Genomic DNA, 57,671 nt, shown 5'->3' with positions numbered 1-57,671 from the left:
ACTAGGTAGGAGTTTCCTAGACTAATATTTTTCTGAACTTTATCAAATCCTGCTTTAAAGCTCTCTAATGTTTCCGGATAGGACTTCCATTCAATTTTTTTGTCAAGGGTCTTGCTCTTTTTTAGCGTTGAAAATGATTGAAAATCAATCTGTAAACCCGATTTATCAAGTTCGTTTTCTAAGTAGATTTCCACATTTTCACACAAGAAGTCGATGATGAAGAAATAAGGAGTCTTCCGGATAGAAAGCTCATCCATTTCTATAAATTTTTGATGATTCATTGAAAACATTCGACAAAAGTACTTATTGATGTTTACTTTTGCACAAAATATTTTTACATGCAGAACAAATATCCGCAGAAACCGGGAATTGATTTTATACTGAAGCAGGCATTTTTCTATTGGAATAAAACTCTGATTTTTCAACTGATGTTTTCCATTATTTACTTTGCTATATTTTTTACGGGAATGTTTTTCTTCGGTTCCCGGTTTGGAATATGGGAGCAGAGCCAGGAGTTGTCTGAAGCACTTCGTTTGGGTACCAAAGTCTATATGGAAAAAGCGGCCGCAATGAGTGCAACCGAGAACTATCAGAAATTCAGCTATGGAATACTGGGGATCATTGTTTTTCTTTATCCTCTGAACCTTGGATTTTTCCAGATTTTCAGAAAAATGGACCTTAATGAAAAAATAGTTTTGGGGGATCTGTTTGCGGGATATAATGGACTAAATTTCTTTAAATATATCAGTTACTTTTTATTCTGGTTTTTCATTTATCTTTTAACTGCACAAACTATTATCCTTGGTGTTGCGTGGGTATTTGTAACCATTTTTGTTGCTCCGCTTATGTTTTTTGCTGATAAAAGAATTTTTGAAGCAATTACATTGAACTTTAAAGCTTTGAAAATGTACTTTGTAGAAATTGCAGTATGTATTATCGTAGCATTTATTTTTAAATATGCCGGATTTGCTCTGTTTCTGGTGGGAGGACTTTTTACATTTCCTTTTTGGAATGCAATTATATATTCACTATACAAGACTGTTTTTTCAGAAAAAAATTAAATTTTAGCATTGCTTAATGCTTTTTTTATCAAAAAAAATTAAATTTGGTAAAACATTAAAAAAATTAAGCCATGTCTGGATTCGACGAATTTGATCAGCAAGGTTCTGTTCCCAACAGGGATACCGGATCAATTATTTCTCATGCCTTTGAAATGTATAAAGGGGTATTTCTTTATGCTATAGTTGCTATGATAGTATATCTTATCGGGGGATTTATTATTCAGTCTGTAACAGGCTTCAATTCTGCTTCCATGGTGGAAGAGATGAAAAATGCAGGGGATGACATTTCCGCTTTTAGTTATTGGAATGCACCCGGATTTCCTTTATATCTTACTTTATCAGGATTGCTGGGAATTCTTCTGGCTCCGTTATATGTGGGATTGATCTATATTGTAAATAAATACAACACAAAAAATGCAATAGAATTCTCGGATCTATTTATCGGATATCGCCAGAATTTCGTGAATATATTGATATACAGTCTTATATCGGGCGTTATATCCAGTATAGCGATTTCTATATGCTTTTTCCCGTTCTTCTTTGTATATCCTTTACTGTTGCTAGGGTATCCTATTTTATTATTTGAAAATGCTTCAGCTACCGAGGCTCTGGGGAAATCATTCAATATCGCAAAAGAAAACTACGGAACTTTCCTTGGCACTACTATTGTAGGGTTTTTAATATCATTTGCAGGTATTGTGCTTTGCTTTATAGGAGTTATTATTACCGCTCCGTTCATCATGGTGGTAATGTACTCGGTCTATTGTGCTTTCCTGGGGAAACCAAGGCAAATAATGTTCAAATAATATATGAATAAAGAAAAACAAATAAGCGGGGTTGCAATAAAACAGGTTTTCCTGTTGGCTATAATTTTGGTATTGACAGGGCTGATTTGTTTTAATCTTGCGCTATTTATTCCTTCCGTATTAGGAGCCATTACAATTTATGTCGTTTGCAGAAAATATAATTTTTACCTACAGGAAGTAAAAAAATGGAAGCCCTGGCTGGCTTCATTTGTACTGATGCTGGCAAGCCTCATTATTCTGATTTTACCCATTTATTTTATTGCAGATCTTTTAATAGATAAGCTTGGGAACGCACAGGCTTATATGGCGAAATTTAATGTGTTTCTTGAGAAAATACATACTTATATTGATAAGAAATTTGGATTTGATATCCTGAGCAAGGAGAATATGGATAAAGTAAAAGGCTCTGTTGGAAAGGTTTCTACCATTGCCTTAAGTGGAACATTTAATACGCTTACGGTAATTATGTCCATGTATTTTATTCTTTATTTCCTTCTGGAAAAGCCCAGATTATTTGAAAAGATACTTACTTCATCGGCTCCTTTAAAAAGAGCTAATGTCTCTTTGATAGGAGAGAAAATGAGAAAACTCATCATAGCTAATGCAATAGGAATTCCTGTTGTGGCTATAGGCCAGGGGGTGGTTGCATTGATTGGTTATTTCGTATTCGGAGCACCAAGCCCTGTTCTTCTTTTTGCATTAACCGCTGCGGGATCTATGATTCCTGTTGTAGGGGCTGCAATTGTGTATATTCCTGTTTGTATTTATATGATAGCCGTGGGGGATACAGGACCGGGCCTTGGATTGGCAGCGTACTGTCTTGTTGTGGTAGGCCTAACAGATAATTTACTTCGTTTTACTTTATTGAAAAAACTGGAAGATATCCATCCGCTGAATACCGTATTCGGAATTATTATGGGGATGAATCTTTTTGGCTTTATGGGTCTTATTTTTGGGCCTATCCTGATTTCTCTTACCCTTCTACTTATTCAGGTGTACAGAAATGAATTTTCAGATAACGAAACACATCCCGACCTGCAATTACCGGATAAAGATGATGATGTGGAAAATGTGGACTTAATACTTTAATATTATAATTGTGGAAGGAATAAATTCGGAAATACTAAAGGAAATTTGTATTGTAAAAATGCCTTTTGGAAAATATGAAGGGACAATACTTGCAGATTTACCGGTAAGTTACCTGGAGTGGTTTAACAGGCAGGGGATGCCCAAAGGAAAATTGGGAATGCAGCTCTCAACCATTTATGAAATAAAACTGAATGGGCTGATGGATTTGCTCACTCCGATCAGGCAATTATACGGATCGCCTAAAAATAAGACCTATAAATTTTAAACTATACGTATGGATTCTAAAAAACTGGTGGAAACATTAAAGTTGGAGCCACATCCGGAAGGAGGATATTATAAAGAAACATATAGGAGTGAACAAACATTAGCCTTAAAAGAGGGGAGTGTAAGAAACGTAAGTACAGCTATTTATTATATGCTGGAAAATGAAAATAAGTCTTCATTTCACCGGATCAAGTCTGATGAGTTGTGGTTTTTCCACCAGGGTGAACCTTTGGAAATTGTTTTTATTAAAGATGGGAAATTGCATACCATATTATTGGGGAATTCTTTAGAAAATGGGGAAGTCCCACAAGTAAGAATAGAAGCAGGTATGTGGTTTGCAGCAAAAATATCAAATGGTACAGGCTATTCATTAGTAAGCTGTACAGTTGCTCCGGGATTTGATTTTTTAGATTTTGAACTAGCAGAAAGAAGTGTATTACTTCAACAATATCCTGATTTAAAAGAAGTCATCGAAGAGTTTACACATTAATGATCGTGTAGGCGAATTCTCATTAACTATTTAGTTGGTTTGATAAATTACGGGAATTAGAAAGAGAACACAACCAATAAAAAAAGCAAAAGTTAATAAGTGAATCCTGTAATCATTTATTCTTAAGAAAAGAAACTGATTGACTATTCTTAGAGCCCAAAATCCTGAATTCACGAATAAAAAACATTTACCAAAGTTTGTTTCTAAGATATCTTTATTAAAATAAAGACATATTGACCCTGTGGTAAAGAAAACAAAAATCATATGGATATTTAAGATTTGCATTATTCCTTTGTTAATCTGAGAAAGTTTTGACAAATCTTTTTTCCAATTAAAAAACGTCCAGAAAAATAAATGAAACCCACCAAGTAATAAAGAATAAATTCCACAAATAATGATGGTTGTTTCCATTGTTGTTCTCGATTAGTTTTTCAAACCTGCAATCTCATCTCTTAGTTTAGCCGCTTTTATGAAATCAAGATTTTTTGCTGCAGCTTCCATTTCCTTCTGCTTTTGCTCAATTATTTTCTCAATATCTCCGCTTGCATAATTTGCTTTGGTTTCAGCAACTTTCTGTAAAATTTCCTTGTGGGTATATTTTTCATCCGGGAAGTCCTTGCTTCGTCCTACTAGATTTTCAGAGATTTTTTTATTTAAAGCAGTCGGAACCAGGCCGTTTTCTTCGTTGTGCTTCATCTGCTTTGATCGGCGATATTCCGTTTCATCTAAAGTAGCCTGCATAGATTTCGTGATTTTATCGGCATACATGATTGCTTTACCATTGACATTCCTTGCGGCTCTTCCGACCGTCTGGATCATTGATCTTCTGCTTCTTAGCATTCCTTCTTTATCTGCATCCAATATGGCTACGAGTGAAACTTCAGGTAAATCCAGTCCTTCCCTTAAAAGGTTAACACCAATTAAAACATCGAAAACTCCCAATCGAAGGTCCTGCATAATCTGGATACGCTCCAATGTTTCAACGTCTGAGTGGATATATCGTGTTCTGATTCCAAATTTTGTAAAATACTTGGTCAGCTCTTCAGCCATTTTTTTGGTTAATGTAGTCACCAGTACTCTTTCGTCTGCTGCAGCGCGCTTATGAATTTCTTCCATCAGGTCATCGATCTGGTTAAGCGAGGGTCTCACTTCTATAACAGGATCTAAAAGCCCGGTAGGACGGATAATTTGTTCAATATAAGCTCCTCCCGTTTTTTCAAGTTCGTAATCTGCAGGCGTAGCAGACACATAGATCACCTGATTCTGCATGCTTTCAAATTCTTCGAATTTCAAGGGCCTGTTATCCATTGCTGCCGGCAGCCTGAAGCCATATTCTACCAGGGCTTCTTTTCTGCTTCTGTCTCCGCCATACATCGCGTGAACCTGAGGAACTGTAACGTGACTTTCATCAATGACCATCAGAAAATCCTTTGGAAAATAATCAATCAGGCAGAAAGGCCGGGAGCCGGGTAATCTACCATCCAGGTATCTTGAATAGTTTTCTATTCCTGAGCAGTAGCCAAGTTCCTTAATCATTTCAAGATCAAGTTCTGTCCTTTCCTGTAGCCTTTTTGCCTCCAGAGGTTTTTCAATTGAGTTGAAGAAGTCTACCTGTTTGACCATATCATCCTGAATGTTCCTTATCGCTCCGTTTAAGGTCTCCTTTGAAGTTACAAATAGGTTGGCCGGATAAATCTGAATTTGCTCGAAATTGGAAGTTACATTTCCGGTAACAGGATCAAAACTTTGGATTTTCTCAATCTCGTCTCCAAAAAACTGGATTCTTATCGCATCATCGGCATAAGCAGGAAAAACATCTATTACATCTCCTTTTACCCTAAAGGTCCCTCTCTGGAATTCGTTCAGGGTTCTTGCGTAAAGAGCACTTACCAAAGAATGAAGAAGAGCTGTTCGGGTCACTTTCTCGCCGATTCCGATAGAGATCAGTGATTTATGAAATTCAGTTGGATTCCCGATACCGTAAATGCACGAAACTGAAGCTACAATGAGAACGTCTCTTCTTCCGGATAATAAGCTTGCCGTTGCGGAAAGACGTAGTTTTTCTACTTCCTCATTAATGCTGAGGTCCTTTTCTATATAAGTTCCGGTAGTGGCAATATAAGCTTCGGGCTGATAATAGTCGTAATAACTCACAAAATATTCTACCGCATTTTCAGGAAAAAACTCTTTAAATTCCATGAATAGCTGAGCTGCTAAAGTTTTATTATGAGCTAAAACTAAAGTTGGCCGCTGAACATTATTCACGACATTAGCAATGGTAAATGTTTTTCCGGATCCTGTAACCCCTAATAAGGTTTGATATTTCTCGCCGATTTCAATGCCTTCGGTAAGCTTTTCAATGGCCTGAGGCTGATCGCCGGTAGGTTTATATTCTGAATGAAGATTAAAATTCATACATCAAATTTATAAAAAAAAAGAGTCCTTTTCAGGACTCTCATAATTATTATCATTTTTTCTTATTTTCAAATATCATAGCTAATGGCAGCTTAAAAACCGTTGGTGCGGGTTTACCATCTGCCAGTGCGGGTTTCCAGTTGATATTTTCTGTAGAGGCTTTAATGGCTCTTACGCTCTCGTCATTAAAAAGTTTGTTTTTTCCATCTGCCACTACTTTTTCTACTGTCCCTTCGGCATTTATTGAAATGAATACATTAGATTGGAGCCGGCCTTCATCTCCTTTAAATACACTACCGTTAAAATTTTTTGCCACCTTGTTTCGGAATTCATTAATTCCCTGAGGGAATTCTGCCTGGATAAAAGAAGTGCTCGCCGGAGGCGGAGGTGGTGGGATGTTCTGATCTCCACTCATGTTTGCTTTCTTAGATCCATTTTTTTCTACACGAGGAGGAGATGGAGGCGGAGGTGCGCTATTTTTATTGATTTTTGCCTTTTTTACATTCGCCTTTTTTGTGGGGCGAATGGTGTCCGTAATACTTTGGTGATCTTTCCTACTCTGCTTAGAAGATATTTCTTGTAAAGTACTGAAGGATTCTACTGCATATTCTTCCATGGGTGTACCGTTACCTGAAACGTAATTGCTGGCATAGGTCTTTTGGACAAATAAGGCAAAGGCTGTTATGAGTATAGGGATGGTAATGGCTTTTTTTAAGCTTGCGAATTTGGTTTTTTTAGTGTTCATCATAATAAATCGTTTTTTTGTGTTGTTGAAATTAAATGAGTGTGTGAAATCAAATTTTTGAGAATCAATTATTTCATCGAGTATCAGATTTTGATAATCTTTGATATTGAAATTGTTTTTCAATACGCGGTCATCAGCTAAGAATTCATGATTGGTGATCATTGCTCTTCTGTAGAAAAAGAGGGCAGGATTAAACCATGTTATTACCTTTAAAAACTCGATCAGGAATAGATCCCAGCTATGCTTTTGATCCAGATGGCTTTTTTCATGTAAGAATATCCTTGGATCAATTTGGTCGTTAATAAGATAATTTTTCCCCAGGTAAATAGTTTTTCCAAAGGTGAATGGGGAGAGGTTATTCTCAGAGATGATTATTTTATACCCTTCCTGATATCTTACTTTTCCTTTTATATTCCGGATTTTTAAAATTGAGAGCAATGCCTTTACTAAAAGCATTAAAGTAATAGCTCCATATATAATCCAAAGAATATTGGTCCATTCAAAAGCTTCTTCCTTAGCCGGAAGGCTTAATATCTGTTGAGTGGTTTCTTCAAAAATTAGTTGTGGACTTTCTGTTGTAACGGGACCTTTTGCTGTGATTGAGATAAAAGGAACCGTATAGGCAAATGCGAGGGAAAAAAGCAGAAAGAACCTGTTAAAGTGGTGCGTTTTTTCTTTTTCCAATAACAAATGGTACACTCCAATAAAAAGTGAAGAACACAAAACAATTTTAAAAAAAATGTAAAGCATCTTTATTCTTTTATTTTCTGATCAATTATTTCGCGCAGTTCAATCAATTGCTTCTGGGTTAGTTTTGTGTTGGATGTAAAAAATGAAGCAAACTGGGTCACGGAGCTGTTGAAAAAGCGGTCAATCATGGAAGTCATTTCTTCCCTGAAATATTCTCCTTTAGCTACTTTTGGGTAGTATTCACGGGAATTTCCATATAATGTGTATCCTATCAGATCTTTATTCTGCATTCTTTTAAGCAATGTAGCTACTGTAGTGGATGCAGGTTTGGGTTCCGGGTAAAGATCCAGAATATCTTTCATGAATACTTTCTGTTTATCCCAGATGATCTCCATGAGAACTTTTTCCGAATCTGTTAATTTTATTTCTTTCATATTCTACAATTTGAAATGTTGTTCTACAAATGTAGAATAAAATTTTAAATCAACAAATTTTATGGCACTATTTTTCCATTGTTTTTTTAACCAATAATCACAACGCTATGAAATTCAATAAGTTTTATGTACCAGTCATTAGTCTTTTTTTAGTTTTATCTTCATGCAAGAAAAATAACGTCAATGCTCAAAAGGTCAGCAGTGATGGAAGTGTGGAAACAGAAAAGCCTAATTCAGACTATAAACCTGCCTTTGCAGGACAAACCAGAATTAAGGCTGTAAAGACATCTACACCCTACAATGTTGAGGTTTTAAATAAAGATCTGGGCAGACCTTGGGGAATTATTAATTTACCAGACGGGAGATTTTTGATCACTGAAAAATCCGGGTTTATGAATGTTGTTTCTAAAGATGGGAAGCAGATTTCTAAGATATCAGGATTTCCTAAAGTCGATGCAAAAGGACAGGGAGGAATGCTGGATGTTGCACTGGATCCAGATTTTAAAAATAACAGTATTATTTACTTTAGTTTTTCTGAACCCTTTGGGAAGGGTAATCTGACCTCTGTAGCAAAAGGTAAACTTTCAGGAGATTTAAAAATGATATCAGATGTAAAAGTCATTTTCCGTGCTGAACCATCATATGACGGAGATAAACATTACGGAAGCCGATTGGCCTTTGATAAAGATGGGAATTTGTTTGTAAGTACCGGAGAAAGATCAGATAAAGAAACCAGGGTGTATGCCCAGAAAACGGATAATTATTTAGGTAAAATCCTTAAAATAACAAAAGAAGGAAAACCCGCTCCGGGAAATCCATTCATCGGAAAGGCCGGATTTAAACATGAGATTTATGCCTATGGTATAAGAAATCCGCAAGGTTTGGCAATAGATCCCAACGGGTCCTTATGGGATGTGGAAATGGGTCCAAGGGGAGGTGATGAAATTAACTTAATTCAAGCGGGTAAAAATTATGGATGGGGTGACGTAACCTATGGTATTGAATACTCCGGAGCGAAAGTGGGAGAGGGAATTACCCAGAGAGAGGGTACGGAGCAACCTGTTTATTACTGGGATCCGGTAATCTCTCCAAGTGGTGTTACTTTTTATACAGGAAATATAGATGAGTGGAAAGGTAATTTGTTTATTGGCTGCTTAAGTGGTGAACACATCAACCGGATTGTGATGAAAGATAATAAAGTGGTTGGAGAAGAACGTTTGCTTGCTGATCAGAAAGAAAGATTCAGGGATGTGTTGGATGGAATAGACGGAAACATCTATGCTGTTACCGACAGTGGGAAATTATATAAAATTTCTAAGAAATAAAAAAAAGGCTCCGATAAATCCGGAGCCTTTTTTATTTAAAATCTGAAATTAAATCTTGCAAAAGCCTGTCTTCCGGAAAAGCCCATCTGAACAGGATCGAAAATACCACCGGATTCTGTATTTCCTGCAGAAACAGCCTCTCTTTGTAAAGTGGGATATCTGTTGAATAAATTCTTACTTCCAATAGTTAAACTAATATTTTTTGAAAAATCATACCCGAAAGATAGATCAGTGGTTACTTTAGCGTTGTAGGTCTGATAATCATCAGGGCCATTGTAGCCAATTAATGTGAGTTTATCAAATCTAACCAACTGTATATTAGCATTGAACTTGTTAATTTTATAGTTAACATTTAAATTAATTTTAGTCTTCGGAGCTGAGGCGAGGATAAAAGCACGTTCACGCGCACTTAAATATATATCTTCTTTTCCTTTTAATTTTTCTGAAACGTTTACAGATGTGATCTCCATTTCGTTGTAGTTTCCTGCTAAAGTTGTGGTTAATCTTCCGTTTCCAAGTGTTTCATTGTAGCTTAATATAACATCTACACCCTTTGTTCTTGTGTCTATGGCATTGGAAAAAAATTGTGCCTGATCAATATAAGGATAATCTGCCTGAACATCAGGTGGAAGGTCTGTTCTGGCAAAGTTACCTGTCAATACAATTCGGTTTTTTACATTAATGTAGTACCCATCAACAGTTGCAGTAAACTTTCCCGTGTTGAATGTAAACCCTACACTCCCGTTAAGAGATGTTTCTTGTTTTAATTGAGATATCCCGGATTTTACAGCTAAATCACTGTCATTTGATGCTAATTGGATCGTTACAAGATTACCTCCCTGAAAATTCGTGAATTGAAGCGCATAATATTTTTGAGCTAACGAAGGAGCTCTGAACCCTGTTGAAACTGAACCTCGAAGTGCAAATTGAGGAGTTATCGCATATCTTGTTGCAAATTTCCCATTAATGGTACTTCCAAAATCACTGTAGTTTTCAAATCTACCTGCTGCACTAACCATCCATTTTTTGGTAATATCAAGCTCGGTATCGATATAGGCTGCAAAATTATTTCTACTTTTATTAACTTCCTGAGAATATCCGGGAAAGCCCTGGGAGCCTCCAGGTCTGATGTTGCCTGTTAAAGGATTTATTACTAAAAGACTAGGATCTGTATTTGAAGTTACAATGTTCCCGTTGACATCATACATTGCATAAGATGCTTCTTGCCCCCTTATAACATTAAATTTTTCGTACCTAAACTCAGATCCGAAAGCGATATTTAGTCCTTCTAACACTCCAAATTGTTTCGTTGCATTAAATCCTGTTGTATTTTGAAGTAACGAGTGCCCTCCTGCGTTAAAACTTGTAGGAGATTTTATACCTAATGTAGCATTAATTGTATTGTCTATCTGGTACGTAAATCTGTTATTGCCAAAGGCATTATAAACATCGGCATCCCAACCTGCAACTTTAAACTTTAAACCATTATCAAATGTAAAATCTGTGATGCTTGTATCCTGAATAGGGTTAAATCCATTTGGATAAACCTGCGGTATGTTTCCATCTGCATCTGCTTTTCTGGTCCATGCATTAGCATCTGTATTTCTATGGGAAAACCCGGGATGAGAATAAAATTTTATATTATCTGATAATGGAACTTCAATATTTCCAAAGAAATATACATTTTGTGATTTTGCATCTCCAAAACGTTGTCTTGGGGCATCATAAACCGTAGGATTAGCATTTCTGATTGCATATTCTTTATTGATGAATTCTGCGGTAAAATTTGCAAATCCTCCTTGTGATCCTATTTTTGTTCCATAATTTCCGTTAAAATCAAAAGTAAGCCCGTCAATTTTATGATCTGATACAACATCTTTATCTCCGGGACTTTTAAAAAGGTTCATCCCGTAAAATGCATTTCCTTCAAAGCCTTTATCTCGGTCATTTAAGATGACGTTGATAACGCCTGCAATAGCATCGGAACCGTATTGAGCGGAAGCTCCATCGCGAAGGACTTCAATCCTTTTAATAGCTCCGATCGGAATGGTGTTCATGTCATATCCGGTGTTTCCTCTTCCCTTAGTTCCGAAAAGATTGATCAGTGAAGACTGATGGTATCTTTTGCCGTTTAATAAAAGTAAAGTCTGGTCTGGTCCCAATCCTCTGAGAGTGGCTGGATCGACAGCATCTGCACCATCTGACCCCGATTGTTTATTGGAATTAAATGAAGGTGCCGAAAACTGCAGGAGCTGGTTCACTTCAACTTGCCCTGTAGATTGACTTACCTGTTTGATGTCAATAACATCGATGGGAACAGGAGTGTCTATTACTGTTCTTTTTTTGTTTCGGCTCCCCGTAATAGCTACTTCTTCAATTTTTGCTTCTTTAGAAATGGTGTCATTGATTTGCTGCGAATATAAAGCCGCAGTGCTGCCCAGAAATAAAGCGCTTAGATATTTAATTTTCATATATATTGAGTTTCTGAGATTGGTAATTCAATCAAAAGTATTGATTTTTGTTTTTAAATCATCAGAAAAAATCACTATTATTTGAAAAGTGTTATGAAAAATGGATGCGATGCATAATTATATGAAAATTTTCAATCAAATAGTAAAAATTAGTTAAAATCGTAAAATACATAAATGATATGTTGTGTATTTTTCCTTATTACGATTTTTTTTAACAATTTATTCTCGTATGTGTATATAAAATGAAAAAACCGGAATTACTCCGGTTTTAATTTTTATGCTTTTTCTAATTGAACAGTAAAATGTCTTAAAAGATCTGGCTCCCATGTTATCTTATATCCTTTTGCGATTTCATCACGGCGTTCATAAACGTTTTTGATCGCTGCAGCAATATAATCCATATGATTATTCGTATAGGTTCTCCTAGGAATTGCTAATCGAACCAGCTCCAATTTCGGATAACGGTTTTGTCTTGTCTCTGGATCTCTGTCTGCTAGCAAGGTGCCGATTTCAACCGTTCTGATGCCAGCTTCTTTGTAGATTTCAAGACCTAAAGTCTGTGCCGGATATTCTTCCCTTGATACTTTTGGAAGGAAATTTAAAGAATCAATAAAAACGGCATGTCCTCCGATAGGCTTTTGCACAGGAATTCCGTATTCAATCAGCTTATTTCCAAGATATTCAACCTGGGAGATCCTGCTTTCCAGATAAGCAAATTCCGTAGCTTCATCCAGTCCAACGGCTAATGCTGCCATATCTCTTCCGGCCATACCTCCGTAGGTTATGAAGCCTTCATAGATAATTGTAAAATTGGAAGCCTTTCTGAAAACCTCCTCGTTATTCAATGCGATGAAACCACCGATGTTTACCAATCCATCTTTTTTGGAGCTCATGGTCATTCCATCACCATATGAGAAGATCTCTTTGCAGATTTCTTTAATGCTTCTGTTTTCCTGGCTTTTTTCTCTTTTTTTAATGAAATAAGCGTTTTCAGCAAATCTTGCAGAGTCGAAAAAAACAGGAATTCCGTATTGATTGGAAAGTTCTCTTACTGCTTTCATATTTTCCAGAGAAACTGGCTGACCTCCTGAAGAATTACAGGTGATGGTAATTAAACAAAAAGGGATTTTTTCTTTTGGATAGCTTTTGTAAATCTCTTCCAGCTTTTCAAGATTAATATTTCCCTTAAACGGATGTAGATCATTAATATCAAATGCTTCATCAATTGTGCAGTCTACTGCATGTGCTTTGCGAAACTCAATATGTCCTTTTGTAGTATCGAAATGGGAATTTCCGGGAACTATATCTCCTTCTTTTACCAGAACAGAAAACAGCACGTTTTCAGCTGCTCTTCCCTGGTGAGTGGGCAAAAGATATTGAAATCCGGTTATATTTTTTACAGTATTGTGAAGTTGGTCGAAAGAACGGGAACCGGCATAGCTTTCGTCACCGGTCATTAATGCTCCCCACTGTCTGTCCGACATGGCTCCGGTTCCGGAATCGGTTAGTAAATCGATAAAAACCTGTGATGATTTTAAGTTGAATAAGTTGTAATTGGCTTCTTTAAGCCACTGCTCTCTTTCTTCTCTTGTTGATTGACGGATTTCTTCAATCATTTTAATGCGGAAAGGTTCCGCGTACGGTAAATTCATGAGTTAAGTATTTTATTGTTTTGTAAAGAAAATTTGTTTGAAAATAATTTCAATTCATCAGTATATATTTAAAGGAGCAGGAGAATACTACTCAGGCGCTTTAAATATATTTTCATCGGAGTGGAAACCGGCTACACCACCACTCACTGCAAATTTCATTGCAGAAGCAGCAGACATTCCCACTACAGGTTTGATGTTTTTTTCTTCCGTAACAATTACCCATCCGGAAATAGCATAGGAGTGAGGAAGATAAACAGCAACATAATTATGTTTATCCACATCTGCCATTTCTTTCTGGGTTAAAAAACCAATTCTCCAGATCTCAGGATGCTCATTGGTTTTTACCCATACAGGATCATTAAATTTTTTCTTGTCACCAACAAATGATGACATTACATCTTTAGTTGGCGTATAAATATGTTTTACCCCCGGTGTTCTTTCCAACAGGCTGTCCATTGTGTCGAAAAAAAATCTTCCCACAACGAATTTATTACCCAGGTAGCCCAAAAGTGCGGTGATTAAAATAGTTGATACAAAAACCAAACCCGGTATTTCTTTTGCCACAGATGGAATTATATTATCAATAGACGTGACAACATACCATATGACAAATATCGTTAGCCCGATAGGTCCGATAATAACAAGTCCCTGAAAGAAATTTTTCAGGAAAAAATTGGCGATATTTTCGAAAGTCAGTTTTTTCAACGTATTCAGTTACTAATTTTGTTTAGCCATGTATGCTTTCCTTATTGCCGTATGACTTAATAATTTTAGCTTCATATTCCAGCCACTCCTCCCAGCGTTTGTTTACTTTTTCGGGATCTCCAAGCTGTCTTGCAAAACTAATGAAAGTTGTATAATGGTTAGCCTCCGAAATCATTAAGTCCCTGTAAAAATTTTTAAGCTCTTCATCTTTGATATTTTCTGTAAGGACTTTAAATCTTTCGCAGCTTCTTGCTTCTATCATAGCGGCAAATAACATTTTATCAACGATAAGATCTTCTCTGCTGCCCTGGATAATGAACTTCATCAATTCATTTACATAATCATCTTTCCTTGCTCTTCCGAACTTGTATCCTCTGCTCTTGATGATCTCATGAACCTGATTGAAATGATCCAATTCTTCCTGTGCAATAGCAAGAAGTTCTGTTACAATTTCAGGGTGTTCCGGAAGCATCGTAATCAATCCGATAGCGTTTGTAGCGGCTTTTTGTTCGCACCAGGCATGATCGGTTAAAATTTCTTCAATGTTTCCTTCCGCAATATTTGCCCACCTTGGATCCGTGGGAAGTTTCAACTTAAACATGTTTTAAAATTTCTGTAAATTTAAAGTAAATTACAATAACAAATCTTGTTTTATTCCAGTTATTTAAGAAGCGGTCTTTCTTCGTAAAAATTCTAAAATATTCCACCCTAAACGATCTACTTTCATTAAAAATCCTGCAATCGTTGTTGCGAGGATAATATTCGTTATATAGATTAAAATCATTAATATCCACCACGGTACATCTTGCTTGAAATGAACGACTAAAAAATAAACAAGGGAAGAACTTATTCCCTGTGCAAAATAAAAGAATATTGCATTCTTTCCGATATAAGTAATAAAATTTTCTTTTGTGATCTTTAATCTGTTATAAAAAACAAATAACGTAACCAGTGAAAACAGGGTCCATATGATATAGGGAGTTTTAGGAGGGAACTTATTTTTATTGATCTTGTAAAATATTTCGCTTCCATAATACCAGAACATCCAGATTAGCAGAATTCCAACCGCTGCATAAAGTGCGGGGATGATACGGGAAGGGATTTTCTTTCCCCTCATTCTATTGGCAATTAAGAAAACAGCAAGATAAAAAGCAACATATCCCACCTGGCCTGTTGGATAAAACCACGGAAATAAATTAAATATTAGTGTCAAAGCAATACACAGTCCTATAAACCAATTAATATGTTTAGGGAAGAATCTTAAAATCAATACACCGAAAACAGCTAATATAAAGTATACTTTTAAATACCAGAAGCTTCCCATTACTACGGGAAATGTATCGGCATTGGTGTATTGATGGAGGTACCAGTTCCCTAAATTTTGCCATTGAGGTTCCGTAGATATATTTGTTGTCGCGTATTTTGAGCCGAATGTAGAGTAAAAGTTTTGCAACCATTCTACAGAAAAAAAACTTAACCCGAAAACTTTAAAAAAGTAATCCAGGAAAAACAGGAATGTTACAAAAATCATATAGGTGATTTGTAGTTTGAGCAGGCGGTAGAACGTTTTCTCAATATTGGCTCCGGATGTAATTCCACTTAATGCATAAAATAAAGCTACATCAAATACTAAAGAAAAGACCCTGACTTCCGCCGGGATATAAAACTGTCCCGACCAGAATGCTGTGTGGATGAATATAATGGAAAGCGTTGCTAATCCTTTTGCAAAATCAATGTAGAGATCCCTGTTCATTATGGTAATTGATAAAGTTCAAAAATAGATAAAGTTTGGAAATAATTTTAAAAATAAAAAAGAGGTAAAGCGAACTTTACCTCCTTTCCTAAATATGTTAATAATGAATGTTTAAAGTTTTCTAAACTCTTCAGCAGAAATTTCTCCGGTTTGGATTTTTCTTAACTCGTCCATATATTGGCTCATATAAGCGTCAATTTCAGGATTTCTTGAATTTTTCCCCATTTTATAGGTTCCGTTAAGGACTCCTTGATAGTAATAAAAGAAGTTATAGTCGAAATCAGCCGCAGATAAACTGTACTGTCCAAGCAGGAAGCCTAAACGAACAGCAGATCTTCTTTGAGGAGGAGTTCCGTGATGGTTATAACTTGAGGTCTGATAATCTCCGATGCTTTGTGCAAATTCATAGGCTGCTGCAATTTCAGAGAATTGAGTTTTGTTATACCCGTTCGGTCTTCTTAAATAATACCCTGCAAAACCATCGGCTTCAAGCTCATTAGGTCTTGCTGTAGATTCATTTACAGAAGGCAGGTTAAACGCATATTGTAGTTGGTGGCCATATTCATGTGCCAGGATCATAGCATTCACGATATCTCCGCCTTTATTTTTTGCATCAGCGTAGATCGCATAACCATAATAGATTTTTCCTGTAGAGTAGGAAATAGCATTATAGGTGGAGTTGAAATTGGAAGGATCGTTTACAAATCGCAATGTTGGGTTACTTCTTCCCCACATACTGGCAATTTTTGTCATTTGCCCGTTCATGAAGTTGGTGTCGGCACTCGTTTGTAAGCCGGTTAAAAGGACTGCTGTAGAACTCCAGTTTTGATCAACATAAGAGCAGCTTCTCTGAAGGTCTCCGGGTTGTTCAATTTTAGCATTTTCAGTGGATGAATTTGGTAAGACGTTGTCTTCCATTTTGTCGTCGTTACATGCTGATAAAGATAATACAGCAATAGCTCCTGCTAAAAAGCAGAATTTAAAGTTTCTTTTCATAAAATATTTTTTTGGTGAAAACGAAGGTATAAATTATTTTTTAGATAATTAATATATAAATAGTTAAAATTATTCCTTCGTTGGTGAAAAAGTGTTTATAGTGAAAAATATTGTTTTGATTGTAAGCAGTTTATAAAATAATTTGTATATTTGCACCTCGAAATAACTAAAAATTTATAAACAATGTTTGCAATTGTAGAAATAGCAGGGCTTCAATACAAAGTTGAGCAAGACCAGAAGTTGTTTGTACACCGTTTAAAAGGAGATAAAGGAGGAAAAGTTTCTTTCGATAAAGTTCTTCTTACTGTAAACGGTACAATCACTGTAGGCGCCCCAGCTGTAAGCGGGATCACTGTAGAAGCGGAGATCTTAGACCATGTTAAAGCTGATAAAGTAATCGTTTTCAAAAAGAAAAGAAGAAAAGGTTATGAAGTGAAAAACGGTCATAGACAATCTTTAACTCAAATTCAAATTACAGGAATCACTGGATTTGAAGGAGGTGCAAAGAAAGCAGCTAAAAAAGAAACAGTAAAGGCTGAAGTTCTTTCAGACAACGCAACTGTTAACTTTGGTGAAGATCATGAGTTGAACTATCACTTAAAGAAACACAATTTGTCTCAGTCTAAAGAAAACAGAGAAACTTTAATTACTTTAGGAAAAGCTGTTAAAGTTGAATTAGAGAAAAAAGTTCTTACTCACGAAGAAGTAGATGCTGCTATCGTTAAGAACATTGATCAATTTAAAGCTCTTAATAAATAATAATAATCTACAAATAAAATGGCACACAAGAAAGGAGTCGGTAGTTCCAAAAACGGTAGAGAATCTCACTCTAAAAGATTAGGTGTAAAGATTTTCGGTGGACAAGAAGCTATTGCCGGTAATATTATTATCAGACAGAGAGGTACTCAACACCACCCAGGTGAAAACGTGGGGATGGGTAAAGACCATACTTTGTTTGCATTAGTAGACGGTAAAGTAGTTTTCAGAAAGAAAGCAAATAACAGATCTTTTGTATCTGTAGAACCAAACGCTTAATTTAAGCGTTCTATAAAATAAAAGCCTCAACATTGTTGAGGCTTTTTTATGTTTAAATGGTATGGAATTTTTTCAATATCCTAATTTTGTCTTGAAAATCCGGGAAAGCCTACATAAAAGGATCTTAAAAAAATGATGTTGCTGATCTTGAGCTGTAATGATCTCTTCTAGTGTTTCTGGCTGTTCTAAACCGGCTTAGCTGTAGTAGCCTATATTTTGCCTTTAATCTATTTTGATAACGGAATAATGCTCGATATTCTTGAATGTTTTTACTTGCTTATCAGATGGAAATTATTTGTCTTTCTAAAGTATTTTAAAAGCCTACCTGGAATCCTGCTTTTACGCCAAATGTAGAAATGTCAGGCCTGTTGAGGTAGTTGCCTCTCCAGTTGAAATCTACCCTGAAGATCCTCAGGTTTCCAAATCCAATATTTTCAATTCCGAAACCGTATTCATAATAAATATGATCACTAGGAGCAGAATACTTAAAACCTTCAACGTTAATCTTTTTAGATGCATCGCTCAGTGTTCCGTATGCACTTCTGATAAAAGCTATTTCTCTTAATTTGAGTTTCTTGATTAGTGGAATATAGGAAAGGATTTTACCATTGAAATGATGTTCCAGATGCAGCGTCGTATATGTATCTGCAACGAACTCATAATAATTAAGTTGTGCAAATGTATTTCCTACCAAACTATAAGATTGGTTTCCGGGAATTATATTTTGTAAGGCTAGCGGAACTGTATTGAAGTTTTTTCCTGCTTCAAAATTGATTAGTGTTTTTCCCCAGCTTCCGATTAATACCGGTTTGTAAAATAAGAATTGTAGTTTATTATAATTGAAATCAGCATTAAACAGGCCTTCCAGTCCTCTTGTGTACTTTAAAACAATAGTAGGAGCCAAGGTTCCATGTTCGTGTCTGTCAACTCCGGTTTGTGAAAATTTAGCACCAGGTCTTGCTATTAAGCTAAGGGTTACATGGGAATCATTAACGGTTTTTCTTAATTCTCCGTTTCTGTAATACATAAGGTTGAAGCCGTCAGGATTTGCTGATTTGATGCTTTGCATAGTTCCATCTACCCGTATTTGAAAGTTCTTCCATGGCTCAATAGAAGCAAATACATTAGTTTGATTCAGGGAGCTTAAAGAGGCATTATCTCCCCTTGCGAAGACTGTAGACGAGGCAAATGTACGAGACATGATTCCGTCATCAGTTGTTAGCTGAACACCGAGCTGCATAACATCTCTTCTGGTGCCAGCTCCGATCATAAACCGGTTGACTTTATTAAACATATATTTTGCTTCAACACCATATTTGAACTGCTGATCTTTAAATCCATATGCTGTATAAAACTGGATTCTCCAAGGATCGTTCATGGAAAAATAACTTCTCGCTCCCAGTCTTATTCTGTCTCCCTCTACTTCGTTTACTCCATAAACTGAAAAAATGGGACCCAAATCTATTCCCTTTGTTATGTTGTAGTATCCTGATCCAAGGGTTTCATATAACTTTACAATCCGGTTGAATTTCGGGACCTTCTGAAGCTTATCAAGCATATCATAGACTCCCTGTTCAGATTTGGATAGCGTATCAGGTCTCGCTTTAGCCCAGTAAGCATCATCCTTATCTACAAATTTATTGTCATACTCTTCCTCCTTTCGGGTGAAAACCGATGGAGCAAGTGGCTTGTTAAATTCATATTCCGAATAGTCTACAGTTCTTTTAGCGATGATACTTTTAGATGTTTTCTTTTTTGAGAAAGGGGTCAGCTCTACTACGGTTACAAATTTTCTAGGCAGGAAAGTATTTTCGTCGGGGTTGTCGTATTCCAGCTCTGTGGAAATCCCATTGACGAAATTTACATTCATTTTTTGTGTTGATTTTAACGTCGCTCCTAAAACTGCATAAGTGTCGGTATCAATATAAAGATAGCCCTGAAATGCTAAAATTTCTGTTCTTTTAGGCTGATACCTGATTTTATAAGCATTCTCACCATGTATAGCAATCGTATCGATCAGATTATAGTCATACGTACTAAAACCATCAGTTCCTACAGGACTTGGAAAACCAATATCAAAATAATTCAGGGTATTGTCATAGATATTGATGTCCCTGTAGAGATTTTTTGCCGTTAAAGTTACAATTTGATTATCCTGAAAACCAGATGTTTTTTGAGCTATTAAAAGCTTTTTGGTTTTCTTGCCGGGCTTATTTTCTCCGTAATTTTCATAAATTGATTCATTCAGGAAGATGGGCAGAGCCATTTTTCCACTTGCCGTTGAGTCGGCATAATCAAAGATGAAATCCAGCTTGTTGAAGATCTTTCTCTTCATAAAGGCGCTGTCCAGATTATTAGCGTCAAACTGTATTTTTTCGTATTCCTTATAAGTGTAGGTATCGAATTTACTTAGACCATTATTTCTTTTTCTTTTCCATACTTCCTGCATAATGGCATAAGCGGGATTTTCCTTCTTGTTTTTATATTTTGTTTTCTCGTTATGGATCACAACTTCTTCAATGTTTTCCACCTTTTCTTTGGAAAGCTTTACGAAGATATTATTGGCATTATCTGGGGTAACATCTATACTTTGTAAGGCATAGCTTTTTCTTAAGAATTTTAATTTGTAAATAATACTGTCTGATTGAACGCTGAAGGCTCCCGTAGTTGTTGTTAAAAAAGGTTGATTACTATCATTGATAAATACATCCACCCCGGTAACTTCTTTATTGGTTTTGGCATCAACAATTTTGCCACTTGCAGCATTTTGTGCGCATACAATACCGGAAAATAAAAGAAAAAGGTAGAGATAGTGGTATTTAGAGTTATTAATTAACATTAGGTATTTCTTCAAGCATTTAGCATAAACAAAAAGTATGCTGTTTATTTAAAACGGATAAGATTTAAAAAAATTTCGTGTGTATTTACAAAAATGCAAATGTAACAAAAATAACAGGACCAATTTGATTAATTATGACCTATGATTTTAAAAGACAATAGGATAGGACAGAATTTATTCCGAATGAAAAATAAAAAAGACTTACATTTCTGTAAGTCTTTTTTGCTCCTCCTGCTGGGCTCGAACCAGCGACCCTCTGATTAACAGTCAGATGCTCTAACCAACTGAGCTAAGGAGGAATTTTCCTTTGTTTTAAGTGGTGCAAATATAATATGAATATTTATATCAGGCAAGTTTTACGTTCAATTATCAATGATTTTAAAGTAAATAGATTGAATTTCAATAAGAAATATTTTGCTTGTCATTATTAAATGGGGTAATCCTCAAATAAATAACGGAAATACAATTCCGGGGATTCTAAAAAACTTTTTGTTAACTGATAATGCTCCGTTTCTTTATAATCAATCTGTTTAATTTTATCATCCAGTAAATAGACTTCAGCTTCCGGATAGCTCATCAAAATAGGTGAATGGCTGGAAATAATGAATTGGGCTTTTCCAGCTTTTTCCAGCTTGTGAATAATTGACAATAGGGAAAGTTGTCTTTGCGGAGAAAGAGCGGCTTCCGGCTCATCAAGGATATAAATGCCTTTCTGAAAATGGTTATGAAATAATGATAAAAAAGCTTCGCCATGGGATTGCTGATGAAGAGATTTTCCCCCGTAAGCATCTAAAACACTTCTGTCTTCTTCGGCTACTTCATCAATATATGTTGCGAAATTAAAAAAGCTTTCTGCCCTCATAAAAAAGCCTTGTGCTGTTTTGGTATCCCATGAAAGTTTAAGGTGTTCTGCCAGTTCGGATTCCGTTTTATGAAAACTATAATTATGATTTCTATTTCCTCCGGAAACATTGAAATCGCATTTTTCGGCAATAGCTTCTAGTAAAGTTGATTTTCCAATCCCATTTTCACCTACAAAGAAAGTGACATTGCTTCGAAGTCTGAGATTTAACCCACTACTCAGAAAAGGAAGGTTGAAGGGGAAATCCTTCGGATGGTCTTCGTTTAAATAAATCCTGGATAAATAAGGCATTTGTTTGTTTAGTTGATATCAAGCAAAATACATGCAAAAAAAAGACCTACATTTCTGTAAGCCTTGTTTTTTATTTCCTTAAATCTTTAAGGATTTCCTGGACCGCTCTTTCCAGTTGCGGATCATTATCTTGCTGTCGGTCTATGAAGGTGTTTTTAATATAAATGTCTGGTTTTACACCTGTTTTCTCCAGGTTCTGACCGTCCAGAGTGTAGGTTCCCCATGCAGGAAGTCTATAATAAGAACCATCTACAAGACTTTTTCCGGAAGTGAAGATAATCCATCGATAGGTATCCTGCCCAATGATTTTTCCTAATTTCAGAGCCTTGAAACCGGCAGCGGTCATTTCGGCGTCACTCAGCGAAGCTTCGTTGATCAAAAGAACAATAGGCTTTCCGGAAGGTGCGAAATTGGGCTGTGTGGTCATTTTTCCTTCCCGGTATTTCCATTGTAAATAAGGTTTTTGAGAAAGGAAATTTAATACTTTATCATGAACATTTCCGCCCGTATTATAGCGTAAATCGAGAATAACAGCTTCTTTTTGAATTTCCTGTTCCACCATATCCAGAAGGAAGCGGTCCAGTTCATCAGTAGTCATATTTTTCATATATGAATAGGCGATGCGGTTGTCGCTCATCTGATTTACGCGTTGGCGATTATTGAATATCCAGTCGTCATACAAAAGTCCTTTTAATTCTGTATTTGAAATTGGATGTACCTTGGTGGTTATTTCCTTGCCATTGCGTGTGAAAGTAAGAATAATTTCTTCCTGCTTTTTAGGACTTGTAAAATAAGATTCACGATTTTCGTGTACGTCAATATTTTTTCCATTTACAGCAATCAATTGATCTCCTGGTTTAATGTCAACCCCGGAACGGAAAGCGGGTGATTTTCTTACAATACCTTCTACACTATAAGGCTGGTCCTTTTTAAAGATAATCCCTGTTTCATTGGTAAAATAATTCAGATATCTGGTTTCTTCCTTTCCTGTTGAAGAAAATCCCGTATGTGAAGAATTGAGTTCTCCCAACAGGTCATTCAATAAAATTCGCAGATCATTTCTGTTATTGATATACGGAAGATATTTAGCATACTGCTCCTTTTTTGCTTTCCAGTTGATGCCATGGAATTTTTCATCATAGAAATTTTCTTCAACCCCAGTCCATGTTTCATCATACATCTGGGTAAATTCAGAAGCGAGATTTTTGTTAAAAGTATACTGGATATTTATCTTTTCTGGCTTTAATGTTGCTATGGCCATTTTATAAATGTTACCCTCTATTAATGTAAAAAAAGACTTGTCATTTTTGATGATATAGCTGGCTTCTTTATCGAAAACCTTTTCTGATTTAGCGGTTTCAAAATCCGTGAAAACCTTTTTGAAAAGTTGTTTCTTTCCATTATCCTGATTGGAATTAAAGAATAAAATTTCCTTTTTGTCGTCCATGAAAACGGTAGGATCTTCCTGGTATCCATACCTGTCTGTAACCAGCTCAATCCTTTCCAAAGTGTTTTCAGGATTAATTTTCAATTCTTTTACAACAATTTCTTTTTCTTCCTTTTTTTCTTTGTCTTCTTCTTTTTTATCCTTGTTTTCCTTTGTCGTTTCAGGTTTCTTTACCTCCTCAGTAAATAGCTTATCGAATCTTTCAGATTTGTAAGGCTCATCAAACCAATCCAGCGCCATTCTGTAAATATTAGATTTCTGCATACCTAGCGGATAAGAAGGGTTCGTTCGGTCACTTGTAAAATAAATATACTTACCATTGGGTGACCAAAAAGGATCTTCCTCTGAAACGCCGGTGTTGGTAAGATTTATGATTTTGCCTTTTCCGATATGATAAACAAAGATGTCCAGTTCAAAATTTCTTTTTGCAGAGAAAAGTACATATTCGTTATTGGGAGAAAAAGAAGGTTTTGAATTTTGAAAAGCCCAGATTTCATCTTTTACGATAGTTGTAGAGTGTAAACTCTTTAAGTCCATTAATCTTACTTCATCACGACCACTTAAATACACTGCTTTTGAAAGGTCGTTATTCAGGGTTATATTGCGGTTGTTACGCAAATCAGTAGTTAATTGTTTTACCTGGCCTTTTCCGTCTGCAGCAATACTAAACCAGTTTTGATATCCCTGGTAAGTCTGGTTAAAAAGTAATGTGCGATTGTCCTTCAGCCATTTTACTTCCATTACACGTTCCTTTCCGTCAGATATCTGTTGTGTAAACTTTCCTTCAATATCAGAAACAAAAAGAACACCACGGCTCACAAAAGCTATTTTCTTACCATCTGATGAAATATCATAATAAGAAATATTATTTTCTATATTAAAATTTTGTTCTTTCTCCAGTGTTTTATTTGTGTTAAGGCTTATATTAAGAGCTTTTATATCTTTTGTAGCTACGTCATAGGTGTAAAGCTGATAATCTTTTTCAAATATTACTTTGGATCCGTTAGCTGAAACAAATGGCTTTTTAATAGAGGTTTCAAATTGTGTTAAAGGTGCCTTTTTGCCATTTTTAAGTTCATAAAGATTATATTCATTGTTATTTTCATCAGAAATAAAATAAATAGTCCCATTTTTATCTACGCTCGGATTAAAATCTTTTCCTGCATAGTTCGTATATTGTTTAAAGGAATTGTTCTTGGGATTATAACCTAAAATATCAGGATTGTTTTCTCCTTTATAGTGTTTGCGATGTACCTGATTGGCGCTTTCTGATGAACTTGTGAAAAGATATTCACCCGCAGGAGTTTCTGCCAGGCCGTTTGTATTATTAAAGTAATTGTTGAAAAGCTTTTGTGGTGTTTTGCCTTCAATAGTAGTTTTAAAACTTCCAAAGTTATTATTCCTGTTTGAGGTAAAATAAATAGTTTTACTGTCCCATCCCCAGTTTTCTATTTCATCTTTTCCTGTGTGAAATGTTAACTGTTTAATGCTTCCTCCTTCAGCAGGCATCACATACACGTCATAATTTCCGTATTGATTGGAACTGAATGCAAGCCATTTTCCGTCTGGAGAAATGCGTGGATTAATTTCCTCTCCCTCCAGGGCTGTGATTCTGGAAGCGTTTCCGCCATTGGAGTCCACTTTCCAGATGTCTCCATCATAAGCAAAATAAGCGGTTTTCCCATCCGGGCTTAATGAAGGACTTGATAAAAAATAAGATTTTTCCTGTGCTGAAACTTGAATGCTAGCAAAGGCTGCTAATAACGAAATAAAGATTCTTTTCATGAGATAATTAGATATTCCTGGGGATATGTTGTCATACTTTGCTCTGCAAAATATTTCCTCTTATAATTATTTAATAAGTTGCAAATATCTAATTTTTTAAGAATATCAGGATCTTTTGCATTATTAAATGTGATATGCAAAAAAAAGACTTACAGAAATGTAAGTCTTTTTGCTCCTCCTGCTGGGCTCGAACCAGCGACCCTCTGATTAACAGTCAGATGCTCTAACCAACTGAGCTAAGGAGGAATGTCCCTTTGTTTTTAAGTGGTGCAAATATAGGACGAATATTTATACCAGGCAAATTTTTCTTTTGAAAATTTAAAAAATATTATAATTTTCCTGTGAATATTTTAAAGATATCGCTTCCGAAAATCAGTAACATTAAGCCTAACAGAAAGATAACACCAATCATTTGTGCATTTTCCAATACTTTTTGAGGAACTGGTTTTCCGAAAATAATTTCATACAATGTAAATAAAACGTGTCCCCCATCTAATCCTGGAATAGGAATAAGATTCAGGAAAGCCAGCCAGATCGAAAACATTGCTGTAAAGCTCCAGAATGCAGGCCAGTTAATCGCAAAGCTACCATCTGCTGCCTTATTTACGGGCATAGATTTTACAATTGCAATAGGTCCACCTACATTTTTGTATCCTTGAATTTTAGAGTTGAACATAATTTTGAACTGCTTTACCTGCATGGTTAAAGCTTCAATGGTTCTTTCAAAACCTCTTGGAATAGATTCTCCGAAAGAGTATTTTTTGTCAGTAACTACACTTGCAAGACTTTTTTGGTCAACAGCAATTCCTAATTTACCATTTTTATCTACTGGTGCGGAGATAGTTTGCTTTTCAGTACCACGATTAACCTCAATGCTTACTGTTTTTCCTTTATTTTCAGCTAATGTAGAACTTACCTCGTCGAAGAAAGGAGTTGGTTTACCATTGATGGCTACAATTCTATCGCCTTTCGCCAACCCTGATGCTTTTGAAGAAGGAGTCGCTAAAGAATCAATGATCATGGGAATTCTGGGAGTGATATAAAGCTTTGCTTCTCTTTGTCTGATAACATCAGCTACACCATCTTCATTCACTTTGAATGTAATTTCCTTACCCCCTCTAAGAACAGTAACATGATCACTAAAAAGTATATTAATAGCTGAATTTTCCAATCTTTCTGCTGGTTTTCCATCGATAGAGACAATTTTATCACCATTTTGGAATCCCATTTTTTTACCGGCATCTGTTACGCCGATACCATTGTCAAATTTTGTAAGATCTGTATACATTTCTCCATTAAAAAGAGAAAGACAGCTATAAATTAACCACGCAAGGAAAAAGTTTACCGTAACTCCTCCCAACATAATGATAAGTCTCTGCCAAGCCGGTTTTGCACGGAATTCCCATGGTTGTGCCGGTTGTTTTAATTGTTCGGTATCCATGCTTTCATCCACCATTCCGGCGATTTTCACGTAGCCTCCAAAAGGAAGCCATCCGATACCGTATTCTGTTTCACCGATTTTTTTCTTTGCGATAGAAAACCAAGGATCGAAAAATAAATAAAACTTTTCTACTTTGGTTTTGAACCATTTGGCGGGCAAAAAATGCCCCAGTTCATGAAGAACGACTAAGATAGAAATGCTTAATATGAATTGAAAAATTTTAATTGCTAATTCCATTAATAAATTTTAGATTTTAATTTGCAAAGGTAACAATTATCAAAACTATGCCAAATAAAAAAGCTCCTCATATAGAGAAGCTTTGTCATATATTAAGACTGTTTTTACAAATTAAGGGAAACCCCCAGGCTGCCATTGTTTCCAACTTCTGCAAATACACCGATTCTCTCAGTGAAAAAGTAACGGGCACCGATATGGGCGCCGATTCCAAAATCTTTTCCGAGAACCCCAAGATCAACTCCGGGATAAATGTCCAGCTTTTCAGGGAGCTGTAATGCTTCTTTTAAATGAAAATTAAGCCTTCCAAAGATGAAGACCTTGTTGTCATTGTCATTATTTTTATATCCGCTAAAGTAGCCGTTCAGCCCGGCACCAACTGATATAAGTTTATTGAGCCCGTAATCATAAGTCCCTGTAATTCCTGTTCCATATCCCCATGCACTGAATCCCAATTGCACTTTCTGATCACCCTTTCCTGTCCATGCCTGGGCATTTACGGCAGTTCCAAAGAAGAAGACCGCTAAAATAAAAACCAATTTCTTCATAAATATTACACTTTAGTTCTATTAATTAAGAATAATCAGCTACAAAAATAGAACCGAAACCGATTAAAAATCCTATTTTTATACAAGATTTTGAACGACTTTTATGAAAATTAAAGGATTAAATTTAGATATTATCTGGAAAGATAAGGAAAGTAACTTTCGTTTAATAGAAGAGGAATTAAATAATCAGGATGCTGATATTTTTCTTTTACCCGAAATGTTCTCAACAGGTTTTTGTATGGATGCTTCTGAGGTTTCAGACCGTAATGAGGAAGCTTTAAGTTTCTTACACAAGATGTCAAAAGAGAAAGGATCCGCTTTTTGTGGAAGTGCTCCTGTAGAACAAGATGGGAAATTTTACAACAGGTTGTATTTCGTAAAGCCTGATTCGTCAGTTGTTTTTTATGATAAAAGACATTTGTTCTCTTTCTCTGGAGAGGATAAGGTGTATACCCCAGGAAAAGAAAGGGTTATTGTTGAATATAAAGGATTCCGCATTTTGCTTCAGGTTTGCTACGATCTTCGTTTTCCTGTTTTTGCAAGAAATAATGATGATTATGATGCAATCTTTTATGTAGCCAATTGGCCGGAGAAGCGAGTGGGAGCCTGGGAGCACTTGCTGAAAGCCAGGGCTATTGAAAATTTATCATACGTTTTTGGATTGAACAGGATAGGAACCGATGGAAATAATTTATTCTATCAGGAAAGCTCACATTGTTTTTTTGCTGATGGAAGAGACATTGCCCAAAAAGAAAAGAATATTGTGTCTGCAGAATTGAATATGAATGAGCTTTTGGATTTCAGAAAGCATTTCCAGTTTTTGAATGACCGGGATCAATTTTCAATTCAGATGTAATTATCGAAATAAAAAAGCTGTGAAATTTCACAGCTTTATTCATATTGTTTCAGCAATTGGGTTAAAGTATTGACGTCATGTACGCCACTTTCTTTCCACAAAAGTTCTCCGTGTTTAAATATAGCCAAAGTAGGGACACCACGAACTCCATATTGTGAAGCAATAGCCGGATACTGGTCTACGTCTACTTTAATAATTCTTGCTCCTTCACCTACATTTTCTTTAACTGTTGTGAGTACTGACGACTGAACCTTACACGGTTGGCACCAGGTCGCAAAAAAGTCAATTAAAACAGGTCTTTCGGAATTAATTAATTCTTTAAATTTTTCTGACATGATTTTTGGTGTTTTTATTATTTGGGGCTATCAGCCTCTTTCTGGATTGCCTTTACATTTTTCCAGCTTGTCCCGTCATAGGCTTCCACTCCGTTTTTCTTTAAAATCTCTACTGCCTGGTCCGCCTGGATTCCTTTGTTGCAAAAAACCACTACTTTTTGCCTTTTAAGGACTCAATATTATTTTGAATCTCAGCAAGCGGGATGTTGATTGCATCTTTTGCTGTTCCTTCCTTATACTGCTCCGGAATTCTAACGTCTACCAAAGTAACATCACTACTGTTTACTATTTGTTTAATATCAGCTGGGGCATTATTCTTCGATACACTTGAATTTTTACATGCACTTAACGTTACAGATACAGCAAAAATAAATCCGCAAACCTTATTTCTCATTCGTTAATTTACAATGTTTTCGACTGGCAGACAAAATCCGAAGTGGGTAGTTTTTCCGTTTTTTTAATTCCGTTAAAACCTCCTTCGATTTCAGTGAAATTTCTGATCCCGTGTGAGTTAAGAATGCTTGCGGCAATCATGCTTCTATATCCTCCTGCGCAATGAAGGAAGAAATGTTCCGAGTCATCAATTGAACTGATCCAGTCGCTGATGGAGTCTAACGGCTTATTAAATGCGTTATCAATATGTTCAGCTGCATACTCAGTCAGTTTTCTGACATCAATAACCGTAGACTGATCATTGAATTCTTCTACAAATTCTGAAGGAGAAATCCTTTTAATCTCATCAGTTTCTTTATTGGCATTCTGCCATGATTGAAAACCTCCATTCAAATACCCTAAAACGTTATCAAATCCAACTCTGCTTAACCGGGTAATCACTTCTTCTTCGGTTCCTTTATCTGAAACCAATAACAGTGGATGTTTTACGTCTACGATCAATGTTCCTACCCAAGGAGCAAAATCTCCTTTCAGTCCGATATTAATAGAATTAGGAATAAAGCCTTTATGGAAATCGGCAGCGCTTCTGGTATCTAAAATAAGTGCTCCGGAGTCTTCAGCGATGATCTCAAAATCTTCTACAGAAATTGGATTAAGACCTTTATCCATTACGGTATCTATGCTTTCATAACCCCCTTTATTCAAAGCTACATTCATTCCGAAATATTTCGGTGGGGCAGTAAGGCCGTCCAAAACTTCTTTTATAAAAGATTCTTTATCGGGTTGGTTTAAAGCGTAGTTGGTTCGTTTTTGGTTCCCAAGGGTGTCAACTGTTTCTTTCTGCATGTTTTTTCCACAGGCAGAACCTGCTCCATGTGCAGGATAAACAGTGATGGTATCTGCTAAAGGTATAATCTTGCTATGAAGACTCTCATATAATATTCCCGCAAGGTCCTCCTGCGTGAGATTAGTTGCTTTTTGAGCGAGATCCGGACGGCCAACATCTCCTAAAAATAAAGTATCACCCGTGAAAATTGCTGTTTCAACATCATTTTCATCTATTAAAAGATAGGTGGTGCTTTCCATGGTATGGCCCGGAGTATGCAGAACCTTTATTTTTACTTTTCCAATTTCAAAGATTTGATAATCTTCAGCAATTGTTGCTTCAAATTCCGGCTTAGCAGTAGGTCCGTAAATAATAGGAGCACCAGTCTTTTTACTTAAATCCAGGTGTCCGGAAACAAAATCGGCATGGAAATGTGTTTCAAAAATATATTTTAAAGTTACATGGTCTTTCTCAAGACGGTCCAGATATGGTTTTACCTCTCTTAGAGGATCTATAATTGCAGCTTCGTTTTCTGAGACAATATAATAGGCTCCCTGAGCTAGACAGCCCGTATATATTTGTTCAACTTTCATTTGCTTAGTTTTAAATTAAATTTCAGTTAAAGATACAAAGTATTAGATGAATTGTAAACGAAATGTTAAATCTGAATGATAGTTTCTTTCAATTTAAATGGTTTTGCCCGGTTTTAGGAATCGAAAGTTATTTATTTTCAACAAGAAAGGGCAGATTATTAAAATACTAAATTGGTAGACTGTTTTTTGTCATGCTTAAAAAACAAAAATAATTACGTACAGGAAATGGGTCTGTTTAAAAGAAATACGAAATAATTAATCAGAGAACTTCGCAAGAATACAAGTTTGTTGACTTAATATTTTGTAAAAAATTTTATATTTATAAGTTAAAAAAAATCAAATGGCAGATAAAAAACAATTTATTGATGAATTAAGTGCTAGATATACTCCGAAAGGAGATCATATTATATTAGGAAAAGGTATGCTTGATGGGGAGGTAGTTACCGAAGTGAATGTAACCATTCCATTAAAAACAATCAACAGGCATGGTCTTATTGCGGGAGCCACCGGAACAGGAAAAACCAAAACTCTTCAGGTATTTGCGGAACAGTTATCACATGCTGGGATTCCATCTTTAGTTTTAGATATTAAAGGAGATTTCTCAGGAATTGCAGAAGCAGGTGAAATGAATCCCATTATAGAAGAAAGATATGCAAAAACCCAGCTTCCATACAATCCACAAGCCTTTCCTGTTGAATTAATGAGTATTTCCGGTGGTAAGGGTGTGAAATTGAGAGCTACTGTCACAGAATTCGGTCCGGTTTTATTGAGCAAGATTTTACAGTTGAATGATACCCAGCAGAGTATTATGTCAATTGTTTTTAAATATTGTGATGATAAAGGACTTCCTTTAATCGACCTAAATGACCTGAAAAAAGTCCTGCAATATGTGACTGATAATGCAGAAGGTAAAGCAGAATTATCTTCCAATTACGGATCAATAGCATCTGCTTCTTTGGGAACTATTCTAAGATCAATAGTCGCTTTAGAACAACAGGGAGCAACTGATTTCTTCGGTGAGCTGAGCTTTGATGTTCAGGATTTACTTGAGACAAGGGATGGAAAAGGAGTTGTAAATATCTTAAGGGTTGCCGATATACAAAATAAACCACAGCTGTTTTCAACATTTATGCTTTCTCTCTTTGCGGAAATTTATATGACATTTCCTGAAGAAGGAGATAGCGGAAAACCTAAATTAGTTTTATTTATTGATGAAGCGCATTTAATTTTTAATGAAGCTTCTAAGGCATTGCTTTCACAAATTGAAACAATGGTTAAATTAATCCGTTCAAAAGGGGTAGGTATTTATTTTATTACACAGATTCCCGGAGATGTTCCTGAGAATGTTCTTTCTCAGTTAGGATTAAAAATTCAACATGCTTTGAGAGGATTTACTGCAAAAGATAAAAAAGAGATTTCAAAAGCAGTGGAAAACTATCCTACAACAGAATTTTATAATGCTTCTAATCTGATTCAGAATCTTGGAATTGGAGAAGCTTTTGTAACGGCGTTGGATGAAAAAGGAATTCCTACTCCTCTGGTTCAGACTTACCTGATTTCTCCGGAATCGAGAATGGATGTCTTGAATGATGCTGAGGTTTCGGAATTAACAGGAAATTCTGCTTTGGTTGCTAAATATGAAGAAGCGATAGATAAAGAATCGGCTTATGAGATATTAACGGCAAGAATGGAGCAGGCGGCACAGAATCCGGCTCCTACACAAAGAGCAAAGCCGGTAAAGGAAGAGCCAGGGATGTTTGAACAGGTATTACAGAGCAAAGCAGGAAGAACTTTTACCACCACATTGATGCGTGAAGGGGCAAAAGCAGTTTTGGGAATGTTTGGTCTGGGAGGAAGAAGGAGATAATAAAAACATTAGTGCAATTCTTATCTAATAACCATGAAAAATGTATCATCTTTTTATTGTATCGGATTAGCTTCGGTTAATCTCGTAATGGATACCATTCATAACCACTTTGGAATATTTGATATAATTTTTGTTATTTTAGCGGGATTGCCTTTACTGCTCAATAAAAAATGGATGTATGAATTGTTTGGAGGCACTATGGGCCTTATCAGTTTATATATTATTTTTGCCATTTTTGTGTCCATGGTTAAAGACGGTCAAAATGCGATGATGCAGCCTCTTTGGACGTATGGCATGGGTTATGTGCTTAGTTTTTTAACGCTAATTTTCGGACTTTTAATGACAAAAATTATTAAAATCCGCAACAGAAGAAATATTATAACATCAGGTTAAATGTATTCAATTATAGATATAGAAAGTAATGGTGCAGGTTATAGACATGAATGCATTATAGATATTGCCATTTATCGGTATGACGGGCAGAAAATTGTTGACCAGTTCATTTCTTTGGTGAATCCGGAAAGTGATATTACTCCGTTTGTACAAAAGCTGACAGGGATTACTCCTAAAATGGTTAAAACGGCTCCGAAATTTCATGAAATTGCAAAAAGAGTCATTGAAATTACCCAAAATACTACTTTGGTCGGGCACAATATTGATTTTGATTACAGAATGCTTCGGCAATCTTTTAAAAGTCTTGGTTACGATTTTAAAATCAATACTTTAGATACTATTCCGTTAGCTAAAAAGCTCATTCCTGATGAAGCAAGCTATTCGCTGGGTAAGCTCGTAAAATCTCTTGGAATTCCTTTAACCAATCATCACAGGGCAGACGGAGACGCAAGGGCTACTTTGGAGTTGTTCAGGCTGCTGGTTTCAAAGGATACTGAGAATGAGATTATACAAAAACATCACGATGAATCCAATGCCAAGACTTATATCAACAAAATCAAGCTGTTAACGCAGGATTTACCTAATGAAAGAGGGTTTGTGTATTTTCAGAATGCAGCTGGAAAAATCATTCTTTCAGAGTATGTTCAGGATATCAATAAATTTTCAAAAAAAGTATTTAATTCGAAATCCAAAAAATGGGAAACGATACAGAATGAGGTAGAACAGATTAGTTTCGAACTTACTGGAAATGATATTATTGCCAGATTGATACTCAATTCAAAAAATATCAAGAGGAGAGAAATTTTACCTTTTGGCCTTTATCACAGAAACGATAAATTTATTGTTGAGAAAAATAAACTGAACAAAGAAGATAAACCTATTCTGAAGTTCAGGTCTTTTACACAAGGATCAAAAGCAATCCAGTTTATTGGCAGCCAGAGAGAATATGATGATATCAGTATTTTTAAAAGAAAGATTGATTTTAAAAACCGTAATGAGCTATGGCTTGGCTCAGGAAGGAAATTGGGTGAGAAATTATTTTTAATTATTGAAAATGGTAAAGTTGTTTCATACGGTTTTTATGAACTGTTTACACAGATTCAGACTCTGAGCAGGCTCTCCAAGCTGAAAATCGACCTGCCTTTACCTGCTTCTGACCTGATTAATGATTTACAGTTAGCACTGCTTCGCGGTGATTTTGAGACACTCCCGTTGCCTAAATGATAAAAAGTAAGGTGGAGGCTTTTCAAATCAATTTGGATAGAATAAAAAAATAAATAGTATTTTTGCAAAAATAAAAATAAGCAATGCAATATTTTAAGCAAATTAAAACTGGAAAAAAGGGAGCTATAAAGTTCTCTAAGGTTTGGAATATTTAAAAGAGTTGTCTTGCATAAAAAATAGTTAATGTGGCGGACTCTTGAGGAAAGAATCTGCTTTTTTTTATGTTAAAATGAAATTATGAATTCAAAAGAATTATTAAAGATTGCCAATGAGTTTGGCACCCCGGTGTATGTTTATGATGCTGAATCTATCAAAACTCAATATGAAAAACTTACATCTTCTTTTTTAAAACACACAAAGTTCTTTTATGCCGCAAAGGCATTGACTAACATCAACATTCTAAAGTATGTCAAGAACCTGGGTGCTTCTTTGGATTGTGTTTCTATTAACGAAGTAAAGCTTGGTTTAAAGGCAGGATTTACTAAAGAAAAAATATTGTTTACCCCAAATTGTGTGGATCTTGCTGAAATTGAAGAAGCGATGCAATATGGAGTGCACATTAATATTGATAATATCTCTATTCTTGAGCAATTTGGAAATAAATACGGAGATACTTATCCGATTCTCGTAAGAATCAATCCTCATATTTTTGCTGGAGGAAATTATAAAATATCCACAGGTCATATCGATAGCAAGTTCGGTATTTCTATTCACCAGGTTCGTCATATCGAAAGGGTAATGAAGAGTACCAACCTTAATGTTGAAGGTCTTCACATGCATACAGGAAGTGAGATCAAAGATCCGGATGTTTTTTTACAGGCATTGGATATTATGTTAGAGCTTTCTGAGCATTTTCCTAATTTGAAATACCTTGATATGGGAAGCGGTTTCAAAATTCCTTATCAGGAAAGTGAGATGGAGACAGACGTGAAAACACTGGGTAAAAAAGTTGAGAAAGTAATTGCCGATTTTTCTAAAAATACAGGTAAAAAATTTGAATTATGGTTTGAGCCCGGAAAATTCCTTGTTGGGAAAAGTGGATATCTTTTGGTAAAAGCTAATGTTATCAAGCAAACTACAGCAACGGTTTTTGTAGGGGTTAATTCAGGATTCAATCACCTGATCCGTCCTATGTTTTATGATTCTTACCATACTATTGAGAATTTATCGAACCAAAAAGGTCCTGAAAGGATTTATACTGTGGTCGGAAATATCTGTGAAACGGACACATTTGCCTGGGATAGAAAATTAAATGAAGTGAAAGAAGGAGATATTCTGGCCTTCCATACTGCAGGAGCCTATGGTTTTGAAATGAGTTCGAACTTCAACTCCAGACTTAAGCCAGCAGAAGTACTTTTCTTAGATGGAAAGGCTCATCTTATTCGTAAGAGAGACGAGTTTGAAGATCTTTTGAGAAATCAGATTGAAGTAATTTAAATTAAAATATGATAAGCTCCGCAAGAAATTGCGGAGCTTTTTTTTAGATGTTAATTAAGGTAAATTAACAGACTATACCGATGGGGTTCCTAAAATAAATCATTAAATTTGATAGGGATATAGATTTTCAAACCCGAAAAATCTCAATCATCTATCTCCCTTTTTCTTTATTTCCAAAAATAATAAGTACCAAAAAATATTAATTATGGCAAAAAATATAGCAGAACAAATTGTTGAAATGCTTGAGAACGCAAATGTGAAAAGAATTTATGCAGTAACAGGTGATAGTCTTAATCATTTAAATATAGCGGTTAAAAAGAGCAGCATTGAATGGATTCATGTGAGACATGAAGAAGTTGGAGCATATGCCGCCGCCGCAGAAGCGGAACTTGATGGTTTTGCCGTTTGTGCCGGAAGCTGTGGCCCCGGACATGTACATCTTATTAATGGCGTTTACGAGGCGCACCGGTCCCATGTACCTATGTTGGTAATTGCATCTACAATTCCGAGTGAGGAAATGGGGATGGATTATTTTCAGGAAACGAATACGATAAAGTTATTTGACGATTGCAGCTATTACAATCAGATGATTACCAGACCTGAACAGGTTCAAAGAACAGTGCAGACCGCGATTCAGCATGCTATTTCCAAAAAAGGAGTTGCCGTAATTGGCCTTCCGGGAGATGTTTCTGAACTGGATGCAGAAGAGGCGACAACTTCCGCTCAGATATTTAGAACGAATCCGGTTATTCGTCCATCGGACGAGGAATTGAATAACCTGGCTAAACTTATTAACGAAAGCGAAAAGGTGACCATCTATTGTGGGATTGGAGCTAAAAAGGCGAATGCTGAAGTTATAGGATTATCACAATATTTAAAAGCTCCTGTAGGCTATTCTTTCAGAGGAAAAATGGCGATTCAGCCTAATAATCCTAATGAAGTAGGACTCACAGGTCTGCTTGGTTTTCCTTCTGCTTATCATGCGATGCATGATGCGGATCTGGTTCTTCTTTTGGGAACAGATTTTCCTTATGAGAAGTTTATGCCTGTCAAAAATAAGATTGTCCAAGTCGATGAAAGCCCTGAAAGATTAGGGCGAAGAGCTAAACTGGAATTGGGTCTTGCAGGAGATGTAAAAGAGACTATTAAAGCATTAATGCCCCTTTTAAAAGAAAAAACAGATGTTCATTTCCTGAATCAGCAACTTGAGTTTTATGAAAAAGTAAAAGAAAATCAACTTACTTATGTAAAAGATTCAGGAAAAGAAGATGCCATACAACCGGAATACGTTGCGCATACTTTAGACAGGATTGCAAAAAATGATGCAATTTTCACCGTGGATACCGGAATGTGCTGTGTTTGGGGAGCAAGATTTATAACGGGTACAGGAGAGCGTAAAATGCTGGGCTCTTTTAACCATGGATCCATGGCAAATGCGATGCCGATGGCTATCGGAGCATCATTGGCATACCCGGGCAGACAGGTGATTGCCATGTGCGGAGATGGCGGACTGTCGATGTTACTGGGAGATATGGCTACAATTTTCCAATATAAGCTTCCGGTTAAGCTGATCGTTTTTAACAACAGGGCTTTGGGCATGGTAAAGCTGGAAATGGAAGTAGGAGGGATGCCGGATAACGAAACGGATATGATCAATCCTGATTTTGCAATGGTTGCGCAGGCAATGGGCTATCCTGGAAAAAATGTTCATAAACCGGAAGAAGTTGAGAGTGCTATTGAAGAATGTCTGAACTATAACGGACCTTATCTTTTAAATATCTTTACGAATCCTAATGCCCTGGCATTGCCGCCAAAAATAGATTTTGATCAGGTGGTAGGGATGACCAAGTCTATGGCTCAGCTGATGCTAGGTGGTAAAATGGAAGAAGTTCTTGAAACCGTAAAGAGTAATTATAAGCACATTAAAGGATTATTGTAATGGATAATTCTTTAAAGAAACTGTATGTTGTTGCTTGGATATTTGGACTTATATTTTATTTTTTAGACTATGTGATCAGATCTGCTCCGGCAGTAATGATTCCACAGCTGATCAATAATTTCAATACAACAGAGTTGAAGCTGATCAGCATGGTAGGCACCTATTACTATACTTATTCCACCTGTAGTCTGATTGCCGGAATCGCTCTAGATAAATTCGGAGGAAAAAAATCCCTTTTTACCGGAGCGTTGATATTAGGGATAGGATGTTTATTGTTCCTGTTGTCTTCTCAAATTGCCGGAATTTCAGGAAGATTACTGCAGGGAGCAGGTTGTGCTTTTGCCTTTCCTGGATGTGTTTATCTTGCAAGTAAGGGGTTTTCGTCAAAATCCTTGGCAACGGCAATCGGAGTTACCCAATGCGTAGGAATGTTGGGGGGGACTGCCGGACAGTTTGTGGTAGGGCCCTGGGTGGAAGAAGGAGTGAATATTGATAGCTTTTGGTTATGGTCGGGAATTATAACAGTGATTACAGCATTAGGATTATTCTTTGTTATTCCTAAAGAAAAAAGACCTGAACAATCATCGGGAGTGTCAAAACCGGTAGGTTATTTAGAACCGTATAAAATCGTGTTTACAAATCCCCAATCCTGGTTATGTGGAGTGATTTCAGGATTGCTATTTGCACCGACGACCATATTTGCCATGACCTGGGCAGTAGCGTTTTTCCAAAAAGATAAAGGGTTTATTTTTCATGAAGCCGCTATCACAAGTGCTATGGTTGCCTTTGGATGGGTTTTTGGATGTCCTCTTTTGGGATTTATAACCGATAGGCTAGGAAAAAGAAAGCCTGTACTTGTTGGAGGGGCCGCTTTGATGATCTTAAGTTTGCTTCAATTAATTTACTTACCGGACCTGTACCCGGCAAAAGTGAGTATGTTTATTTTTGGATTAGGTTCAGGAGCGGCAATGATTCCTTATTCTGTCATTAAAGAGGCTAATCCTGATTATGTTAAAGGAAGTGCTACGGGAGCTATTAATTTTATTACGTTTGGAGTAACTACCTTATTAAGTCCTCTATTTAGCCGATGGTTTGGGAAGAATTTAGGGATAGCACCTGGAGAAGAGCATTTCCATAATTCTGTGTTGTTTTGGATAGGTGGAATTGTTCTGGCAATTTTGATTTCAGTATTGCTCAAAGAAACCGGAAGTAAGGCTAAAGAAGATCTTGTGATGCAATAATAAAAAGCTTGTGTTAATTTTATTTAGAGTTATAAATCTGGTCATATGAAGGATTTGGTTTTATTTTTATCGCTTTTAATATCTGTTTTTTTATTTGGGCAACAGGATGTTGAAGATCGGGATGATTCTTTTATTACGGAAACCAATAAGAATATTTTAAAAATTGATATTAAGGAACCCTTATTACAGATTGCAATTAAAAACTGTACAGACTTTAAACCGGCAGCCTATGAAGGAGGGGCATCAGTTTACAAAGAAACGCTGCGAAAGTATATGTACAATTATCTTAATTCTGACTTTTATGTACTGAACGGGGATTTCAATTTTACCATAACCATCAATGAAACTGGCAAGGTTGTAGGGATAGATGGCTCTCCAAAGGTTGCGAACAGCGAAATATTTTTTGATGATATGAAATATATTGTAAGGAGAATCAAAAAGAACTGGATACCTGCTACCTGTAATAATAGACCAATAACTTCTCAGATAAAGATAAAAATGAATTTATCATCTATGGCTACAGATTTATAATTAATTTTTTTTAATCAGAATTATTTTTTTTTCTTTGCGCGAAAAATACTCTGATATTAATGAAAAAGTTTTTATTTTTTTTAAGTATAACAATTTGTAATTTATTTTACTGTCAACAAGAAGTTTTGGAAAGTTATCCTGCTGGCCAGTTTTTTTATATAGGAGGACCAAATGCTTTGCACAAACAGATGATTCAGATCGTAAAGGATAAAAGTTTGATGCTATGCCCAAAAACTGATGAGGTGTATACAATGAAAATCTTGGTGAATCCAGATGCATCTATTAAGTATGTTAAAGATTTTGATACATTGAATATTGAGAAGAACAAATGTGCATTTAATTTCGGGCGTAAATTAGTTCCTTATTTAAAAAACTGGAAGTCAGCCAAAGAAGGAGATAAATTTGTTGGAGCAATTATTACACTAAAGATCGATCCATTTTTTCTTTATTATTCAAAGGACGATGTGAAGGATAATGTGTCTACACAGCCGATATTCAAAAAAGGGATGGATGTTTTTTCAAGTGAGGTTATTGAAATCTTTCAACAGAGAATAAAAAGAAATGAAGATAGAAATAGCTCATTTACTTTTGTAATTAATGAAAAAGGAATAATAGAAGATGTTAATATAGAAGGAGACTATTCTGAAGAGGATAAAAGACAACTTATTTCCGACATTAAGAGAATAAAGGGAACGTGGATACCTGCTACATTTAATGGAATTCCTATAAAAAGAAAGCTTAGACAGCCTTTAATTCAAAAATTTGAATTTAAAATTGAGGATGAAAATTTGAATAATTCTCTAAAGCAAAATGGATTTTATAGATCTCACTAAAGAGCTGCCATTCTGTCACAATATTTTGTATCTTTGCAAATTGATTATAAAAGTTTAGCATTCTAAAGTTGAAGGGAGTGCTTTAACTTTGTGATTTAAAACTTAAATTGATTATTGTGCAGGAAAAATATATAGACGAAACGAAACAGGGAGAAGCTTTTGCTATTGCTGAAAAAGTAGGGAATTCTAAAAAATTATTTTTAGAAAGCTACGGCTGTCAGATGAATTTCTCTGATTCTGAGATTGTTGCTTCTATCCTTAATGAACAGGGATATAATACCACTCTTAAAGTAGAAGAAGCAGACCTCATTCTTTTAAATACTTGTTCTATACGTGAGAAGGCTGAACAGACCGTAAGGATGCGTCTTTCTCAGTTTAAAAACCTCAAGAAAGAACGACCAAATATGACGGTGGGTGTTCTTGGATGCATGGCGGAGAGATTAAAAACTAAGTTTCTCGAAGAAGAACAGCTTGTTGATCTTGTTGTGGGGCCTGATGCCTACAGGGATCTGCCTAATTTATTAAAGGAAACAGAAGATGGCAGGGACGCGATCAATGTTATTTTGTCCAAAGAAGAAACCTATGCAGATATAAATCCAGTCCGTCTGGGTGGAAATGGAGTAACCGCGTTTGTAACTATTACAAGGGGGTGTGATAACATGTGTACCTTCTGTGTTGTTCCTTTTACAAGAGGAAGAGAAAGAAGCCGTGATCCACATTCAATTCTTGAAGAATGTAAAGATCTTTGGAATAGCGGATATAAAGAAATTACCCTTTTGGGGCAGAACGTAGATTCTTACCTTTGGTATGGAGGGGGGCCGAAAAAAGATTTTGCAAAAGCTTCTGAAATGCAGAAAGCTACAGCCGTTAATTTTGCTCAGCTGCTTGGTTTAGTCGCTCAAGCGGTTCCGGAAATGAGAATAAGATTCTCTACTTCCAACCCTCAGGATATGAGTCTTGATGTATTCAGGGTCATGGCTAAGCATGAGAACATTTGTAAATATGTGCATCTTCCGGTACAAAGTGGAAGTAATAATATGCTGGCTGCAATGAACAGACAGCACACCAGAGAAGAATATCTGGAGCTTATCAGAAAAGCTAAGGAAATTGTTCCTGATATCTCTTTTTCCCAGGATATGATCATCGGTTTTTGTAATGAAACTGAAGAGGATCACCAGGATACCCTAAGCCTGATGAGAGAGGTAGAGTATGACTATGGATATATGTTTGCTTACTCTGAAAGGCCTGGCACTCCGGCCCATAAAAAGATGAAAGATAATATTCCTGCAGATGTTAAACAGAGACGTTTGGCGGAGGTTATCGCTTTACAGGGAGAGCTTTCTAAAAAACGGATGAAATCCTATGTAGGAAGAGTGCATCAGATTCTCATTGAAGGAGTTTCCAAAAAGAATAAAAATCAATGGAAGGGAAGAAATTCCCAGAATGCTGTTTGTGTATTCGATATGCTGGAAGGTCAAAAGATAGGTGACATTGTAGATGTTTTTGTATTTGACAATACACAAGGCACGCTTTTAGGGGAAACAGTTAAAAACTAATCTACTTTTTACAGGAGTAAATTATAAACTATAAATTATTATCAATAACCATAAAATAGACAATGGAAAAGCTTCATAAATATTGCCTGAGTGTTTTATTGGTAATAATCTGCAGTAATATTTCAGCACAAAACACAACCTGTTCTGCTGAAAATACCACCATTCATAGGCTTTATGATGTCTATCATCAGTTTTTAAATTCTCAAGATTGTGAAGGATCTCATCTTTCCGAGAGAAAGCATAAAATTCACTACACCGCTATCAGCCAAAAGCAAAACGCCGGAGATCTAAGTTCAAATAGAGATCATAATCCGGGTTTTAATGAGCATGGAGGTAGAGGTGAAGCTGGAAAATATGATGAGATTCTAAGGAATTTTGAGAAAAAAGCGGCCGGATATGCATCTGCTAAAGCTTTCAACTTTAAAAGTAAAGTTTCCAAAATCAGAAACAAAGATTATTTGGATATAATAAGTTAAAATTAAAATTTAAACTTTTTTTATTTAAACAAATTAATGATGCTTACTAAAACAAAATTGAAGGTAGGCGAAATTTAAGATCAATAATCTAATTTACTTATGAGTAACGACTTACAAAATATAAAAAACCGTTTTGGAATAATTGGTAATTTTCCTGCATTAAACCGTGCCTTGGAAAAATCTATTCAGGTGGCACCAACAGACATTTCCGTTCTGGTCATCGGGGAAAGTGGTGTAGGAAAAGAATTTATCCCTAAGATTATTCATTCAGAATCCAGAAGAAAACATCAGCCTTACATCGTTGTCAATTGCGGTGCTATTCCGGAAGGAACCATTGATTCCGAATTATTTGGACATGAAAAAGGAGCATTTACCGGAGCTACAGCAACTAGAAAAGGTTATTTTGAAGTGGCAGATGGCGGAACAATATTCCTGGATGAGGTGGGTGAACTTCCTTTGCAAACACAAGTCCGCCTTTTAAGGGTTTTAGAAAGTGGAGAATTTATGAAGGTTGGATCTTCTCAGGTACAAAAGACCAATGTGAGGATTGTTGCTGCAACCAATGTAAATATGATGAAGGCGATCCAGGACGGACGGTTCCGTGAAGATTTATTTTATCGTTTGAATACTGTGCAGATCGATATGCCGCCTTTGAGAGATAGAAAAGGAGATATTCATCTGCTTTTCAGAAAGTTTGCAATCGATTTTGCGGAAAAATACAGAATGCCTGAGTTGGTTTTAGAGCCAAGTGCAGTTCATTATATAGAAAATTATAGCTTTCCCGGGAATGTACGTCAGTTAAGAAACTTAGTTGAGCAGATGACCGTGGTGGAAAGAGAAAGAAATATAAGCGTTGAAAAACTGGCGGAGTACATACCGACCGAAAGCCATTTGCCAATGGTTGTTAATACGCCTAATGCTCAGAAACAGAGTGACTTCGGAAACGAAAGAGAGATTATGTATAAAATCCTGTTTGATATGAGGAATGACATCAATGATCTGAGATCTCTGACTTCTGAATTAATAAAAAACAGAGGAGCAGGCGATCTAAGTTCCCAGGAAAAAACTTTGATCAACAGACTTTACACTTCGGATTCACAGCAAAATACTAATGCTAATTCCCTACTTTATTTTGAAGATAATCATCCTGTAGTCCAGACTCCAACTATTATTTCGACTCCCGATGATAGTTATGAAGATATTCAGGATATAGAGATTGAAGAAAATAAGCCGGAATCACTTTCGCTTCAAAATAATGAAAAAGATTTGATTATTAAAGCATTAGAGAAGCATAAGGGACGTCGGAATAAAGCAGCTGATGAGTTGGGCATTTCACAAAGAACACTATACAGAAAGATAAAACAATATAATCTAGAAGACTAAGTATGATGAATAATAAGGCAAAGCCTGTCGAATTTAAACTAAACGATTACCTGAACAAAGGCCTGGAACTTTTAAAGAAAGATTTTGGGAATTTTATAGTAGCTTACATTTTGTGTATGGTAATGTCTATTATACCTTTTTGTGGACTACTGGCAATGGGTAATTTTTACAAATATTGCCGGAAAGTCAATAAAGGAGAACAGGTGAGCGCAGGTGAAATTTTTAATTTCGATGATTTTTTACCTTATTTTATCGTACAGCTGATCATTATTGGAGGAGTTTTCGCTCTTTATATTCCGATGTTTATTTTTATTCCTTTTACTTCTGTATCTGTAGTGGATGGAGATGCTGTTCCACCCGCATTCGGATTATTTACGGTCCTTTATATATTCCTCATTGTAATTGCTGTTTTTATTGTAGCTTTACTTGGGTTTTATATTCCAGGGCTCATATCTCTTAAAAAGGTTAATGATATAAAAACAGCATGGATCATGTCGAGGATTATGACTAGGAATAATCTCTTGACTATCTTTTTATTTGCGATTATTGTTGGGTTTCTTTCCCAGATAGGAATACTTCTTTGTGGTATTGGTATTCTTATCACAATGCCTTATTTTTATACAACCCATTACTTTGCGTTTGAGGATGCAATCCAGCAGATAGAATATGATGAAATAAAAGAAATCGGAACGAAAAATGAATTTTAACATTAAGAATATCAGTATAATGCGCCTGAAAATTGTTGGGTTTTTGTTACTTTGCTTAAGTACCCTAAACTCGTGTTATAGTTTTACCGGATCGTCTTTAAAAGACGAGAAAACGATTCAGATTAATGAATTTCCCAATAATGCGGCTTTAGTAAATCCTACTTTATCTCAGCAGTTTTCTACCGATATTCAAAATCGTTTTCTACAAAGAACGACGCTAAAAGGAACAAAAGAGAATGCGGACATCTTAGTGGAAGGAGAAATTACGGACTATTCTATTACTCCTACTACTATTAGCTCCAATACTCAGACAACAGCTACGGGAGGAGTTATACAAGAATCTCAAAATAAGCTAACGATCACTGTAAAAGTGCATTATGAGAATAAACTTCATCCTGACCTGAGTTTTGACCGTACATATTCAGATGAAGCTGTATTCAACAGTAGCTTGTCTCAAAGTGCGATAGAAACCTCGCAGGTTAAAATTGTAAACGAAAGAATCATTAATAAGATATTTAACGATATTGTAGCGAACTGGTAAGATGAATAGCAGAGTTTTAGAATTATTAAAGAACCCCAAAAATATTCAATCGGAAGATCTTCATCTTTTGAAAGAAGAAATTAATTCTTTTCCCTACATTCAGAATATAAGAGCTTTACATTTATATGGTATTCATCTTTATGATCAGGAAAACTATCAGAAGGAATTGTCTACAACTGCAGCTTATACCACTGATAAGAAGATTCTTTATCAGCTTATAAATGGTAAAATTCAGGAAAAAACGAAACCTGCAGCTCCTGAAAATAAAGTGGTAACGGATAAAGAGAATGCTTCAAGGTATTTTCCTAAAAGTAAAAGCTTCCCAATCAAAAGGGAAGAGCTACCTGAGAAGATACAGACTAAAGAAGAAGCAACTAACAAGCTGCCGGCACCACTTCCGGAAATTAAACATATTTATGTAAACGGTGAACGAAACAGAATTTTGTTTGAAGGAGAGGAAAACTTTCTTGATGATAACAATATCGAAACAATTGACTTACAATCTACGCTGGAATCAGGAACGATAGTTACACAAAAGCAAATACTCCCTGAAAATTTACCTTTAGAAAAAGAAATTACTGAGCAATTACCGGCTAAAGAGGATAAAGTAGAAGAGTCCCCAGAAATAAATGCAGAGGAAATAGAAACGGCGACTTCTTCTGAAGCTGAAATTATTGAAGTTAGGGATACAGAAGAAACAGAGCTTACTTCGGATGAAAATCAGGATTTTACTGAACCTGAGTCACAAACTTACACCCCGGAAGAAATAATCAATGAGGATCAGATTACATCCCCTGTTGAAAAAGAAGAAATAACCGATGATTCGGAACTGAGTTTCCATGGTACTGATTCCTTTATGCCGGAAGTGAAGATTGAATCTGGCAGCAACGATGAGCTTGCTGTTGCTGAAGTTGCACAACAGGGATTCAATAAGCACGAAGAAGAAATGAGAAGGCTTATTGAAGAGGTAGAAAAGAAAATGAAGGCAACTAAGGCTGTCACTGAGGAAAAACGAGATCCGGAACCAGAAATTCTGAGTCGTGATATTAATTTTTCAGAAACGCAGAGTTTTCATCCTGAAGTTGAAAAAGGAATTGAAGCGGAAGAGATACAGAAAGCTGAACCGGTGCACGAAGTGACTAATCCTTCAGAAGAGATCAAAGCTGAAGCTCACCAGGAAGAATCAGAACCTCGAATTGCCACAGAAGTGAAATCAGAATGGAAGCCTATGAGTTTCGAATCCCATACTCCAGATTCACTTATCAATAAACCGGCACCTGTTTCTCAACCAAAAGAAGAAATTGTATCGGCAGAACTTCCTGAAGAAGAACAAGCACCAAAAGAAGAGACAACGCACCAGATTGTTAAAGAGGATATAGAAGAGCAGGAACCCGTTAAGGAAGAATCAGAAATATCTCAGGCAGCTTCTGTAGAAGAAAATAAAGAAGAAGCCCCTGTGATGAATGTTTCTTTCTTCAGCTCAGATATTTCAAGCTGGACGATGGCTACTAAAAATGATGAAGAAAATGATAACAATACGGAAGATCTTGCATCTGAGAAACCTCATTTGGAAGAGGCCACTGCGGATCCTGCTGACAGCAATGTTCCGGGATTTATCAATACATGGCAGAGTTGGTTAAAGATAGATCGTACTGAGAAAGATCCTGAAAAGGATAAAGCTGAGCTTAAAAATAAAGTGATTGAATCATTCATTGAGAATAATCCTAAAATAAGCCAGTTAAAAGATGAGAGCAACTTCGTTGTAAAAGAAAAAAACGATGATATCTCACATTTAATGACGGAAACACTCGCACGATTATATATTGAACAAAAACTATATACAAAGGCAATAAAAGCTTTTGAAATATTAGCAGGTAAACATCCTGAAAAGAAATCGTATTTTGAAGATAAAATACAGGAAGTAAAAGATATAAGAGGGAAAAATTAAAATTTAAAGATGAATAAGAGAGTAATAGTACTGATTGTTGGATTTCTTGTTTTAGGATTCTTGCTTTCATTTTTATTTTATCCTCCAAAAGAGTTTTATAAAGGACTGAAAATGTCTTATGCATCGGTTTTTTTCCCTTTTGCTTACGCCATTTATAAAACAGTTCGTTCGAATAAAAATACAGAAGGCTGAATTCATATTCAGCCTTCTGTATTTTTTATACTTTATCAATAGTCTGTTTACTGCGTTTTAATTTTTTCCAGGCCTTACGTCCCATAACAATTACCATAATTACTAAAATAACAGCCAGTATAGCCGCAATAACAGGAACGGCCATGGCCAGAACGGACATAATTCCTGCACCTGCTGTTTCAGTGGTCCCTACAATAGAATTGCCTAAGCCTCCTGTGGTGGCTGTGGAGGCAGCCCTGATTCCTGCAAATCCGGAACTGATTGTTGCGGCAGTTCCGCCTCCGGCAATAATAGCCAATGCCCATTGCGGAAATGTTCCAAAATCGGCAAACTGGCTTGCGAAAAGGATGGATCCTGCAATAGTTGCCAATGGAACAGACAGTGTATCCAGCAGATGATCAATAAATGGAATATAATAGGCTAAAATTTCCGCGATCGTAGCAATGCCTGTTGTAATAAGTGTTGGGAGCCCGGCAAGCCATTCAAATTGATCATTCATAGGGATCCAGTGTAAGTAGGATGCCAGGCTTACGGCAAACAGAGGAAGGAATACCCTGAAGCCTGTTGCTGCGGACAGGCCAATGCCAATGAATGCACTTAATACATAAGGGAGATAGGGAATATTGTCTAACATATTAATTTTCAAATTGGTTGTGTTCCCTAAAGTTACAAAAACTATTGTAAGCTTATCTGAAAATTACAGAAAATATGAGGAGTTTACTGTTTTTTCTGAGCCTGGCATAGTTTGATGAACTGGGCTTCTACATCCTGGAACTTTTGCGGAAGTTCAGGGGAGATCCAAAAAAGCATGGCCATCGTCTTTTCTCCAAAAGATTCTTTAAAAAGATCTTTATGTAAGCGATAGCATTCTCTCAATAATCTTTTGATGCGGTTTCTGTGAACTGCTTTTTTAAAATACCTTTTAGATACGGAAACCCCGAATTTAGAAACTTCAACAGGTAAATTAGGTTTGTCCTTAAGTAAAATAATTCTCAGATTCCCATTGGTTCTCCATTTACCTTTTTCGAAAAGCAAGGTGATGTCATTGGTCTTTTTGAGTTTTTCCTCCTTTGGGTATCTGAAATTCTGCATTAGCCTTTTTTTACTAAATGATTAATAACTTCTGCCGCTGCATACAATCCAAAAATGGCAGGTATATAGCTGATAGTCCCATAAAAAGACCTTTTGTAATTTGTTCCATCTGTCATTTTCAAACTTTCCTCATTTTGAAGTTCATTAGAGAAAACACAACGGATGCCTTTATTTATTTTTTCCTTTTTAAGCCTTTTTCTAACCTGCTTGGCCAGATAGCAGTTGTGGGTTTTGCTGATGTCTCTCACCATTACTTTGCTTGGATCTGTTTTTCCACCCGCTCCCATAGAGCTTACGATCTTAATTTTTCTTCTTCTTGCAGCAATTAACAATGTAAGCTTTGGAGTTACGCTATCAATACAATCAAGAATATAATCAAATTTGTTTTCATCGAGGATCTGATCCATTCTTTCAGGATTTAAAAACTCATTGATGGTTATTAAATTAAGTTTTGGATTAATATCTAAGAGTCTTTCGGCAACGATTTCAACCTTGTGCTTTCCAATAGTAGAATGTAATGCCGGTAATTGTCTGTTAATGTTTGTGATATCTACCGTATCGCCATCTACAATCGTCATATTTCCGACCCCGGATCTTGCTAAAAATTCAGCGGCAAACGAGCCTACTCCACCTAATCCTACTACAAGAACAGTCGCTTTATTCAACTTTTCGAGTCCTTCTTCCTTAATAAGAAGCTCTGTTCTTTCCAACCAATACTTATCCATTTTTTATCGTCTCTAAATTTTCTAAAATTTGTTTGTTTAAGTTTTCCTGAGAAATACCTTTTATTTCCGAAACTTTGCTGTACAATAATTCAATATTAAAATCATCGTTATCGGTTTCTAAAAAGATTTTATCTAAAGCAGTAATTTTCACAATATTTTGCAAAGATAAATTATACAAAACAGCTTTTCCAAAACTCAAATAGAAATTATTCTTTAGCAGATCTTCGGCGATGCTTTGTTTTTTATTAAAACCATGAATAATCATAGGCTGTTCTGCCTTTTTTTTAAATGAAATGACTTCGTAGAATTTTCGGACACAATGAATAACCATCGGCTTTTTTAATTCATTCGCCAATTTGATCTGTCTTAAAAATACACTTTCCTGGATTTTCATATCAACCGGAACAAAGCTGTCAAGGCCACATTCTCCTATAGTAAGGCAATTGTTATGAATTGCGGAATCCAGCCAGTTGAACTGCTCTTCAATCTTGTCCGGATCAATATCTTTTGGATGAATACCCGCAGAATAAAATGTACTGGGTACAGTATCTCCGATATCCAGATTATAGATACCGTCGCAGACATTTTTTTTATGATGGTGAAAATCAAAAAATTCCATCATCAAAAATACTATAATTTGGAATTAATTTAAAATTCTTAAACAAACGTTTATAAATATGTTAAAAATTTCTTAACTTTACTCAAAAGCGACACTTTATGAAAAAAAAATTTACCGAAAAACAGATCCATATTTTGGATATTGCGGAGGAGCTTATTGCGAAAAAAGGGTATGAAGGAACATCGGTAAGAGACATTTGCTCTAAAGCAAACATTAATGTAGCCATGATCTCTTATTATTTTGGGTCCAAGGAAAAAATGATGTCTTACCTCTATCAGTACAGAGTGCTAAAGACCAGAGAAAATTTTTCGGAATTTGCTGATACCATTAAAGACGGTAAACCAGAGATGCAGATGAAAGAAATTATAAAATATATTGTATCACAATTATTTAAATATAATTATTTTCATGGCTTTGTTACTCAGGAGCTTCGACATACGGATAACCTGAAAGTTGAATTGCTGGATTTTTATCAGCTTTTTGTAAAAAAACTGGATGAGGTGATCAAAAAAGGAGTTGCGTCCGGAGTTTTTACATTTACTCCGAAGCCAGAAGATATCCTTACAACGATTCTGGGATCTACATTATTTGTCATTAGAAATAAGAATTTCTATGAACTATATGTACCGAGTAAAAATGAGGAAGCTTATGCTAAAGAAGCGGAGAAAAAAATCAGAATGAACCTTTTATTGAGTGTTTTTGCAATATTAGGATACGCTGCAGACTAAAATTACGTTAAATAATCATAAAAAAAAATCTATTGATAAAAAAGTTATATTTTTGCAAATTAATAGATTGGAATAATCCAATAACGGTTGAATTTTTTATGAAAAAATATATTTTAGGTCTTTTTGCCATAGCTGTAATTTCATCATGCGCGAGTCAGCAGGAAAAAGCATTGAAAAGTGCTGATAAAGCCTTCATCTTAAAAGCAGCTAATGAAAATTTTGCTAAAAAGAAATGGAAAAATGCTTTGGCTCTTTATGACAGGCTTGCTAACCTAGTTGCAGGGACTGATGACTTTCCGAATGTTGGATTTAATACGGCTTATGCAAACTACTATGATAAGAACTATAAGTTGGCAGGACACCAGTTCAAAAACTTTGCAGTAAGTTTTCCAAAAGACCCGAGAGCTGAGGAAGCAGCGTATATGTCTGCACTATGTTACTATGAAGGATCTATGGATTATAACCTGGATCAGTCAAGTACTGAGTTGGCAGTCAATGAATTACAAGACTTCCTTAACAACTATCCAAATTCTGAAAGATCTAAAAATATCAACCAGCTTATTGATGAGCTGACTTATAAACTGGAATTTAAATCCTACGAAAACGCAAGACAATACTATAAAATGGGTGATTATAAATCAGCCACTGTTGCCTTGGAAAACGTATTGGAAGATTTTCCAAGTACAAAGCTTCGTCCGAAAATCTATGATTATATGATGAAGTCCCGTTATTTGCTTGCACAAAATTCAGTATACGGACTTAAAGAAGAACGTATTGAAAGTGCAATAGCATTTACAAGGCAGGTAGAAAAAGAGCTTCCGAACACAGAATATTCTAAAACAGCAGTAGATCTTAGAGAGAAGCTGGATAAAGAAAAGCAAAACTTTGCAGTTGTTAAGAAGCAGACAGAAGCCAGATTGGCGACATTAACAGCAAGGCAAAAGAAAGAAGCTGAGAAGCTGGAAGCACGAACAAAGACCGATCAGCAGATCAAAGATCAGGTCGCTACAGAAAAGAAAGCATTACAGATTCAGAGGGATAGTGCTGCGTTACAAACACCTCCTCCGGCTGCCACTTTCAAAATCAAAAGATAATTCGTAAATTTGCCACCTTATAAATAAATAATTTTCTCAAAATGAGTGTAAAAGATACAAAAGCAGAAGTAAATACAATTACTTACGATAAAGACAAGATTGAAGATAAAGTAGGTTCAATCTATGAAGCTATTGTTATCATGGGAAAGAGAGCAGAGCAGATTAATGCAGAAATTCGTACTGAATTGCATAATAAATTAGATGAATTTGCTGTTCACAATTCTACATTGGAAGAGGTTTTCGAAAACAGAGAGCAGATTGAAATCTCCAAACATTACGAAAAACTTCCAAAACCAACTTCTATTGCAATTGAAGAATGGTTGAACGAAGACGTGTACTTCAGAAAAACTGAAGAAAGAAAATAAAAATCATTTGTATTTTTTATAAATGAAGGTCATAAGGGAATAATTTCTTTATGACCTTTGTCGTTTGTAAACCTGTTGTGGGAAAAAATAAGTAATTTAGTGTTTTAAAAAATTAAAACTAAATGAGTGTTTCCGGAAAAAAGATTCTTATTGCCGTTTCTGGAGGAATTGCTGCTTACAAAATTCACCTTTTGATAAGAGACTTTATAAAAAATGGTGCGGAAGTGCAGGTTATCATGACACCTGATGCCAAACATTTTGTTACTAAACTAAGCCTTTCTACATTATCCAGGAAGCCTGTATTTACTGATTTTTATAATGAAAATGGGAGTTGGAACAGCCATGTTGAATTGGGATTGTGGGCGGATGTAATGATCGTTGCTCCCTGCACTGCAAATACGTTGGCCAAAATGACCCATGGGATGTGTGATAATCTGGTGCTGGCTACGTATATGTCTGCGAAATGCCCCGTTTTTATTGCCCCTGCAATGGATCTTGATATGTACGACCACCCAACTACAAAACAAAACTTGGAACTGGCTGAGGATTTCGGGCACTTTGTTATTCCGGCAGAAAGCGGAGAGCTTGCAAGTGGTCTAGTGGGTCAGGGAAGAATGGCGGAACCTGACACTATTTTCAAAACCGTTGATAACTTTTTTGCTGCATTTGCTGCAGCCGGTGACAATACAATTTTCAAAGGAAAAACAGTTTTGATCACGGCAGGTCCTACCTATGAAGCTATTGATCCTGTCCGGTTTATAGGAAATCATTCTTCCGGTAAAATGGGGTTTTCATTAGCTGAAGAAGCCGCGAAGAGAGGAGCTAAAGTGATTCTTGTATCCGGTCCAAGTTCTCAGGTTATCCACTCTCCTAATATAGAGCTGCATAAAGTGGTTTCCGCGAAAGAAATGCTTGATAAAGTATTTGAATTTTATGAAAATGCAGACATTGCGATAGCAAGTGCTGCTGTAGCGGATTATGCCCCGAAAGAGGTCGCCAGGGAGAAAATCAAAAAGAACGATGAAAATCTTACAATAGAATTGGTTAAAAATCCGGATATCCTTAAAACGATGGGAGAGAAGAAAACTCGTCAGTTTTTGGTTGGGTTTGCTCTGGAAACTCAGAATGAAGAGGAAAATGCTAAAGGAAAACTGGAGAAGAAGAATCTTGACATGATTGTGCTCAATTCACTTCGTGATCCGGGGGCAGGGTTTAAAAATGACACCAATAAAATAAGGATATTTACCAAAACAGAGAGGAAAGAATTTGATTTGAAATCAAAAGAGGATGTAGCCACAGATATTCTGAATTTCGTTGAGGATCAACTTTTAAAATAATTTGCTCAGATTTAATTGAGTTGTAGTGCTGTCTATCATTATTAATCTTGGAGAGTCTATTACATTAAGAAATAATAAGCCCGGATTAATAAATATTCCGGGCTTTTTTATAAAATATCAATTTTAAAGTTATTTTTTTATCAACTTACCATTATATTTTTTCAAATCAGTAATGATATTAAGGAAATAAATACCCGTCGGAATATGCTGAACATTTATAAATGGGCTATTATACTCGGAAATAAATCTACCATTGACATCATATATCATAATTTTTATAATTTTTTCCGAATTATTTAATAATTTAATGTTAGCATAATCTGTTGCCGGATTAGGATATATAATAACTTTATCGTTATTACTTATATTTTCTTCACGGGTTGCTAAAGTATTTATCTGTTCAGTAACAAAAAGTTCTTCACCATGATTGTAATCATCTATACTGAAATATATTTTAGAATTACGAGTGTATAAACTTTTCATCCAAAGGTAATCTGATGGCTGTAAAATCTGATTATTTATGACAAAGCTGAGTTCCTGATAGTTTCCGGAATTTCCGTTAGTTTTAAAAATCTTTTGCTTAGAATTTAATCCATATATTTCATTGTTCATACAATTAAGCTCTGTATAATTCTGAGCTCCTGTAGTGATCAAAATTGAACCGGATGCTGTTCCATCTGTTCTGAATAATTTCTGCTGATTAGAATCAAGGAAGTAATTAAAATCTCCACATTTTTTGACTACATAAGCTCCATCAACATTGATTTGTGTAATAACCTGAGTATTTTGTAGTGTCCCATCTGTAACATTCAATGCCGTGATAAACCCATTATTTGTTCCTGAAAAGAAAAATAATTTATTGTTTTTGACAAAAGATTTTCCATTTATATTATAATATGAATCTTTTACAAGATGTACTTGATTAGTAGTTTCATCAATATAATACAGTTTTGTATTGTTATAGCTGAAATTTGGATTATCAGAAAAGAATATTTTGTTATTTAGCTTGTTTAAAAAGATACTAAAAGGATATATATTATATAAGTCTGCAACTTTAACTGTAGTAGCAATAGTACCATTAGATTTCCAAATTTCTGTTGCTGAATTATTGATCATTTTAAAGTAAATGCCTGAATCAGTTTTCACAAAATCATCATCAACATTGAGTATATTCGGAAAATTGTTGACGGGTTTTTCTAATAACAATGAGAAATTTGAAGTATTATTGTCTAAGCTCCACATTCTCATATAATTGTCGGTACTATTAAACGTTTTGATAAGAATTTTATCGTTGTTTAATGAATAAGTACCATATATTTTTTCATTAACTGGTGGAGAAATTTGTTGGGTAGAATTTGCTATAACATCTGTTTTTATTAATTTATTGCTATGAAAGTAAATGTAATTTCCAGACACGGCAACAGGATAATACTCTTCGAAATTATCTGGAAATGATTCTTGCAAATCGTTACTTAATTTTATCATATTGTTATTAGAATCTATCTTGTAAACCTGAAAATAGTAACCATCACGCGCAACGAAAAAGATCTCTCCATTTAACTCAGTATAATAACGAGGTGTTCCGTGTCTGCCATAACTTATATCTTTTTCAACTTTTGAGATATTGGTGGACGGATTATAGGAAAACAATTCAGTATTCTTATATGTAGTATAGTAATCTACATAGGAGTCAATATATCCGGAAAATAACAATTTATCCTGATACTCAATAAATTTATTGTCAGGGGTAAATTTAATATTCGACTGCATGATATTGACGTCATCAAAAAAATATATTTTTGATATATCATTGTTGCGTTCTCTTAACGCTAAATAATTTCCATTGCTACTAGGTGCAATTGTCTGAAGAATGGTTCCGGAAGGATTATTTAAGGTATTAACTTGATCGGCTTGGTCAACATAGTATATATTGGTATTTGTATCAATATAAATTTTGTTTTTAAAATAGGTGAGTTTATTGATGTTAGGTATATTGTTATATATCAGGCTTGTCCCGTTTAATGTCCCATCTGTTTTCCATAAATCTCCGTTTATCGTGAAAAGCATACCATTATAGTTTTCAACATCGTAATCATAAAAAACTGAATAGCCACTTAAAGGATAGAAATTTATTGTGTTGCTAGTAGTTCCATCTGTACTCCATAATCCAAAACTATTGTTATTCGAGGCGATAAATACAATTTTATTATTGAATTTATACATTTTATCATTTCCAATGGAAGAACTAGAACCGGGACTAATATCTTTAACAATTGTTGTTCCGGCTAAAGTACCATCGGTTTTCCATAGTTCTCTTCCATATGTGCTATTACTTCCGAAAAAGAATACATTTCCGTTGTTTTCCTGTAGAGAATTTCCAACATTGTTAATGTCACTGATCTGGAAGGTTCCTGCCGTTGTCCCATCACTGATATAAAGCTTTTGTTGAAAAACTATATATAGCTTATTATTCAGAACTTTAGCAATTATATTATTGTTGCTAGAAGGATAGTAATAGATATTAAAATCTTTAACTTTTGAAGTGAAATTTGATGACAAATCAGTAGACCATAGTTGTAAATTAGAATTATCAGAGGCAAAATAATATGCTTTATTATTAAGTTTATAGAATTCATTCGTGAGCATACTACTTGTAAAATTTCCATTGATATCCTGTATCATTCCAGCTGTTCCTGTCTGTAAATTAAATTTGTGCGGTTCATTTCCGCCACCGGTATCCGCAGCAAATACCAAATTGTTTCCCATTTGTAATAATCCGTAAGGTTCGGATCCGGGGAAAAAATTCGTTTCTTTGATAGTAGCATTAATAGGTGCTTGGGACTTAATTGTCAATAAGGCAATCAAGAAAAAAGATAGTGATAGAATTTTTTTCATGTAGTGAAATTGAGAAAAAAATATGGAATTGAAAAATTAATTTTATAAAATATAATGAAGATGAAAAGCTTACAAGTGAGTCCCATATTTTACAGGAATAAAGACACTTACGAATCATTATTTATACTTCTTTTTTTTAATAGAGATTTGTTACAGTTTTATCTATAGGGGCAGCTTTAAATTATTTTTTTCTGTAGCTATCTTTAATTAATTTGAATTTAACTAATTCGTCGTATCTTTAGTACATACTAAGAATAATTTTAATAAATTTCCGTTCTCAATTTTTAATAGATAATGAAAAAACTAATAGGTTTATTTTTACTGCTCTTCATATATAACGTCAGCTTTTCTCAGGAATTACTGTCTACCGTGCAGGTAAATTCTCAACAGTTGGGAGGAAGTAATCAGCAGGCGTTTAAAACGTTGGAAAAAAGTCTTAAAGATTTTATTAATAATACCAGCTGGACGGGAAAAAAGCTTCAGAATTTTGAAAAAATAAAATCCAATTTTGCGATTGTATTAACTTCCAAAGATGGAAACAAATATGGGGGAAATATTGTTGTTCAGGCAGTTCGTCCCGTTTATAATTCGAATTATGAATCTCCGCTCATCAACTTGCAGGATACCAATTTCGAATTTGAATATGTTGAAAATGAAAACCTGATATTCAACGAAAGGCAATTCTCGGGTAAAAATCTTATTGACGTCATCAGTTTCTATGTATATCTTGTTTTAGGTTATGATGCCGATAGCTTTCAATCAATGGGAGGGACACAGTGGTTTGCAAAAGCACAACAAATCGCGCAGAATGCACAAAACAGAGGATACAAAGGCTGGGCACAGATCGGAAGTGAGGGGCCAAGAACCAGAGGTGTCCTGATCAGTCAGCTAACAGGTCCTAACTTAAGTCAGTTGCGCTCCATATACTATACTTATCACAGAGCCGGATTAGATAACTTATACAACCAGGATCAGACACAGCCTAAGAAAATTATATACGATGCACTGATGCAATTGAAAACGTATGAAAATAGTTTCCAGCAGAATTATGCATTGAATCTTTTCCTTGAAGTAAAGAATGATGAAATTTTTAATATTTTCAACTCTAACAACAACGGAGGAATAGTTTTAAATGATCTTAAGCAGATGATGATGGTTTTTGCTCCTAAGTTTAATGATAAATGGAATAAGTGGAAATAAATTTTAAGAACATAAATATCTTGAATTCTTAATTCTAAAATTTATATTTGCAGTACTAATCTGCTGGAAATTTATGCTTTCGAAAATCTTTATTAAAAACTTTGCTTTAATCGATACTCTTGAAGTTTCTTTGCACAACGGATTGCAGGTGATTACCGGTGAAACGGGTGCTGGGAAATCGATCATACTGGGTGCTTTGAGGCTTATTTTAGGAGAAAGAGCAGATCTGAAATCTATTTCTAAAACAGAAGAAAAAAGTATTGTAGAAACCGAATTTTCTCTGGATAACCAGTTTAAAAAATTCTTTATAGAGAACGATCTGGATTATGAGCATCAGACCATTATCAGAAGAGAAATCCTGCCATCCGGAAAGTCGAGGGCTTTCATTAATGATGTTCCTGTGACTTTGGATGTTTTAAAAGAACTTTCTTCCCAGCTGATTGATATTCATTCCCAATTTGAAACTTCCAATCTATTTACCTCGGAATATCAGTTTAAAATCATAGATGGACTTTCTGAAAACAAACAGCTGATTTCAGATTATCAATACGAGTTTTTAGAATTTCAAAGCTTAAAAGCACAACTTAAAAAACTGCAAATTCAGCTTTCTGAAAACAACAAAGAAAGTGATTACAAATTATTTTTACTGAATGAGCTGGAAGATCTGAAACTGGATGATATTGATTATGAAGAATTACAAAGCCAGCTTTCGATTCAGGAAAATGCGGAAATGATTTCTGATAATCTTGTTCAGATTTTATTAAGATTTCATCAGGAAGAAATAGGGATTTTATCCTTTTTTAATGAAGCTAAAAATAAGCTTTCAAAAATTGCAGATATTTCGCATACCTTTTCTGAACTCGATAGAAGGCTTGATGAATCATTCGTGGAAATAAAAGATATCATCTCGGAGCTTGAAAATGAATCTGAAAAAATTGAAATCAATCCTGAAAATCTGGCATTGCTT

Annotated in this window: 54 protein-coding genes and 2 tRNA genes (2 of these 56 cut by a window edge); 30 read left to right on the top strand and 26 right to left on the bottom strand. The window is 35.4% G+C overall.

Going from position 1 to position 57,671, the window contains the following annotated elements; translation table 11 throughout:
* Window positions 1-290 carry the start of an aminodeoxychorismate synthase component I gene (locus PFY10_12705; protein ID WBV55096.1) on the bottom strand. Its footprint begins 688 nt before the window's first position, so 290 of the gene's 978 nt are visible here — the first part of the coding sequence; the start codon lies at window positions 288-290; its stop codon lies off the left edge, out of view.
* 48 nt (window positions 291-338) lie between these two features.
* Here PFY10_12705 and PFY10_12700 point away from each other — a divergent pair, with 48 nt between their 5' ends.
* The 5 genes from PFY10_12700 to PFY10_12680 all read left to right on the top strand — a co-directional run bounded on the left by PFY10_12700 (window position 339) and on the right by PFY10_12680 (window position 3,710).
* On the top strand, window positions 339-1,061 hold the full coding sequence (locus PFY10_12700; protein ID WBV55095.1) for a hypothetical protein: 723 nt from the start codon (window positions 339-341) through the stop codon (window positions 1,059-1,061).
* A gap of 71 nt (window positions 1,062-1,132) precedes the next feature.
* The gene (locus PFY10_12695; protein ID WBV55094.1) at window positions 1,133-1,867 is read left to right on the top strand and encodes a beta-carotene 15,15'-monooxygenase; all 735 of its coding nucleotides are present in this window, start codon (window positions 1,133-1,135) and stop codon (window positions 1,865-1,867) included.
* A gap of 3 nt (window positions 1,868-1,870) precedes the next feature.
* Window positions 1,871-2,956: an AI-2E family transporter gene (locus PFY10_12690; protein WBV55093.1), complete on the top strand. Its 1,086-nt coding sequence runs from the start codon at window positions 1,871-1,873 to the stop codon at window positions 2,954-2,956.
* 19 nt (window positions 2,957-2,975) lie between these two features.
* Entirely contained in the window at window positions 2,976-3,221 is a 246-nt protein-coding gene (locus PFY10_12685; protein WBV58940.1) for a DUF3820 family protein, read from the top strand.
* Between the two features lie 9 nt (window positions 3,222-3,230).
* The gene (locus PFY10_12680; protein WBV55092.1) at window positions 3,231-3,710 is read left to right on the top strand and encodes a cupin domain-containing protein; all 480 of its coding nucleotides are present in this window, start codon (window positions 3,231-3,233) and stop codon (window positions 3,708-3,710) included.
* 423 nt (window positions 3,711-4,133) lie between these two features.
* Here the strand turns inward: PFY10_12680 and uvrB are convergent, their stop codons facing one another.
* Genes uvrB through PFY10_12665 form a run of 3 tightly spaced genes read right to left on the bottom strand, consistent with a single transcriptional unit; the run spans window position 4,134 to window position 7,994 of the window.
* Window positions 4,134-6,125 carry an excinuclease ABC subunit UvrB gene (gene uvrB / locus PFY10_12675; protein ID WBV55091.1) on the bottom strand — a complete coding sequence of 664 codons (1,992 nt, stop codon included), beginning with the start codon at window positions 6,123-6,125 and terminating at the stop codon, window positions 4,134-4,136.
* Window positions 6,126-6,177: 52 nt separating this feature from the next.
* Window positions 6,178-7,620 carry a M56 family metallopeptidase gene (locus tag PFY10_12670; protein ID WBV55090.1) on the bottom strand — a complete coding sequence of 481 codons (1,443 nt, stop codon included), beginning with the start codon at window positions 7,618-7,620 and terminating at the stop codon, window positions 6,178-6,180.
* A 2-nt stretch (window positions 7,621-7,622) separates the two neighbouring features.
* Window positions 7,623-7,994, bottom strand: coding sequence for a BlaI/MecI/CopY family transcriptional regulator (locus tag PFY10_12665; protein ID WBV55089.1), 372 nt, complete (start codon window positions 7,992-7,994; stop codon window positions 7,623-7,625).
* 107 nt (window positions 7,995-8,101) lie between these two features.
* Here PFY10_12665 and PFY10_12660 point away from each other — a divergent pair, with 107 nt between their 5' ends.
* Window positions 8,102-9,319, top strand: coding sequence for a PQQ-dependent sugar dehydrogenase (locus tag PFY10_12660; protein WBV55088.1), 1,218 nt, complete (start codon window positions 8,102-8,104; stop codon window positions 9,317-9,319).
* A 35-nt stretch (window positions 9,320-9,354) separates the two neighbouring features.
* On the opposite strand, the gene PFY10_12655 is transcribed toward PFY10_12660, so the two are convergent.
* From PFY10_12655 to PFY10_12630, 6 genes are all read right to left on the bottom strand, one after another.
* Window positions 9,355-11,790 (bottom strand): TonB-dependent receptor, encoded by a 2,436-nt coding sequence (locus PFY10_12655; GenBank protein WBV55087.1) that lies wholly within the window; start codon window positions 11,788-11,790, stop codon window positions 9,355-9,357.
* A gap of 275 nt (window positions 11,791-12,065) precedes the next feature.
* Window positions 12,066-13,442 (bottom strand): tryptophanase, encoded by a 1,377-nt coding sequence (locus tag PFY10_12650; GenBank protein WBV55086.1) that lies wholly within the window; start codon window positions 13,440-13,442, stop codon window positions 12,066-12,068.
* 87 nt (window positions 13,443-13,529) lie between these two features.
* Window positions 13,530-14,147, bottom strand: a complete 618-nt coding sequence (locus tag PFY10_12645) for a DUF502 domain-containing protein (GenBank protein ID WBV55085.1) — start codon at window positions 14,145-14,147, stop codon at window positions 13,530-13,532.
* A 22-nt stretch (window positions 14,148-14,169) separates the two neighbouring features.
* Window positions 14,170-14,748 carry a tRNA-(ms[2]io[6]A)-hydroxylase gene (locus tag PFY10_12640; GenBank protein ID WBV55084.1) on the bottom strand — a complete coding sequence of 193 codons (579 nt, stop codon included), beginning with the start codon at window positions 14,746-14,748 and terminating at the stop codon, window positions 14,170-14,172.
* Window positions 14,749-14,811: 63 nt separating this feature from the next.
* Window positions 14,812-15,900: an acyltransferase family protein gene (locus PFY10_12635; GenBank protein WBV55083.1), complete on the bottom strand. Its 1,089-nt coding sequence runs from the start codon at window positions 15,898-15,900 to the stop codon at window positions 14,812-14,814.
* A 111-nt stretch (window positions 15,901-16,011) separates the two neighbouring features.
* The gene (locus tag PFY10_12630) at window positions 16,012-16,896 is read right to left on the bottom strand and encodes a metalloprotease (GenBank protein WBV55082.1); all 885 of its coding nucleotides are present in this window, start codon (window positions 16,894-16,896) and stop codon (window positions 16,012-16,014) included.
* Window positions 16,897-17,079: 183 nt separating this feature from the next.
* On the opposite strand from PFY10_12630, the gene rplU reads away from it, so the two are divergent.
* Together rplU and rpmA are read left to right on the top strand one after the other, a co-directional pair.
* A complete protein-coding gene (gene rplU, locus PFY10_12625; protein ID WBV55081.1) occupies window positions 17,080-17,655 on the top strand; it encodes a 50S ribosomal protein L21 in 576 nt (191 codons plus the stop codon).
* A gap of 18 nt (window positions 17,656-17,673) precedes the next feature.
* Window positions 17,674-17,931, top strand: a complete 258-nt coding sequence (rpmA, locus tag PFY10_12620) for a 50S ribosomal protein L27 (protein WBV55080.1) — start codon at window positions 17,674-17,676, stop codon at window positions 17,929-17,931.
* A 313-nt stretch (window positions 17,932-18,244) separates the two neighbouring features.
* Here rpmA and PFY10_12615 read toward each other — a convergent pair whose 3' ends face one another.
* The 7 genes from PFY10_12615 to PFY10_12585 form a co-directional block, all read right to left on the bottom strand.
* A complete protein-coding gene (locus tag PFY10_12615; GenBank protein WBV55079.1) occupies window positions 18,245-20,770 on the bottom strand; it encodes a DUF5686 family protein in 2,526 nt (841 codons plus the stop codon).
* 225 nt (window positions 20,771-20,995) lie between these two features.
* Window positions 20,996-21,069: transfer RNA gene (locus PFY10_12610), tRNA-Asn, on the bottom strand.
* A gap of 128 nt (window positions 21,070-21,197) precedes the next feature.
* Complete coding sequence (locus PFY10_12605) at window positions 21,198-21,923, bottom strand: AAA family ATPase (GenBank protein ID WBV55078.1); 726 nt, start codon at window positions 21,921-21,923, stop codon at window positions 21,198-21,200.
* Between the two features lie 70 nt (window positions 21,924-21,993).
* Entirely contained in the window at window positions 21,994-25,155 is a 3,162-nt protein-coding gene (locus PFY10_12600; protein ID WBV55077.1) for a S41 family peptidase, read from the bottom strand.
* Window positions 25,156-25,327: 172 nt separating this feature from the next.
* Window positions 25,328-25,401 (bottom strand) — tRNA-Asn (locus PFY10_12595).
* Window positions 25,402-25,483: 82 nt separating this feature from the next.
* The gene (gene rseP, locus PFY10_12590) at window positions 25,484-26,833 is read right to left on the bottom strand and encodes an RIP metalloprotease RseP (protein ID WBV55076.1); all 1,350 of its coding nucleotides are present in this window, start codon (window positions 26,831-26,833) and stop codon (window positions 25,484-25,486) included.
* 104 nt (window positions 26,834-26,937) lie between these two features.
* Window positions 26,938-27,378: a hypothetical protein gene (locus PFY10_12585; GenBank protein WBV55075.1), complete on the bottom strand. Its 441-nt coding sequence runs from the start codon at window positions 27,376-27,378 to the stop codon at window positions 26,938-26,940.
* Between the two features lie 103 nt (window positions 27,379-27,481).
* Between PFY10_12585 and PFY10_12580 the strand changes: the two genes are divergently transcribed.
* Window positions 27,482-28,234, top strand: a complete 753-nt coding sequence (locus PFY10_12580; protein WBV55074.1) for a nitrilase family protein — start codon at window positions 27,482-27,484, stop codon at window positions 28,232-28,234.
* Between the two features lie 35 nt (window positions 28,235-28,269).
* Here PFY10_12580 and PFY10_12575 read toward each other — a convergent pair whose 3' ends face one another.
* From PFY10_12575 to PFY10_12560, 4 genes are read right to left on the bottom strand one after another with little or no spacing between them, the layout of a single operon-like run.
* Window positions 28,270-28,569: a thioredoxin family protein gene (locus tag PFY10_12575; protein ID WBV55073.1), complete on the bottom strand. Its 300-nt coding sequence runs from the start codon at window positions 28,567-28,569 to the stop codon at window positions 28,270-28,272.
* Window positions 28,570-28,586: 17 nt separating this feature from the next.
* Entirely contained in the window at window positions 28,587-28,721 is a 135-nt protein-coding gene (locus PFY10_12570; GenBank protein WBV55072.1) for a hypothetical protein, read from the bottom strand.
* The gene (locus PFY10_12565; protein WBV55071.1) at window positions 28,721-28,963 is read right to left on the bottom strand and encodes a rhodanese-like domain-containing protein; all 243 of its coding nucleotides are present in this window, start codon (window positions 28,961-28,963) and stop codon (window positions 28,721-28,723) included. Before PFY10_12565 ends, PFY10_12570 begins: the two co-directional genes overlap by 1 nt.
* 8 nt (window positions 28,964-28,971) lie before the next feature.
* The gene (locus PFY10_12560) at window positions 28,972-30,381 is read right to left on the bottom strand and encodes an MBL fold metallo-hydrolase (protein ID WBV55070.1); all 1,410 of its coding nucleotides are present in this window, start codon (window positions 30,379-30,381) and stop codon (window positions 28,972-28,974) included.
* A 340-nt stretch (window positions 30,382-30,721) separates the two neighbouring features.
* Here PFY10_12560 and PFY10_12555 point away from each other — a divergent pair, with 340 nt between their 5' ends.
* From PFY10_12555 to PFY10_12485, 15 genes are all read left to right on the top strand, one after another.
* Window positions 30,722-32,248: a DUF853 family protein gene (locus tag PFY10_12555; protein ID WBV55069.1), complete on the top strand. Its 1,527-nt coding sequence runs from the start codon at window positions 30,722-30,724 to the stop codon at window positions 32,246-32,248.
* Between the two features lie 33 nt (window positions 32,249-32,281).
* Complete coding sequence (locus PFY10_12550) at window positions 32,282-32,641, top strand: hypothetical protein (protein WBV55068.1); 360 nt, start codon at window positions 32,282-32,284, stop codon at window positions 32,639-32,641.
* Complete coding sequence (locus PFY10_12545) at window positions 32,642-33,865, top strand: 3'-5' exonuclease (protein ID WBV55067.1); 1,224 nt, start codon at window positions 32,642-32,644, stop codon at window positions 33,863-33,865.
* 237 nt (window positions 33,866-34,102) lie between these two features.
* Window positions 34,103-35,302, top strand: a complete 1,200-nt coding sequence (gene lysA, locus PFY10_12540; GenBank protein ID WBV55066.1) for a diaminopimelate decarboxylase — start codon at window positions 34,103-34,105, stop codon at window positions 35,300-35,302.
* A 205-nt stretch (window positions 35,303-35,507) separates the two neighbouring features.
* A complete protein-coding gene (locus tag PFY10_12535; protein ID WBV55065.1) occupies window positions 35,508-37,241 on the top strand; it encodes a thiamine pyrophosphate-binding protein in 1,734 nt (577 codons plus the stop codon).
* Window positions 37,241-38,482: an MFS transporter gene (locus PFY10_12530; protein ID WBV55064.1), complete on the top strand. Its 1,242-nt coding sequence runs from the start codon at window positions 37,241-37,243 to the stop codon at window positions 38,480-38,482. The genes PFY10_12535 and PFY10_12530 overlap by 1 nt, the downstream gene beginning before the upstream one ends.
* 45 nt (window positions 38,483-38,527) lie before the next feature.
* Complete coding sequence (locus PFY10_12525) at window positions 38,528-39,013, top strand: hypothetical protein (GenBank protein WBV55063.1); 486 nt, start codon at window positions 38,528-38,530, stop codon at window positions 39,011-39,013.
* Between the two features lie 59 nt (window positions 39,014-39,072).
* Window positions 39,073-39,846: a hypothetical protein gene (locus PFY10_12520; protein WBV55062.1), complete on the top strand. Its 774-nt coding sequence runs from the start codon at window positions 39,073-39,075 to the stop codon at window positions 39,844-39,846.
* Window positions 39,847-39,962: 116 nt separating this feature from the next.
* The gene (miaB, locus tag PFY10_12515) at window positions 39,963-41,402 is read left to right on the top strand and encodes a tRNA (N6-isopentenyl adenosine(37)-C2)-methylthiotransferase MiaB (GenBank protein ID WBV55061.1); all 1,440 of its coding nucleotides are present in this window, start codon (window positions 39,963-39,965) and stop codon (window positions 41,400-41,402) included.
* A 62-nt stretch (window positions 41,403-41,464) separates the two neighbouring features.
* On the top strand, window positions 41,465-41,878 hold the full coding sequence (locus PFY10_12510) for a hypothetical protein (GenBank protein ID WBV55060.1): 414 nt from the start codon (window positions 41,465-41,467) through the stop codon (window positions 41,876-41,878).
* 99 nt (window positions 41,879-41,977) lie between these two features.
* Window positions 41,978-43,261, top strand: coding sequence for a sigma-54 dependent transcriptional regulator (locus PFY10_12505; protein WBV55059.1), 1,284 nt, complete (start codon window positions 41,978-41,980; stop codon window positions 43,259-43,261).
* A 2-nt stretch (window positions 43,262-43,263) separates the two neighbouring features.
* Window positions 43,264-43,968 (top strand): hypothetical protein, encoded by a 705-nt coding sequence (locus PFY10_12500; protein WBV55058.1) that lies wholly within the window; start codon window positions 43,264-43,266, stop codon window positions 43,966-43,968.
* Complete coding sequence (locus PFY10_12495) at window positions 43,958-44,509, top strand: LptE family protein (GenBank protein WBV55057.1); 552 nt, start codon at window positions 43,958-43,960, stop codon at window positions 44,507-44,509. Before PFY10_12500 ends, PFY10_12495 begins: the two co-directional genes overlap by 11 nt.
* Window position 44,510: 1 nt before the next feature.
* Window positions 44,511-46,457 (top strand): hypothetical protein, encoded by a 1,947-nt coding sequence (locus tag PFY10_12490; protein WBV55056.1) that lies wholly within the window; start codon window positions 44,511-44,513, stop codon window positions 46,455-46,457.
* A gap of 9 nt (window positions 46,458-46,466) precedes the next feature.
* Complete coding sequence (locus PFY10_12485; GenBank protein ID WBV55055.1) at window positions 46,467-46,649, top strand: hypothetical protein; 183 nt, start codon at window positions 46,467-46,469, stop codon at window positions 46,647-46,649.
* A gap of 25 nt (window positions 46,650-46,674) precedes the next feature.
* Here PFY10_12485 and PFY10_12480 read toward each other — a convergent pair whose 3' ends face one another.
* The 4 genes from PFY10_12480 to PFY10_12465 form a co-directional block, all read right to left on the bottom strand.
* Window positions 46,675-47,283: a DUF4126 domain-containing protein gene (locus PFY10_12480; GenBank protein ID WBV55054.1), complete on the bottom strand. Its 609-nt coding sequence runs from the start codon at window positions 47,281-47,283 to the stop codon at window positions 46,675-46,677.
* Window positions 47,284-47,366: 83 nt separating this feature from the next.
* Window positions 47,367-47,741, bottom strand: a complete 375-nt coding sequence (rnpA, locus tag PFY10_12475; protein WBV55053.1) for a ribonuclease P protein component — start codon at window positions 47,739-47,741, stop codon at window positions 47,367-47,369.
* Window positions 47,741-48,466 (bottom strand): tRNA threonylcarbamoyladenosine dehydratase, encoded by a 726-nt coding sequence (locus PFY10_12470; protein WBV55052.1) that lies wholly within the window; start codon window positions 48,464-48,466, stop codon window positions 47,741-47,743. The genes rnpA and PFY10_12470 overlap by 1 nt, the downstream gene beginning before the upstream one ends.
* A complete protein-coding gene (locus PFY10_12465) occupies window positions 48,459-49,088 on the bottom strand; it encodes a TatD family hydrolase (GenBank protein WBV55051.1) in 630 nt (209 codons plus the stop codon). Before PFY10_12465 ends, PFY10_12470 begins: the two co-directional genes overlap by 8 nt.
* A gap of 95 nt (window positions 49,089-49,183) precedes the next feature.
* Between PFY10_12465 and PFY10_12460 the strand changes: the two genes are divergently transcribed.
* The 4 genes from PFY10_12460 to coaBC all read left to right on the top strand — a co-directional run bounded on the left by PFY10_12460 (window position 49,184) and on the right by coaBC (window position 52,609).
* Window positions 49,184-49,813, top strand: a complete 630-nt coding sequence (locus PFY10_12460) for a TetR family transcriptional regulator (GenBank protein WBV55050.1) — start codon at window positions 49,184-49,186, stop codon at window positions 49,811-49,813.
* 98 nt (window positions 49,814-49,911) lie between these two features.
* Window positions 49,912-50,907: an outer membrane protein assembly factor BamD gene (bamD, locus tag PFY10_12455; protein ID WBV55049.1), complete on the top strand. Its 996-nt coding sequence runs from the start codon at window positions 49,912-49,914 to the stop codon at window positions 50,905-50,907.
* Window positions 50,908-50,948: 41 nt separating this feature from the next.
* Entirely contained in the window at window positions 50,949-51,272 is a 324-nt protein-coding gene (locus PFY10_12450) for a DNA-directed RNA polymerase subunit omega (protein WBV55048.1), read from the top strand.
* 122 nt (window positions 51,273-51,394) lie between these two features.
* A complete protein-coding gene (gene coaBC, locus PFY10_12445) occupies window positions 51,395-52,609 on the top strand; it encodes a bifunctional phosphopantothenoylcysteine decarboxylase/phosphopantothenate--cysteine ligase CoaBC (GenBank protein WBV55047.1) in 1,215 nt (404 codons plus the stop codon).
* 129 nt (window positions 52,610-52,738) lie between these two features.
* On the opposite strand, the gene PFY10_12440 is transcribed toward coaBC, so the two are convergent.
* The gene (locus PFY10_12440; protein ID WBV55046.1) at window positions 52,739-55,504 is read right to left on the bottom strand and encodes a T9SS type A sorting domain-containing protein; all 2,766 of its coding nucleotides are present in this window, start codon (window positions 55,502-55,504) and stop codon (window positions 52,739-52,741) included.
* Between the two features lie 294 nt (window positions 55,505-55,798).
* On the opposite strand from PFY10_12440, the gene PFY10_12435 reads away from it, so the two are divergent.
* Together PFY10_12435 and PFY10_12430 are read left to right on the top strand one after the other, a co-directional pair.
* Complete coding sequence (locus PFY10_12435) at window positions 55,799-56,704, top strand: DUF4835 family protein (GenBank protein ID WBV55045.1); 906 nt, start codon at window positions 55,799-55,801, stop codon at window positions 56,702-56,704.
* A 73-nt stretch (window positions 56,705-56,777) separates the two neighbouring features.
* Window positions 56,778-57,671 carry the 5' portion of a DNA repair protein RecN gene (locus PFY10_12430; protein WBV55044.1) on the top strand. It continues 756 nt past the right edge of the window, so 894 of the gene's 1,650 nt are visible here — the first part of the coding sequence; it begins with the start codon at window positions 56,778-56,780; the stop codon falls past the right edge of the window.

Source organism: Chryseobacterium daecheongense, from assembly GCA_027920525.1.
In the GTDB taxonomy this organism is placed as follows: domain Bacteria; phylum Bacteroidota; class Bacteroidia; order Flavobacteriales; family Weeksellaceae; genus Chryseobacterium; species Chryseobacterium proteolyticum.
This window is presented reverse-complemented; position numbering and strand designations above follow the sequence as displayed.

What these genes read in the sequence shown, in the direction of transcription:
- PFY10_12700 (WBV55095.1), top strand. Translation starts at nt 339, where the DNA reads ATGCAGAACAAATATCCGCAGAAACCGGGAATTGATTTTATACTGAAG.
- PFY10_12695 (WBV55094.1), top strand. Translation starts at nt 1,133, where the DNA reads ATGTCTGGATTCGACGAATTTGATCAGCAAGGTTCTGTTCCCAACAGG.
- PFY10_12690 (WBV55093.1), top strand. Translation starts at nt 1,871, where the DNA reads ATGAATAAAGAAAAACAAATAAGCGGGGTTGCAATAAAACAGGTTTTC.
- PFY10_12680 (WBV55092.1), top strand. Translation starts at nt 3,231, where the DNA reads ATGGATTCTAAAAAACTGGTGGAAACATTAAAGTTGGAGCCACATCCG.
- uvrB (WBV55091.1), bottom strand. Translation starts at nt 6,125, where the DNA reads ATGAATTTTAATCTTCATTCAGAATATAAACCTACCGGCGATCAGCCT.
- PFY10_12670 (WBV55090.1), bottom strand. Translation starts at nt 7,620, where the DNA reads ATGCTTTACATTTTTTTTAAAATTGTTTTGTGTTCTTCACTTTTTATT.
- PFY10_12665 (WBV55089.1), bottom strand. Translation starts at nt 7,994, where the DNA reads ATGAAAGAAATAAAATTAACAGATTCGGAAAAAGTTCTCATGGAGATC.
- PFY10_12660 (WBV55088.1), top strand. Translation starts at nt 8,102, where the DNA reads ATGAAATTCAATAAGTTTTATGTACCAGTCATTAGTCTTTTTTTAGTT.
- PFY10_12655 (WBV55087.1), bottom strand. Translation starts at nt 11,790, where the DNA reads ATGAAAATTAAATATCTAAGCGCTTTATTTCTGGGCAGCACTGCGGCT.
- PFY10_12650 (WBV55086.1), bottom strand. Translation starts at nt 13,442, where the DNA reads ATGAATTTACCGTACGCGGAACCTTTCCGCATTAAAATGATTGAAGAA.
- PFY10_12640 (WBV55084.1), bottom strand. Translation starts at nt 14,748, where the DNA reads ATGTTTAAGTTGAAACTTCCCACGGATCCAAGGTGGGCAAATATTGCG.
- PFY10_12635 (WBV55083.1), bottom strand. Translation starts at nt 15,900, where the DNA reads ATGAACAGGGATCTCTACATTGATTTTGCAAAAGGATTAGCAACGCTT.
- PFY10_12630 (WBV55082.1), bottom strand. Translation starts at nt 16,896, where the DNA reads ATGAAAAGAAACTTTAAATTCTGCTTTTTAGCAGGAGCTATTGCTGTA.
- rplU (WBV55081.1), top strand. Translation starts at nt 17,080, where the DNA reads ATGTTTGCAATTGTAGAAATAGCAGGGCTTCAATACAAAGTTGAGCAA.
- rpmA (WBV55080.1), top strand. Translation starts at nt 17,674, where the DNA reads ATGGCACACAAGAAAGGAGTCGGTAGTTCCAAAAACGGTAGAGAATCT.
- PFY10_12615 (WBV55079.1), bottom strand. Translation starts at nt 20,770, where the DNA reads ATGTTAATTAATAACTCTAAATACCACTATCTCTACCTTTTTCTTTTA.
- PFY10_12605 (WBV55078.1), bottom strand. Translation starts at nt 21,923, where the DNA reads ATGCCTTATTTATCCAGGATTTATTTAAACGAAGACCATCCGAAGGAT.
- PFY10_12600 (WBV55077.1), bottom strand. Translation starts at nt 25,155, where the DNA reads ATGAAAAGAATCTTTATTTCGTTATTAGCAGCCTTTGCTAGCATTCAA.
- rseP (WBV55076.1), bottom strand. Translation starts at nt 26,833, where the DNA reads ATGGAATTAGCAATTAAAATTTTTCAATTCATATTAAGCATTTCTATC.
- PFY10_12585 (WBV55075.1), bottom strand. Translation starts at nt 27,378, where the DNA reads ATGAAGAAATTGGTTTTTATTTTAGCGGTCTTCTTCTTTGGAACTGCC.
- PFY10_12580 (WBV55074.1), top strand. Translation starts at nt 27,482, where the DNA reads ATGAAAATTAAAGGATTAAATTTAGATATTATCTGGAAAGATAAGGAA.
- PFY10_12575 (WBV55073.1), bottom strand. Translation starts at nt 28,569, where the DNA reads ATGTCAGAAAAATTTAAAGAATTAATTAATTCCGAAAGACCTGTTTTA.
- PFY10_12565 (WBV55071.1), bottom strand. Translation starts at nt 28,963, where the DNA reads ATGAGAAATAAGGTTTGCGGATTTATTTTTGCTGTATCTGTAACGTTA.
- PFY10_12560 (WBV55070.1), bottom strand. Translation starts at nt 30,381, where the DNA reads ATGAAAGTTGAACAAATATATACGGGCTGTCTAGCTCAGGGAGCCTAT.
- PFY10_12555 (WBV55069.1), top strand. Translation starts at nt 30,722, where the DNA reads ATGGCAGATAAAAAACAATTTATTGATGAATTAAGTGCTAGATATACT.
- PFY10_12550 (WBV55068.1), top strand. Translation starts at nt 32,282, where the DNA reads ATGAAAAATGTATCATCTTTTTATTGTATCGGATTAGCTTCGGTTAAT.
- PFY10_12545 (WBV55067.1), top strand. Translation starts at nt 32,642, where the DNA reads ATGTATTCAATTATAGATATAGAAAGTAATGGTGCAGGTTATAGACAT.
- lysA (WBV55066.1), top strand. Translation starts at nt 34,103, where the DNA reads ATGAATTCAAAAGAATTATTAAAGATTGCCAATGAGTTTGGCACCCCG.
- PFY10_12535 (WBV55065.1), top strand. Translation starts at nt 35,508, where the DNA reads ATGGCAAAAAATATAGCAGAACAAATTGTTGAAATGCTTGAGAACGCA.
- PFY10_12530 (WBV55064.1), top strand. Translation starts at nt 37,241, where the DNA reads ATGGATAATTCTTTAAAGAAACTGTATGTTGTTGCTTGGATATTTGGA.
- PFY10_12525 (WBV55063.1), top strand. Translation starts at nt 38,528, where the DNA reads ATGAAGGATTTGGTTTTATTTTTATCGCTTTTAATATCTGTTTTTTTA.
- PFY10_12520 (WBV55062.1), top strand. Translation starts at nt 39,073, where the DNA reads ATGAAAAAGTTTTTATTTTTTTTAAGTATAACAATTTGTAATTTATTT.
- PFY10_12510 (WBV55060.1), top strand. Translation starts at nt 41,465, where the DNA reads ATGGAAAAGCTTCATAAATATTGCCTGAGTGTTTTATTGGTAATAATC.
- PFY10_12505 (WBV55059.1), top strand. Translation starts at nt 41,978, where the DNA reads ATGAGTAACGACTTACAAAATATAAAAAACCGTTTTGGAATAATTGGT.
- PFY10_12500 (WBV55058.1), top strand. Translation starts at nt 43,264, where the DNA reads ATGATGAATAATAAGGCAAAGCCTGTCGAATTTAAACTAAACGATTAC.
- PFY10_12495 (WBV55057.1), top strand. Translation starts at nt 43,958, where the DNA reads ATGAATTTTAACATTAAGAATATCAGTATAATGCGCCTGAAAATTGTT.
- PFY10_12490 (WBV55056.1), top strand. Translation starts at nt 44,511, where the DNA reads ATGAATAGCAGAGTTTTAGAATTATTAAAGAACCCCAAAAATATTCAA.
- PFY10_12485 (WBV55055.1), top strand. Translation starts at nt 46,467, where the DNA reads ATGAATAAGAGAGTAATAGTACTGATTGTTGGATTTCTTGTTTTAGGA.
- PFY10_12480 (WBV55054.1), bottom strand. Translation starts at nt 47,283, where the DNA reads ATGTTAGACAATATTCCCTATCTCCCTTATGTATTAAGTGCATTCATT.
- rnpA (WBV55053.1), bottom strand. Translation starts at nt 47,741, where the DNA reads ATGCAGAATTTCAGATACCCAAAGGAGGAAAAACTCAAAAAGACCAAT.
- PFY10_12470 (WBV55052.1), bottom strand. Translation starts at nt 48,466, where the DNA reads ATGGATAAGTATTGGTTGGAAAGAACAGAGCTTCTTATTAAGGAAGAA.
- PFY10_12465 (WBV55051.1), bottom strand. Translation starts at nt 49,088, where the DNA reads ATGATGGAATTTTTTGATTTTCACCATCATAAAAAAAATGTCTGCGAC.
- PFY10_12460 (WBV55050.1), top strand. Translation starts at nt 49,184, where the DNA reads ATGAAAAAAAAATTTACCGAAAAACAGATCCATATTTTGGATATTGCG.
- bamD (WBV55049.1), top strand. Translation starts at nt 49,912, where the DNA reads ATGAAAAAATATATTTTAGGTCTTTTTGCCATAGCTGTAATTTCATCA.
- PFY10_12450 (WBV55048.1), top strand. Translation starts at nt 50,949, where the DNA reads ATGAGTGTAAAAGATACAAAAGCAGAAGTAAATACAATTACTTACGAT.
- coaBC (WBV55047.1), top strand. Translation starts at nt 51,395, where the DNA reads ATGAGTGTTTCCGGAAAAAAGATTCTTATTGCCGTTTCTGGAGGAATT.
- PFY10_12440 (WBV55046.1), bottom strand. Translation starts at nt 55,504, where the DNA reads ATGAAAAAAATTCTATCACTATCTTTTTTCTTGATTGCCTTATTGACA.
- PFY10_12435 (WBV55045.1), top strand. Translation starts at nt 55,799, where the DNA reads ATGAAAAAACTAATAGGTTTATTTTTACTGCTCTTCATATATAACGTC.